The organism is Sulfuriferula plumbiphila (genome assembly GCF_009938015.1).
In the GTDB taxonomy this organism is placed as follows: domain Bacteria; phylum Pseudomonadota; class Gammaproteobacteria; order Burkholderiales; family Sulfuriferulaceae; genus Sulfuriferula; species Sulfuriferula plumbiphila.
Genome location: NZ_AP021884.1, coordinates 2,679,694 through 2,733,483, shown reverse-complemented (window position 1 = coordinate 2,733,483; position 53,790 = coordinate 2,679,694). Strand labels below are relative to the sequence as shown.

General features: G+C 59.0%; 66 protein-coding genes and 2 tRNA genes (1 of these 68 only partly in view). 33 read left to right on the top strand and 35 right to left on the bottom strand.

Translation table 11 applies throughout. The annotated features are described in order from the left end of the window. Window positions 1-135: 135 nt before the first annotated feature. From GZH91_RS14120 to GZH91_RS14075, 10 genes are all read right to left on the bottom strand, one after another. Window positions 136-211: transfer RNA gene (locus GZH91_RS14120), tRNA-Lys, on the bottom strand. A 42-nt stretch (window positions 212-253) separates the two neighbouring features. Then, window positions 254-2,380 (bottom strand): nitric oxide reductase activation protein NorD, encoded by a 2,127-nt coding sequence (locus GZH91_RS14115; RefSeq protein ID WP_147072448.1) that lies wholly within the window; start codon window positions 2,378-2,380, stop codon window positions 254-256. A gap of 8 nt (window positions 2,381-2,388) precedes the next feature. Then, complete coding sequence (locus GZH91_RS14110; protein WP_147072446.1) at window positions 2,389-3,201, bottom strand: CbbQ/NirQ/NorQ/GpvN family protein; 813 nt, start codon at window positions 3,199-3,201, stop codon at window positions 2,389-2,391. A gap of 7 nt (window positions 3,202-3,208) precedes the next feature. Continuing rightward, the gene (locus tag GZH91_RS14105; protein WP_147072445.1) at window positions 3,209-4,123 is read right to left on the bottom strand and encodes a YkgJ family cysteine cluster protein; all 915 of its coding nucleotides are present in this window, start codon (window positions 4,121-4,123) and stop codon (window positions 3,209-3,211) included. Between the two features lie 239 nt (window positions 4,124-4,362). Further along, window positions 4,363-6,381, bottom strand: coding sequence for an adenylyl-sulfate reductase subunit alpha (aprA, locus tag GZH91_RS14100; protein ID WP_147072442.1), 2,019 nt, complete (start codon window positions 6,379-6,381; stop codon window positions 4,363-4,365). Between the two features lie 74 nt (window positions 6,382-6,455). Further along, window positions 6,456-6,929, bottom strand: coding sequence for an adenylyl-sulfate reductase subunit beta (aprB, locus tag GZH91_RS14095; RefSeq protein ID WP_147072441.1), 474 nt, complete (start codon window positions 6,927-6,929; stop codon window positions 6,456-6,458). 196 nt (window positions 6,930-7,125) lie between these two features. Continuing rightward, window positions 7,126-8,343 (bottom strand): sulfate adenylyltransferase, encoded by a 1,218-nt coding sequence (sat, locus tag GZH91_RS14090; RefSeq protein ID WP_147072438.1) that lies wholly within the window; start codon window positions 8,341-8,343, stop codon window positions 7,126-7,128. A 163-nt stretch (window positions 8,344-8,506) separates the two neighbouring features. Then, window positions 8,507-8,920 (bottom strand): hypothetical protein, encoded by a 414-nt coding sequence (locus GZH91_RS14085; RefSeq protein WP_147072436.1) that lies wholly within the window; start codon window positions 8,918-8,920, stop codon window positions 8,507-8,509. A gap of 79 nt (window positions 8,921-8,999) precedes the next feature. Continuing rightward, window positions 9,000-9,263 carry a hypothetical protein gene (locus tag GZH91_RS14080; protein WP_147072434.1) on the bottom strand — a complete coding sequence of 88 codons (264 nt, stop codon included), beginning with the start codon at window positions 9,261-9,263 and terminating at the stop codon, window positions 9,000-9,002. Further along, window positions 9,263-9,967, bottom strand: coding sequence for a type 1 glutamine amidotransferase (locus GZH91_RS14075; protein WP_147072432.1), 705 nt, complete (start codon window positions 9,965-9,967; stop codon window positions 9,263-9,265). The genes GZH91_RS14080 and GZH91_RS14075 overlap by 1 nt, the downstream gene beginning before the upstream one ends. Window positions 9,968-10,032: 65 nt before the next feature. Between GZH91_RS14075 and GZH91_RS18140 the strand changes: the two genes are divergently transcribed. From GZH91_RS18140 to GZH91_RS14060, 4 genes are all read left to right on the top strand, one after another. Next, complete coding sequence (locus GZH91_RS18140) at window positions 10,033-10,431, top strand: hypothetical protein (protein WP_223264534.1); 399 nt, start codon at window positions 10,033-10,035, stop codon at window positions 10,429-10,431. Beyond that, window positions 10,338-10,628, top strand: a complete 291-nt coding sequence (locus tag GZH91_RS18135) for a retropepsin-like aspartic protease family protein (protein WP_232522183.1) — start codon at window positions 10,338-10,340, stop codon at window positions 10,626-10,628. The genes GZH91_RS18140 and GZH91_RS18135 overlap by 94 nt, the downstream gene beginning before the upstream one ends. A gap of 136 nt (window positions 10,629-10,764) precedes the next feature. Beyond that, window positions 10,765-11,649 carry a tetratricopeptide repeat protein gene (locus tag GZH91_RS14065; protein WP_161984281.1) on the top strand — a complete coding sequence of 295 codons (885 nt, stop codon included), beginning with the start codon at window positions 10,765-10,767 and terminating at the stop codon, window positions 11,647-11,649. Window positions 11,650-11,692: 43 nt separating this feature from the next. Then, on the top strand, window positions 11,693-12,376 hold the full coding sequence (locus GZH91_RS14060) for a DUF599 domain-containing protein (protein WP_147072429.1): 684 nt from the start codon (window positions 11,693-11,695) through the stop codon (window positions 12,374-12,376). A gap of 157 nt (window positions 12,377-12,533) precedes the next feature. Here GZH91_RS14060 and folE2 read toward each other — a convergent pair whose 3' ends face one another. From folE2 to GZH91_RS14040, 4 genes are all read right to left on the bottom strand, one after another. Beyond that, on the bottom strand, window positions 12,534-13,343 hold the full coding sequence (folE2, locus tag GZH91_RS14055) for a GTP cyclohydrolase FolE2 (protein ID WP_147072427.1): 810 nt from the start codon (window positions 13,341-13,343) through the stop codon (window positions 12,534-12,536). Window positions 13,344-13,405: 62 nt separating this feature from the next. Next, window positions 13,406-15,259: a 1-deoxy-D-xylulose-5-phosphate synthase gene (gene dxs, locus GZH91_RS14050; RefSeq protein WP_147072425.1), complete on the bottom strand. Its 1,854-nt coding sequence runs from the start codon at window positions 15,257-15,259 to the stop codon at window positions 13,406-13,408. Continuing rightward, window positions 15,256-16,146: a polyprenyl synthetase family protein gene (locus tag GZH91_RS14045; RefSeq protein WP_147072467.1), complete on the bottom strand. Its 891-nt coding sequence runs from the start codon at window positions 16,144-16,146 to the stop codon at window positions 15,256-15,258. Before GZH91_RS14045 ends, dxs begins: the two co-directional genes overlap by 4 nt. Then, on the bottom strand, window positions 16,136-16,381 hold the full coding sequence (locus GZH91_RS14040) for an exodeoxyribonuclease VII small subunit (protein ID WP_147072423.1): 246 nt from the start codon (window positions 16,379-16,381) through the stop codon (window positions 16,136-16,138). Before GZH91_RS14040 ends, GZH91_RS14045 begins: the two co-directional genes overlap by 11 nt. A 172-nt stretch (window positions 16,382-16,553) precedes the next feature. On the opposite strand from GZH91_RS14040, the gene GZH91_RS14035 reads away from it, so the two are divergent. From GZH91_RS14035 to queF, 9 genes are all read left to right on the top strand, one after another. Next, window positions 16,554-17,663, top strand: a complete 1,110-nt coding sequence (locus tag GZH91_RS14035) for an aromatic ring-hydroxylating oxygenase subunit alpha (protein WP_147072421.1) — start codon at window positions 16,554-16,556, stop codon at window positions 17,661-17,663. Between the two features lie 255 nt (window positions 17,664-17,918). Beyond that, the gene (locus GZH91_RS14030) at window positions 17,919-18,263 is read left to right on the top strand and encodes a SpoIIAA family protein (RefSeq protein ID WP_147072419.1); all 345 of its coding nucleotides are present in this window, start codon (window positions 17,919-17,921) and stop codon (window positions 18,261-18,263) included. Between the two features lie 415 nt (window positions 18,264-18,678). Then, window positions 18,679-19,068, top strand: a complete 390-nt coding sequence (gene rpsF / locus GZH91_RS14025) for a 30S ribosomal protein S6 (RefSeq protein ID WP_147072417.1) — start codon at window positions 18,679-18,681, stop codon at window positions 19,066-19,068. A gap of 4 nt (window positions 19,069-19,072) precedes the next feature. Then, the gene (gene priB, locus GZH91_RS14020; RefSeq protein ID WP_147072415.1) at window positions 19,073-19,369 is read left to right on the top strand and encodes a primosomal replication protein N; all 297 of its coding nucleotides are present in this window, start codon (window positions 19,073-19,075) and stop codon (window positions 19,367-19,369) included. A gap of 13 nt (window positions 19,370-19,382) precedes the next feature. After that, a complete protein-coding gene (rpsR, locus tag GZH91_RS14015) occupies window positions 19,383-19,652 on the top strand; it encodes a 30S ribosomal protein S18 (RefSeq protein WP_124704950.1) in 270 nt (89 codons plus the stop codon). Between the two features lie 10 nt (window positions 19,653-19,662). Beyond that, entirely contained in the window at window positions 19,663-20,112 is a 450-nt protein-coding gene (gene rplI, locus GZH91_RS14010; protein ID WP_147072413.1) for a 50S ribosomal protein L9, read from the top strand. A gap of 243 nt (window positions 20,113-20,355) precedes the next feature. Continuing rightward, window positions 20,356-21,741 (top strand): replicative DNA helicase, encoded by a 1,386-nt coding sequence (locus GZH91_RS14005; RefSeq protein ID WP_147072411.1) that lies wholly within the window; start codon window positions 20,356-20,358, stop codon window positions 21,739-21,741. A 10-nt stretch (window positions 21,742-21,751) separates the two neighbouring features. Then, window positions 21,752-22,819 carry an alanine racemase gene (gene alr / locus GZH91_RS14000; protein WP_147072409.1) on the top strand — a complete coding sequence of 356 codons (1,068 nt, stop codon included), beginning with the start codon at window positions 21,752-21,754 and terminating at the stop codon, window positions 22,817-22,819. Between the two features lie 2 nt (window positions 22,820-22,821). Beyond that, a complete protein-coding gene (gene queF, locus GZH91_RS13995; RefSeq protein WP_147072407.1) occupies window positions 22,822-23,652 on the top strand; it encodes an NADPH-dependent 7-cyano-7-deazaguanine reductase QueF in 831 nt (276 codons plus the stop codon). A 2-nt stretch (window positions 23,653-23,654) separates the two neighbouring features. Here the strand turns inward: queF and GZH91_RS13990 are convergent, their stop codons facing one another. Further along, on the bottom strand, window positions 23,655-23,900 hold the full coding sequence (locus GZH91_RS13990) for a hypothetical protein (RefSeq protein ID WP_147072405.1): 246 nt from the start codon (window positions 23,898-23,900) through the stop codon (window positions 23,655-23,657). Between the two features lie 71 nt (window positions 23,901-23,971). On the opposite strand from GZH91_RS13990, the gene GZH91_RS13985 reads away from it, so the two are divergent. Further along, window positions 23,972-24,589: a hypothetical protein gene (locus tag GZH91_RS13985; RefSeq protein WP_147072403.1), complete on the top strand. Its 618-nt coding sequence runs from the start codon at window positions 23,972-23,974 to the stop codon at window positions 24,587-24,589. 45 nt (window positions 24,590-24,634) lie between these two features. Here GZH91_RS13985 and GZH91_RS13980 read toward each other — a convergent pair whose 3' ends face one another. Continuing rightward, window positions 24,635-24,895 (bottom strand): hypothetical protein, encoded by a 261-nt coding sequence (locus GZH91_RS13980; RefSeq protein ID WP_147072401.1) that lies wholly within the window; start codon window positions 24,893-24,895, stop codon window positions 24,635-24,637. Between the two features lie 217 nt (window positions 24,896-25,112). Here GZH91_RS13980 and GZH91_RS13975 point away from each other — a divergent pair, with 217 nt between their 5' ends. Both GZH91_RS13975 and GZH91_RS13970 read left to right on the top strand, forming a co-directional pair. Next, on the top strand, window positions 25,113-25,382 hold the full coding sequence (locus GZH91_RS13975) for a type II toxin-antitoxin system prevent-host-death family antitoxin (protein WP_147072399.1): 270 nt from the start codon (window positions 25,113-25,115) through the stop codon (window positions 25,380-25,382). Window positions 25,383-25,388: 6 nt separating this feature from the next. Continuing rightward, window positions 25,389-25,793, top strand: a complete 405-nt coding sequence (locus tag GZH91_RS13970; protein ID WP_147072397.1) for a putative toxin-antitoxin system toxin component, PIN family — start codon at window positions 25,389-25,391, stop codon at window positions 25,791-25,793. A 96-nt stretch (window positions 25,794-25,889) separates the two neighbouring features. On the opposite strand, the gene GZH91_RS13965 is transcribed toward GZH91_RS13970, so the two are convergent. The 4 genes from GZH91_RS13965 to ygfZ form a co-directional block, all read right to left on the bottom strand. Further along, entirely contained in the window at window positions 25,890-26,114 is a 225-nt protein-coding gene (locus tag GZH91_RS13965) for a hypothetical protein (protein ID WP_161984280.1), read from the bottom strand. A 175-nt stretch (window positions 26,115-26,289) separates the two neighbouring features. Next, window positions 26,290-26,451, bottom strand: coding sequence for a hypothetical protein (locus tag GZH91_RS17670; RefSeq protein WP_170227439.1), 162 nt, complete (start codon window positions 26,449-26,451; stop codon window positions 26,290-26,292). Between the two features lie 40 nt (window positions 26,452-26,491). Then, window positions 26,492-26,809 carry a DUF4936 family protein gene (locus GZH91_RS13960; protein WP_147072394.1) on the bottom strand — a complete coding sequence of 106 codons (318 nt, stop codon included), beginning with the start codon at window positions 26,807-26,809 and terminating at the stop codon, window positions 26,492-26,494. Next, entirely contained in the window at window positions 26,806-27,756 is a 951-nt protein-coding gene (gene ygfZ, locus GZH91_RS13955) for a CAF17-like 4Fe-4S cluster assembly/insertion protein YgfZ (RefSeq protein ID WP_147072391.1), read from the bottom strand. The genes GZH91_RS13960 and ygfZ overlap by 4 nt, the downstream gene beginning before the upstream one ends. Window positions 27,757-27,764: 8 nt before the next feature. Here ygfZ and GZH91_RS13950 point away from each other — a divergent pair, with 8 nt between their 5' ends. Next, window positions 27,765-28,229 carry a protein YgfX gene (locus GZH91_RS13950; protein ID WP_147072389.1) on the top strand — a complete coding sequence of 155 codons (465 nt, stop codon included), beginning with the start codon at window positions 27,765-27,767 and terminating at the stop codon, window positions 28,227-28,229. Between the two features lie 54 nt (window positions 28,230-28,283). Here GZH91_RS13950 and nadB read toward each other — a convergent pair whose 3' ends face one another. Beyond that, complete coding sequence (nadB, locus tag GZH91_RS13945; RefSeq protein ID WP_147072387.1) at window positions 28,284-29,900, bottom strand: L-aspartate oxidase; 1,617 nt, start codon at window positions 29,898-29,900, stop codon at window positions 28,284-28,286. A gap of 194 nt (window positions 29,901-30,094) precedes the next feature. On the opposite strand from nadB, the gene rpoE reads away from it, so the two are divergent. The 15 genes from rpoE (at window position 30,095) to GZH91_RS13870 (ending at window position 42,376) form a co-directional block, all read left to right on the top strand. Continuing rightward, a complete protein-coding gene (rpoE, locus tag GZH91_RS13940) occupies window positions 30,095-30,694 on the top strand; it encodes an RNA polymerase sigma factor RpoE (protein ID WP_147072385.1) in 600 nt (199 codons plus the stop codon). 11 nt (window positions 30,695-30,705) lie between these two features. Beyond that, window positions 30,706-31,230: a sigma-E factor negative regulatory protein gene (locus tag GZH91_RS13935; protein ID WP_161984279.1), complete on the top strand. Its 525-nt coding sequence runs from the start codon at window positions 30,706-30,708 to the stop codon at window positions 31,228-31,230. Continuing rightward, the gene (locus tag GZH91_RS13930; RefSeq protein ID WP_147072381.1) at window positions 31,227-32,189 is read left to right on the top strand and encodes a MucB/RseB C-terminal domain-containing protein; all 963 of its coding nucleotides are present in this window, start codon (window positions 31,227-31,229) and stop codon (window positions 32,187-32,189) included. Before GZH91_RS13935 ends, GZH91_RS13930 begins: the two co-directional genes overlap by 4 nt. Continuing rightward, window positions 32,186-32,662, top strand: a complete 477-nt coding sequence (locus GZH91_RS13925) for a SoxR reducing system RseC family protein (protein WP_147072379.1) — start codon at window positions 32,186-32,188, stop codon at window positions 32,660-32,662. Before GZH91_RS13930 ends, GZH91_RS13925 begins: the two co-directional genes overlap by 4 nt. Continuing rightward, a complete protein-coding gene (locus tag GZH91_RS13920) occupies window positions 32,659-34,074 on the top strand; it encodes a DegQ family serine endoprotease (protein WP_174861839.1) in 1,416 nt (471 codons plus the stop codon). The genes GZH91_RS13925 and GZH91_RS13920 overlap by 4 nt, the downstream gene beginning before the upstream one ends. Further along, window positions 34,071-34,322: a glutaredoxin family protein gene (locus GZH91_RS13915; RefSeq protein WP_147072376.1), complete on the top strand. Its 252-nt coding sequence runs from the start codon at window positions 34,071-34,073 to the stop codon at window positions 34,320-34,322. The genes GZH91_RS13920 and GZH91_RS13915 overlap by 4 nt, the downstream gene beginning before the upstream one ends. Window positions 34,323-34,412: 90 nt before the next feature. Then, complete coding sequence (gene lepA / locus GZH91_RS13910) at window positions 34,413-36,209, top strand: translation elongation factor 4 (RefSeq protein ID WP_198415496.1); 1,797 nt, start codon at window positions 34,413-34,415, stop codon at window positions 36,207-36,209. A 31-nt stretch (window positions 36,210-36,240) separates the two neighbouring features. Then, window positions 36,241-37,047, top strand: coding sequence for a signal peptidase I (lepB, locus tag GZH91_RS13905; protein WP_147072373.1), 807 nt, complete (start codon window positions 36,241-36,243; stop codon window positions 37,045-37,047). A 10-nt stretch (window positions 37,048-37,057) separates the two neighbouring features. Beyond that, window positions 37,058-37,426 carry a DUF4845 domain-containing protein gene (locus GZH91_RS13900; RefSeq protein WP_147072372.1) on the top strand — a complete coding sequence of 123 codons (369 nt, stop codon included), beginning with the start codon at window positions 37,058-37,060 and terminating at the stop codon, window positions 37,424-37,426. 15 nt (window positions 37,427-37,441) lie between these two features. Then, entirely contained in the window at window positions 37,442-38,128 is a 687-nt protein-coding gene (rnc, locus tag GZH91_RS13895) for a ribonuclease III (protein ID WP_147072370.1), read from the top strand. A 175-nt stretch (window positions 38,129-38,303) separates the two neighbouring features. Then, window positions 38,304-39,209, top strand: a complete 906-nt coding sequence (gene era, locus GZH91_RS13890; RefSeq protein WP_371860362.1) for a GTPase Era — start codon at window positions 38,304-38,306, stop codon at window positions 39,207-39,209. Between the two features lie 179 nt (window positions 39,210-39,388). After that, window positions 39,389-40,150: a DNA repair protein RecO gene (recO, locus tag GZH91_RS13885; protein WP_147072365.1), complete on the top strand. Its 762-nt coding sequence runs from the start codon at window positions 39,389-39,391 to the stop codon at window positions 40,148-40,150. After that, window positions 40,147-40,887 (top strand): pyridoxine 5'-phosphate synthase, encoded by a 741-nt coding sequence (gene pdxJ / locus GZH91_RS13880; protein WP_147072364.1) that lies wholly within the window; start codon window positions 40,147-40,149, stop codon window positions 40,885-40,887. Before recO ends, pdxJ begins: the two co-directional genes overlap by 4 nt. Before the next feature lie 111 nt (window positions 40,888-40,998). After that, entirely contained in the window at window positions 40,999-41,187 is a 189-nt protein-coding gene (locus tag GZH91_RS13875; protein WP_147072362.1) for a YgaP family membrane protein, read from the top strand. A 73-nt stretch (window positions 41,188-41,260) separates the two neighbouring features. Then, window positions 41,261-42,376 (top strand): M14 family metallopeptidase, encoded by a 1,116-nt coding sequence (locus tag GZH91_RS13870; RefSeq protein WP_147072360.1) that lies wholly within the window; start codon window positions 41,261-41,263, stop codon window positions 42,374-42,376. A gap of 81 nt (window positions 42,377-42,457) precedes the next feature. On the opposite strand, the gene GZH91_RS13865 is transcribed toward GZH91_RS13870, so the two are convergent. The 8 genes from GZH91_RS13865 to queA all read right to left on the bottom strand — a co-directional run bounded on the left by GZH91_RS13865 (window position 42,458) and on the right by queA (window position 49,222). After that, a complete protein-coding gene (locus GZH91_RS13865; RefSeq protein WP_161984278.1) occupies window positions 42,458-42,823 on the bottom strand; it encodes a hypothetical protein in 366 nt (121 codons plus the stop codon). 69 nt (window positions 42,824-42,892) lie between these two features. Further along, a complete protein-coding gene (locus GZH91_RS13860) occupies window positions 42,893-43,270 on the bottom strand; it encodes a YchJ family protein (RefSeq protein WP_147072357.1) in 378 nt (125 codons plus the stop codon). Window positions 43,271-43,290: 20 nt separating this feature from the next. Continuing rightward, entirely contained in the window at window positions 43,291-43,899 is a 609-nt protein-coding gene (locus tag GZH91_RS13855; protein WP_223264533.1) for a DedA family protein, read from the bottom strand. A 4-nt stretch (window positions 43,900-43,903) separates the two neighbouring features. Next, window positions 43,904-44,848: a protein translocase subunit SecF gene (gene secF / locus GZH91_RS13850; protein ID WP_147072355.1), complete on the bottom strand. Its 945-nt coding sequence runs from the start codon at window positions 44,846-44,848 to the stop codon at window positions 43,904-43,906. A gap of 25 nt (window positions 44,849-44,873) precedes the next feature. After that, window positions 44,874-46,688, bottom strand: a complete 1,815-nt coding sequence (gene secD, locus GZH91_RS13845) for a protein translocase subunit SecD (protein WP_147072353.1) — start codon at window positions 46,686-46,688, stop codon at window positions 44,874-44,876. Between the two features lie 49 nt (window positions 46,689-46,737). Continuing rightward, window positions 46,738-47,061 carry a preprotein translocase subunit YajC gene (gene yajC, locus GZH91_RS13840; protein WP_147072352.1) on the bottom strand — a complete coding sequence of 108 codons (324 nt, stop codon included), beginning with the start codon at window positions 47,059-47,061 and terminating at the stop codon, window positions 46,738-46,740. 30 nt (window positions 47,062-47,091) lie between these two features. Continuing rightward, window positions 47,092-48,195, bottom strand: a complete 1,104-nt coding sequence (gene tgt, locus GZH91_RS13835; protein WP_147072350.1) for a tRNA guanosine(34) transglycosylase Tgt — start codon at window positions 48,193-48,195, stop codon at window positions 47,092-47,094. Then, the gene (queA, locus tag GZH91_RS13830; RefSeq protein ID WP_147072348.1) at window positions 48,185-49,222 is read right to left on the bottom strand and encodes a tRNA preQ1(34) S-adenosylmethionine ribosyltransferase-isomerase QueA; all 1,038 of its coding nucleotides are present in this window, start codon (window positions 49,220-49,222) and stop codon (window positions 48,185-48,187) included. The genes tgt and queA overlap by 11 nt, the downstream gene beginning before the upstream one ends. Window positions 49,223-49,327: 105 nt before the next feature. On the opposite strand from queA, the gene GZH91_RS13825 reads away from it, so the two are divergent. After that, window positions 49,328-49,414 (top strand) — tRNA-Leu (locus GZH91_RS13825). Between the two features lie 63 nt (window positions 49,415-49,477). Here the strand turns inward: GZH91_RS13825 and GZH91_RS13820 are convergent. The 6 genes from GZH91_RS13820 to GZH91_RS13795 form a co-directional block, all read right to left on the bottom strand. Continuing rightward, complete coding sequence (locus GZH91_RS13820; RefSeq protein WP_223264532.1) at window positions 49,478-50,425, bottom strand: tyrosine-type recombinase/integrase; 948 nt, start codon at window positions 50,423-50,425, stop codon at window positions 49,478-49,480. A 54-nt stretch (window positions 50,426-50,479) separates the two neighbouring features. Continuing rightward, on the bottom strand, window positions 50,480-50,713 hold the full coding sequence (locus GZH91_RS13815; RefSeq protein WP_147072344.1) for a DUF4224 domain-containing protein: 234 nt from the start codon (window positions 50,711-50,713) through the stop codon (window positions 50,480-50,482). Then, window positions 50,710-51,387, bottom strand: a complete 678-nt coding sequence (locus tag GZH91_RS13810) for a helix-turn-helix domain-containing protein (RefSeq protein ID WP_147072343.1) — start codon at window positions 51,385-51,387, stop codon at window positions 50,710-50,712. Before GZH91_RS13810 ends, GZH91_RS13815 begins: the two co-directional genes overlap by 4 nt. Next, window positions 51,384-52,700: a replication endonuclease gene (locus tag GZH91_RS13805; protein ID WP_147072341.1), complete on the bottom strand. Its 1,317-nt coding sequence runs from the start codon at window positions 52,698-52,700 to the stop codon at window positions 51,384-51,386. Before GZH91_RS13805 ends, GZH91_RS13810 begins: the two co-directional genes overlap by 4 nt. Further along, window positions 52,589-53,236, bottom strand: coding sequence for a helix-turn-helix domain-containing protein (locus GZH91_RS13800; protein WP_147072339.1), 648 nt, complete (start codon window positions 53,234-53,236; stop codon window positions 52,589-52,591). Before GZH91_RS13800 ends, GZH91_RS13805 begins: the two co-directional genes overlap by 112 nt. A gap of 163 nt (window positions 53,237-53,399) precedes the next feature. After that, a protein-coding gene (locus GZH91_RS13795) for a helix-turn-helix domain-containing protein (protein WP_147072337.1) crosses the window boundary here: on the bottom strand, window positions 53,400-53,790 show its 3' portion. Its footprint extends 50 nt past the window's final position; only the last 391 of its 441 coding nucleotides appear in the window; its start codon lies beyond the right edge, outside the window — the gene reads right to left on this strand; the stop codon is at window positions 53,400-53,402.

Below are 53,790 nucleotides of genomic sequence, written 5' to 3'. Positions count from 1 at the left end.
CAGTATAAAAAACAAAGGCTGGGCACGCGCGCTGGATGGATACATTCGAGCAGGCGGAAGTCGCCCAACTTGCTGGAAACGTAACCCCGGCTTAGAAACTGAAACGGCCTCCATCGCTGGAAGCCGCTTGTGTTATGGTGGGTCGGGCGGGGGTCGAACCCGCGACAAACGGATTAAAAGTCCGCTGCTCTACCGGCTGAGCTACCGACCCGGCAAGCCCGCCATTATACGGTATTGGGTTGCTCCGTCAACATCAGGTCGTGAGTTTGCGGTAGATGTCGGCAGCCTTGAGCGGTAATTTTTTCACGTCGTCAATTTCGATGTAGTTGGCCGCGCCATACATGTGCGGCAGGTAGGCTTTGGCTTCGCGGTCGATGGTGATGCAGAACGGGTGGATGCCGGCACGGCGCGCTTCGATCAGCGACTGGCGCGTGTCCTCGATGCCGTACTGGCCGCGGTAGACGTCGAAATAATCGTCCGGTTTGCCGTCGGAGAGGGTAATCAGCAGCTTGGTGCGGGCTTCGACCTCAATCAGCAGTTTGGACAGGTGGCGGATGGCCACGCCCATGCGCGTGTATTCCTGCGGGGTGATGCCGGCGATGCGGGCTTTGACTGCCGGTGTGTAGGGTTCGTCGAAGCTCTTGACGCGGAAGATTTCGCAGCGCTTGCGGGTGATGCCTGAAAACCCGTAAATCGCGTAGCGGTCGCCCAGCACTTCCAGCGCCTCGGCCAGCAATACCAGCGCTTCGCGCTCGGCGTCGTTGATCCAGCCTTTGGTCGAGCCGCTCATGTCCACCATGAACATGACGGCGATGTTGCGCTCGGAACGGTGCATGCGGGTGAACAGGCGGTCGCTCATTTCGCTGCCGTCGCGGGCGTCGGCCAGGGCTTCCACCAGCGCGTCGATGTCCACTTCGTCGCCTTGCACCTGGCGTTTCTCCACCCGGTTTTCGTCGCGCATGGCTTCAAAGGTCTTGCGCAGGTGCTTGACCAGGCCGCCATAACGCGCCAGGACTTCCGCCACGTAGCCGGGATCGGCCGGGCGCACGTCCTTTTCGCGCAGCACGCACCAGTTCTTGCGGTAGTGCTTGCGGCCGCAATCCCACTCCGGATAGAGGTGCGCGCCTTCTTCATGGTAGGTGCCCTGCCAGACTGCGTCGGGGTCGCGTTCCTGGTCCTGGTAGCGCTTGGGGTCGTATTCGCCGTCGCCCGCCGGGGTGAGGTATTCGGGGGGGATGTCGCCGAGGTCGAGCTTGATCGAGGTGATCAGCTGGCGCACGTCTTCGGGCGGCGCGACGGGCATGTCGTTGAGGGTGATTTCGAACTGGTCGATGTTGGGAGTGTTGCCTTCTTCGGGCTCTTTGAGATTAAACACGGGTGGTTTTTTCTCTTCCTCCCCATGCTGGGGCGGGTGCAGGTCGTCGACGAGTTGCGCCAGTTTGACGCGCAGCAGCATTTTTTCGCGTTCCAGCCGCGCGGCCAGGGTGCTGGCTATGGCATCCGGACGCAGCTCCCCCTGGTAGCAAACCGGCGCGGGCGCCGGGTGCGGATAGGCGGATTGCAGGCAGCTCAGGGTGTCGAAGACGGCGGCATCGGGGGCAGCCAGCACATGGGCAAAATCGTCCCAGCCAGCGGGCAGGGCGGTTTGACCGAGTACCTGTCGGAGCGCTTGCATGTCGCGGTAGAGCCCGGGCAGCTCGCGCGCCAGACAGGCATCAAGACGCAGGGTTTCCAGTGCAAAAAAGCAGTTCAGCGCGTGTGCCTGGTCAGGATAATCAGCCAGCGCGTCATGCAGGTTGACGCGAAAGCTGCCATAGCGCGTTTGCGCCCACTGGAACGCGACCATGGCCTTGGCCAGGCGGAAGTTGTCCTCCGCCGTTTCCATCCATGAGATGACGGCTGGCAGGTACAGGGTTTCGCTGTCGGTGAAGGGCGCGTCCGCCTGCTCCAGTTTCAGTTTGCGGCCGGACAGACCGCGCACAAAAGTGAGCAGGATGCCGCTGATATCTTCAAAGACGGTGCCGGAAGTACGGATCTCACTGGTATGGACGAATTGTTCGACGTTGCGGATGACCAGTAGCGCATCACGCAGGCCGGTACGGTCGTAGGTGTCCATCGCGCTGAGCGCCCAGGTTTCCAGTACCCGCCGGTCGAGCTTGTCGAGCAGCGGCACCGCGCGTCCGGCAAACTGGTAAGCGATTTCGATATTGGTGGTGCTGATGCGCTTGACCCAGTCGAGCAGGTAGTCCTGCTGTACCCGTGACAGCGGGTGAATGGCGGCGATCAGTTCGTCCAGACGCAGGAAGGAGAATTCAGCCTCGAGGGTTGCTTCGAGGAAGGTTTCGATAGCGTCGGCGGTTAAAGGCGGGGGCTGAACCATCAAACAGCTCAGAACAACGACGAAGACAATTCCTGTACCGCCGCCAGCATTTCCGCGTCATCGGTAATCGCCTGGGCAATTGCACATTGGCAGGCGGTGACCGGCGGCACCCCTTTGGCGATGAGCTTGCCGGCATGGATCAGCAGCCGCGTGCTGGCGCCTTCTTCCAGGCCGCTGCCTTTGAGGTTGCGGGTCATCTGCGCGAATTTGACCAGACGCTCGGCCAGTGCCGCATCCACATCACTCTCGGTGGCGACGATTTTGGCTTCCATGCTGGCGCTGGGGTAGTCGAATTCCAGCGCCACGAAGCGCTGACGGGTGCTCTGCTTCAAGTCCTTGAGCACGCTCTGGTAACCGGGGTTGTAGGAAATAGCCAGGCAGAAATCCGCACTGGCTTCGATAATCACGCCGAGCTTTTCCATTGGCAGCGCGCGGCGGTCGTCGGCCAGCGGGTGGATCACCACCATCGTGTCCTTGCGTGCCTCGACGATTTCGTCCAGGTAGCAGATCGCCCCGGCGCGCACTGCCCGCGCCAGTGGCCCGTCCACCCACACCGTCTCGCCGCCCTTGACCAGATAGCGCCCGACCAGGTCGGAAGCGGTGAGGTCGTCATGGCAGGAGACGGTAATCAGCGGCCGCTTCAGGCGCCACGCCATGTATTCCATGAAGCGCGTCTTGCCACAGCCGGTGGGGCCTTTCAGCAACACCGGCAGGCGATTGGCGTAGGCGGCTTCAAAGATGCTGATTTCGCTGCCAATTGCTTCGTAATATGGTTCGCGCTCGATGAAGTTGGATTCCGGGTTGAGGGTACGGGCGTTCACAGGCGGCTCAATCCTGAATGCCGTATTTGTCGTTGGGGTCGCCATATTTGATGGCTTCGGGCGGCACCTTGGCGACAATCCCGTCCATGACTGCTGCGCGCTCGGCCTTGCGTGCCAGACGCCTGTCGAGGGCGTCGGTCTTTACCGGAATGCTGGGCTCGCTGAACATGACCTGACGGATGAGCCGAAAGCCGAATTGCATCAGTTCGGCTTCGCTGCCGAGGATTTTTGCCATGGCGGCGTCGTCAAGGTCGTACACCTCGCGGAACGACGGACTTTCCACAAACTGGCGGAAACGGTCGAGGTCGTAGCAAGCCATGAAAAACAGTTGCAGGCTGCGGTCAGAAGGTTTGCCTATCGTAGGCCCTGCGGATTTTTTCTTGAGGATGAGCTGACGCCAGCCGCGTCCGAGTTCGTCGTAGATTTCAAGGCCTTGTTCCTTGCGGTAGTCGTTGACGCTGATGGTGCGCGGCTCGAAGTGGCCCAGGCAGTGCTCTTCCTTCACCATGGCGTAGGCGTCGCGGTCGGTGAATTCGTTTTGTTTGCGCATGGAAAGTAGCGCTACCGGATAGTAGCGGCACGCGGTGGGGCGGTCTTCATAGACGCTGCACCCTTCCGGTTTCATGAACTGGCAGGCGCTGCCGCCTTCGACTGGCTTGAGCTTGATGCCGGCAATGCCGCCCGGCTCCAGTTCGTAGGGAATGGTGTATTTCACCAGGAACTCGCCGGAGCCCATGTTGAGGCGATTTTTCAGGCGCAATACATCGTAGGGGGTGAGGCTGATGTCAATATTGCTGCAGCAGGCGTTCCAGCACTTGATGCCTTTGTGGCACTGAAACTGGATGAGCTTGTCGCCCTCCACCAATTGCGGCACGACCGGGCTTTGCGGGAAGGGAAAATCGTTGATGTCGGGCTGTTGCATGAAGGGCTTCCTCGCTGCGTAAACGGTAATTCATTAGCCTCAGAGGGCACGGAGATCGCCGAAGATACGCAGTAATGGTGATTCGCGTACCGGTTTTCCCGCTAAGTTCTCTGTGTGCTCCGTGGCCAAAAAGCTTTCAGGAGCGTCTCAGGTTTCCAAAGCGGTCGGAATTCCAACCGCTTTGGAAACAAAAAACCGGGCACCGTGGTGCCCGGTTCAATTTTACTGCGATACCAGCATTAATGCGCGGCAGCTTTGAACAGTTTGGATTTGTCCACCAGATCCACGTGCTTGCGCTTGAACACCGTCCATTGCTTGGTTTCTTTGTCGTAGATAGAGTTGACGAAGCACTTCCAGTTTTTCTCATCGACAAAGTTTTTGTCCATGCGGTAGTAGAAGCCCGGGTAGCGGGATTCTTCGCGGAACTGGATATGCTTCATGTGGGCTTCCGCCGTCATCAGACGATGGTAGTTTTCCCAGGCGCGCAGCAGTTCGTGCAGGTCTTTCGCACGCATCTTGAGGGCGTCTTCCTTCAGTAACTCGAGTTTTTCTTCGGCCACTTTCAGCATGTGCGCGTTGGTGGTGTAGTAGGTCGCCACACCGGCCACATACTCGTCCATGATTTTCTGCAGGCGGAACTGCAGCATCTTGGGCGTGATGTAGTGCGGGTTGATGTCGATGGCCGTGGTGTAGTCCTTGAACTCAAGGAAAGTCTTGACCGGCTGATAGATGTCCGCGACCAGCTGTTCGGGCGAGGTATCCAGTTCCGGTTTCCAGTCCTTGTTGTCGATGCAGTACTTGACCATGGCCTTGGCGCACATGCGGCCTTCGGCATGCGAGCCGGAAGAGAACTTGTGGCCGGATGCGCCGACGCCGTCACCGGCGGTGAACAGACCCTTGACCGTGGTCATGGAGCGATAGCCCCAGTTCCACCCCTTGGGCAGGTGCCCCGGGATTTTGGCAGCATCGTCATGGTCTTCATTGGTGGGCGCGCCGAGATCCTCGGGACCGGATACCCAGATACCGCAGCAACCGGAATGGGAGCCGAGCAGGTAGGGCTCGGTAGGCATCAGTTCGGAATTTTTCTTCTCCGGTTCGATGTTTTCACCCACCCAGACACCGCACTGGCCGATGCACATGTCGAGGAAGTCTTCCCAGGCTTCTGCTTCCAGGTGCTTCACTTCGCGTGGGGACAGGGTTTCGCGCAGCTTGGCGAGGGCGGCGACTGTGTCCATGTAAATGGGGCCGCGGCCTTCCTTCATCTCCTTCAGCATCAGGTGGTTGCGCAGGCAGGAGGCGGGAACGGCGGCCAACCCGTAGGGCGGATAGTCGTTCAGCATCTCCTTGTTCCGGTCCATGTACACTTCGCCGTCAGCATTGACCGCCTTGGCCTTGAACAGCAGGAACCAGGCGCCTACCGGGCCGTAGCCGTCCTTGAAGCGGGCGGGCACGAAGCGGTTTTCCATCATGGTCAACTCAGCGCCGGCTTCGGCGGCCATGGCGTAGGTGGAACCGGCGTTCCATACCGGATACCAGGCACGGCCCTGACCTTCACCCACGGAGCGCGGGCGGAACAGGTTAACGCAACCGCCAGCCGCCAGCAGGATGGCCTTGGCCTTGTATACCACGACTTTGTGCTCACGCGTGGAGAAGCCGACTGCACCGGCAATGCGCGAAGGATCGTTCTTGTCGTTGACCAGCTTGACGATGAAGATGCGCTCTTCGATGCGATCCATGCCCAGCGCCTTTTTGGCGGCCTCGGCGACGATCCACTTGTAGGATTCGCCGTTGATCATGATCTGCCACTTGCCCGAACGCACCGGTTTGCCACCGTCTTTCAGCGCGGGCATGCCTTTGGAGCCGTCGTGGCGTTCGCCGTTTTCGTCGGTTTTCCAGATCGGCAGGCCCCATTCTTCGAACAGATGCACGGATTCATCCACGTGGCGGCCCAGGTCGTAGGCGAGGTCGTCGCGGGTGATCCCCATCAGGTCGTTGGATACCATGCGGGCGTAATCGGCGGGATCCTGCTCGCCGATGTAAGTGTTGATGGCGGACAGTCCCTGTGCCACTGCACCGGAACGATCCATGGCAGCTTTGTCCACCAGTTTGATTTTCAGGTCAATGCCGGTTTCGGCCTTGGCGGCATCCGCCCAGCGCATGACTTCGTAAGCGGCGCCACAGCAGGCCATGCCGCCGCCAATCAGAAGGATATCCACTTCTTCTTGCACCACTTCGGGATTACCAAATTCTCCAGCCATTATCTCATCTCCTTGCTTGCAGTTCAGCGTGGCGCGCAGGCCCGCTCCCTCCCGCAATATGTTGGGTTAAATCGTCAAGATTGCTTGCGGATCAATTCGGCGGGATTGCCGGGGCGGTAGCCGCCGGAGGCCGTGAAGAAGCCCGGCTTGGTGATGTTTTCCAGTTTCGCCGTTTCCTTGCCGCCGTAAGGGTCGATGGAGCCTTCCGGTGTGGTACGGATCGGGAACTTGAAGCGCTTCAGCGTGCCGTTGCGGAACTTGATGGTCCACATGATGGAATCGGAACCGCGCAACGGTTGCACCGAGCCGCCCAGCGGCACAATGTCGGCGTAGTGGCGCACTTCAATGGCGTTTTGCGGGCAGATTTTCACGCAGGAATAGCATTCCCAGCATTGCTCCGGCTCCTGGTTGTACGCCTTCATGGCGTGCCCCGTCGCAGAGCCGTCTTTGTCCAGCATCATCAGGTCGTGCGGGCAAATATACATGCAGGCGGTCTTGTCCTGGCCCTTGCAACCGTCGCATTTGTCGGTACGAACATAGGTAGGCATCTCTTCAGTCTCCTTTTGTTAAAAACACCGCGTCAGTCGCGGCCCTTTGAGACGCTGAACCAGCCTTGGCCGGGGCGAAACTGGGTTGAACCAGTGCTTCTTCCGCTTCCGGGAGGCTCAGAGCTTCAAATTACTTCCCTCTCTAACCCTCCCGCGAAGGAGGGAGACAGGGCGTCGCTCTCGCGACGTAGTTTTTCTACGCTGCCGAATGGCCCTTCATTTCAATTTTTACTTTCTGGTCGTCAGCCAGGCCGGCATAGTAAGCACGCAGAATGGCGAGAACTTCGGGGCGCGAGAACTCGTTAGGTACTTCGTCGTTCTCCGACAGCATCTTGCGCAGCTTGGTGCCCGACAGCAGCAGGCGATCATCCTTGCCGTGCGGGCAGGTGCGGGCAGACGCCATGCCGCCACACTTGTAGCACCAGAATGTCCAGTCGATCTTGAGCGCCTTGGTTTCCAGCGCATCTTTGGGTATTTGTTCGAAAATGTGGTGTGCGTCGAACGGGCCGTAGTAGTCGCCTACGCCAGCGTGGTCGCGTCCCACAATCAGGTGCGAACAGCCATAATTCTGGCGGAACAGGGCGTGCAGCAAGGCTTCGCGTGGCCCGGCATAGCGCATGTCGAGCGGATAGCCGGCTTGTACCACCGTATTTTTGACGAAATATTTGTCAATCAGGGTGCCAATGGCATTGGAGCGTACGTCTGCAGGAATGTCGCCCGGCTTGAGCTTGCCCAGCAGCGAATGGATCATCACGCCGTCGCAAATCTCCACAGCCACTTTGGCCAGATATTCATGCGAGCGGTGCATGGGGTTGCGAGTCTGGAATGCGGCGACTGTCGCCCAGCCTTTCGATTCAAATAACGCGCGGGTTTCTGCGGGCGTCATGAACTGATCGCCATATTCTTCCTTGAAACTGCCGGTTGAGAGCACTTTCACCGAACCGGCCAGATTGACCGCGCCCTGCTCCATGACCATTTTCACGCCGGGGTGTTCGATGTCGGTGGTCTTGTACACCATCATGCATTCGTGGGCTTTGTCGATGGTGTATTTTTCCGACACTTTCATGGTGCCCATGATCTCCCCGCTCTCGCTGTCCACCAGGGCAATGTCGGAGCCGGCGTTGATGGCATGGGCGGTAACTTCATCGGTGGACAGGGTGATGGGAATCGGCCAGAACAGGCCGCTGGCCATTTTGTAGCCATCGCATACGCCCTGCCAGTCGGCATGGGTCATGAAGCCGTCCAGCGGGGTAAAGCCACCAATGCCCAGCATGATCAGATCGCCGGTTTCACGCGACGACATGCGCACTTTGGGCAGGGTTAGCGCGCGCGCGAGTTCGGCATCGCGTACGGCGCCGCTAAGCAGTAATGGCTTGAGTTCACCACCACCATGTGGCTTCACGAGTTTGGACATCTTGTTTCCTCATCCAGGTAAGGTTATTTGTGCTGGCAAGCATAGCACTAAGGTTTGGCTGTCCTAATCCAAGTTTCTTATTCCAAAATAAGATTTTTCGATTCTTGGCTGCGCCAAATAAAAAAGCCCGGCATTCGCCGGGCTGATTTTTTGCTCAGAGGTTTCAGGCATCGAAAAACGCCGGCATGTCGGATTGCTCGACTTCGATCTTGTCTACCCAGCAGGGCTGGCTGGCACCGCCAGCAGCGGCAAGTTTTTTGGTTTCTTCAAATAGCATGCGCCAGCGGTTGAACAGGCAGTCGCTCACCTTGTGCATGCCGTTGTCGAAATAGGAGTTGTGCAGATCACCGATGGTGCGGGTAAACGATTCCATCTGCTCCAGCTGGTTATGCGGGTAACCGGTACGGCTGGTGTCGGCATATTTCAGCAGTTCGCGCTTGAGCGCCTTGAGGAACACTTTCTGGCCGTCAGTCAGCTCGGCTTCGGTGCGGGTTACGCCGCTATGGTTGAATACCTCGTGCATGTAGTCACGCAGGCGTTTGCCAAAATCGAACTGGCTGTAGTTCACCGTTTCCATTTTTCGTTCTCCATTAAAAAAAGTGCGTCATGGGTAAGGTTTTTTTATGGTGCAATCGTGTGCCTGTTTTTGGCCTTTGTCAAAGCAGTTCGATTTCCAGAAACTCGGGGTGCAGCAGGGTCTTGTCGAGGTTGAGTACGGGAATCACCACCACTTGCTGCACCTCGCGCCGGGCCCGCCCATGTACGTCACCCTGGATGGCCGTGTTTGGAACAAGGCTTTGCGCAACCAGCGCCGGGCCGTCTTCCAGCACTTCCACCACGGCGTAATCCACGCCGCGCCAACGCAGACACATGCCGATCATGCCTTGCAGTTGCGCCAGACTGATCGGCAGCGTTTCCATTATTGCGCCAGTCCCTTGATCCAGCGCGCATACAGGCGATCGGCAACCTGGTTGAGCGCGATAAGTCGGCTTTCCATATTGGCCTGCATGATTTCCGGCGTTTGCACCGCGGAACTGTCGCTGGCGGCAATTTCATCCACCCAGCTATTGCACCAGGTGCGGATCATGGTCGGGGTCATTTCCACATGGCATTGCATGGCCAGGTGTTTGCCGATGACGTATGCCTGATTTTCACAATGCGCGCTGCTCATGATACGGACGGCGGCATTGGGCAGGGAGAATGTCTCGCCATGCCAGTGAAAGCCCTCGAATTGTGTCAGCCCATCCAGCCAGGCGCGGGCAGCATCATTGTCGGCTGCGCTAATGTCACCCCAGCCGATTTCCTTAACCGGATTGCGTGTGACCACGCCGCCCAGCGCTTTGGATATCAGCTGCCCGCCCAGGCAATGCCCGAGTACCGGAACATCCGCAGCCACCGCTGCGCGGATCAGTTGCAGGATGGGCGGAATCCACGGCAATGGGTCGTTCACGCTCATCGGCCCGCCCATGAATACCAGCCCTGCATAGGCAGCTGGGTCGTCAGGGATCGGCTGGCCCTGATCCACTTTGATGATTTCCCATGGAATGTCATTGTTATTCAGAAAGGTGGCAAAATAGCCGGGACCTTCAGACGGGGTGTGGCGGAAAATGGCGACGGTTTTCATGACTCAACTCAGAGGCGGCAATGAATAAACTGAGGCTGTATTGTATGGCAATTGCAGCGGTTTTGTTGAGTGCAAACGCGGCCGCGACCCGGATCAACGTGACCGGGCTGTTCAAGGGCAAGGCAATGGTGATGGTCAATGGCGGCAGGCCGCGCGTGCTGGCTGCGGGGGAGTCGGAGCAGGGGGCAAGACTGGTGGCCGCTGACGCGCAGTCGGCCACTTTTGAAGTGGACGGCAAGCGCCGTGTTTTGGGCATGGGCAATCGTATGCGGGCAGTGGCGGGGGGGGCCAGGCCAAATGTCAGCCTCAGCGCTGACGGGCGCGGACACTTTTTACCACCGGTACCATCAATGGCCGCGGCATCGATTTTATGGTGGATACCGGTGCCAGTTCAGTCGCCATCAGCGCCCGGGAAGCCGACCGCCTGGGAGTTGATTACCGCGGCGGGCAGCGTGGCAGGGTGAGCACCGCCAACGGCACGACGGCAGCGTATCGGGTGTTGTTCAACAATGTGCGCATCGGCGGGATCAGTCTCAACATGGTGCCGGGAATGGTGCTGGAAGGCGACGGCATGTCGATTGCGCTGCTGGGAATGAGCTTTCTCAGCCAGCTCGACATGAAGCGTGAAGGTGCGGTGATGACGCTCACCCGGCGTTACTGATGCGCATACCTTACCGCATGAATGCGGTGATAACGTGCGTGGATTTCATGCCTGCCCTATGCGCCAACGCGGACGCGCACTACAATTGGCAGTTACTCGTTGGAATCAACTCCATTAACCGCACAACATGAAAATAATGCATAAGCAAATCGCCGTGTTTGGCGTTCTGGTTATGGGAATGCTGTCTCCATCCATCAGCCAGGCGATGACCCCGGAAGAAACCGTGATGCTGTCCAATGCTGCCGAACGCGGTAATGATGGCGCGCAATTATTATTGGCATTCGAATACCTGCACGGCGATGCCGCACGCCCCAAGGATGAAAAGCTGGCAGTGTACTGGTTTGAGCGCGCCGCGCTGCAGGGCAACGTGGCGGCGCAGAAAATGCTGGGCGATCTCTACGAGCAGGGGCGCGGTGTGCCGGAAAATCTCAGGGTCAGCGCGGATTGGCGCACCAAGGCGGCACTGCGTGGCAATACCGACGCGCAGGTGAGCCTGGGCAAAATGTATCTGGCCGGTGCAGGCGTGGAAAAAAATCCGGAAAAGGCCGAATACTGGCTACAACGCGCAGCGATCGAGGGCAACAGCGAAGCACAATTCCTGCTGGGAAAAATATACAAGCTGCGCGATTCCAATGCGCGCGAGCAGGCGCTGGCGGGTAACCTGCTGGCCAGGTCGGCGTCGCAGGGCTTTGGTTCAGCAGCGGAGTTCCTGCAGTTCATGGAAAACGCCCGCTACAAGGTGGCGGAGTTGTTTCATCAACATCCTGCAGACATCCACAAACTGGCACAAGACGGCGATGCGGAGAGCCAATACCGGCTGGCTACGCGCTACGAAAGCGGCCACGGCGAGCCGCAGGATAATGCCAAGGCGCTGGACTGGTTCAAAAAAGCTGCCGACAATGGCCATGTAATGGCGATGAAGAGCCTGGCGCACATTTACGCCAAGGGGCTCGATGGCGTCGCCGCTGACCCCAAGGCTGCCGAATACTGGACAAGACGCGCGCAGCTTGCCAAGCCCTGATCTTTTCACCCCCGCACTATTTACGTTTAGGAAATTTAGCTTTATGAACCATCTGTTTGCCGCTTATAGCAATGACGTCGTGAGTTTTTCGATCAGTGTGGCGCTGGTAATTGCTTACCATGCTTTTTTGCGTATCAAGATCAAAAAAACCCCAGCCTATACCGTGCAGGCAGTCAATGTGATCGCGCGTACCGCCTGGGTAGAGACCATCATGGAACGCGAGAATGGCATTCTGGCTGTGCAGACCTTGCGCAATTCAACCATGGCTGCGACTTTTCTCGCTTCAACTGCTGTGCTGCTGATTATTGGTGTGCTGACCTTGAGCGGGCAAAGCAATCAAATGCAAGGTACGTGGCATGCCTTAAACCCGCTCGGTTCTATCTACGCTGAGCTGTGGTTGACCAAGCTGCTGTTTCTGCTGCTTGATCTGTTCATCGCGTTTTTCAGTTTTTCCATGTCCATCCGCATCTTTAATCACGTCGGTTTCATGATCAACGTGCCGCTAACGCTCAAGCACAAGGTCATTTCGCCAGCGCATGTCGCCACGCACCTGAACCGCGCCGGGCGTTTTTACAGCATCGGGATGCGCGCCTACTATTTCATCGTGCCGCTGGTATTCTGGCTGTTCGGTCCGCATTTCATGCTGGCGGCGACCGTGCTGCTGATCGTGGTGCTCTACCAGCTGGACCGGGCACCCAAGATCATGGTGGATGATTACACCGACTGAGAGCTTGTCGGAATTGCCGGGTCTTGTCGCGTTCGACCAGCGCGTAAGCAGGGTGGTTGTGGATGGACTCGAAATTTTGGCTGCGGCCGCGCTGCGCGCTTAACCTGGCTGCGCCAAGTTAGCCTGCACCGGAATTGCGAGTCCTTGCGTCGCGGGTTTAAGCCGGGCGCACCTTGTCATGTTCGATCAGCGCGTAAGCCGAGTGGTTGTGGATGGACTCGAAATTTTCCGATTCCACCACATAGGCGTCTATCTTGGCTTCTTTTTCCAGCGCAGCAGCGACGTCGCGCACCATGTCTTCGACGAACTTGGGGTTGTCGTAGGCACGTTCGGTGACGTATTTTTCATCGGGGCGTTTGAGCAGGCCGTATAGCTCGCACGAGGCCTGATCTTCCACCATGCGCACGAGGTCTTCGATCCACAGGAAGTCGTTGGTGCGCGCGCTGACGGTGACGTGCGAGCGCTGGTTGTGCGCGCCATAGTCGGAAATCTTTTTCGAGCAAGGGCACAGGCTGGTCACTGGTACCGCTATTTTGGTGGTGTGGGTGTAACGCCCATTTTCGATGGCGCCGATGAAGGTTACATCATAGTCCATCAGGCTTTGCACGCCGGATACCGGGGCGGTCTTGTTGATAAAGTAGGGGAAGTTCATCTCGATGTAGCCGGATTCGGCTTCCAGGCGTTCGACCATCTGGCGCATCATGGTCTCGAAGTTTTCCACCGAGATTTCGCGCTCGCGCGTGTTCAGTATCTCGACAAAGCGCGACATGTGCGTGCCTTTGAAATTGTGTGGCAGATGTACGTACATGCTGAAGCTGGCCACGGTGTGCTGCACGCCGCCGCTTTTGTCGGCGACCCTGACCGGGTGGCGGATGGATTTGATGCCGACTTTGTTGATGGCGATCTGGCGGGTATCCGCGTAGTTCTGCACATCGGGCATGGCGGCAACTTCGCAGCAGTCGTTCATGATGTTTTTCCTGTGGTGAGCTAATCTGGACAAAGTATAAACCAGCTCAATAGTTGAGTAAACTACTCGGGTAAATGCCGGCGGATCGCGGCTTCAATTCCGTTCGCATCCAGCCCGCAATCTTTCAGCATGGTGGCATGGTCGCCGTGATCGATAAATGTGTCCGGCAGGCCCATCTGCAGCACGCGCGGCTGCAGGCCCAGGCGCTGCAGGCACTCGCTCACCGCGCTGCCGGCGCCGCCCATTACCGCATTTTCTTCCAGTGTGACCAGCCATTCGTGCGTTTGTGCCAGCTGTTGCACCAGCGCTTCGTCCAGCGGCTTGACAAAGCGCATGTCGGCCACGCTGGCGTCGAGCCTGGCGGCGGCAGCCAGTGCCGGGGCGACCATGCTGCCGAACGCCAGCAACGCAACGCGCTGGCCGTGACGGCGCAGCATGCCTTTGCCGACCGGCAGCGCATGCATGGCGGATTCAATCGCGGCGCCTGGCCCGCTGCCGCGCGGGTAGCGCACGGCAGCGGGACCGTCCAGCGTCATTGCGGTATACAGCATCTGGCGGCATTCGTTTTCGTCCGAGGGCGCCATCAGCGTCAGGTTGGGGACGCAGCGCAGGTAGCTCAAATCGAAGCTGCCGGCATGAGTGGGGCCATCCGCACCCACCAGCCCGGCGCGGTCTATCGCCAGTACTACCGGCAGGTTTTGCAGGGCGATGTCGTGGATGAGCTGGTCGTAGGCGCGCTGCAAAAAGGTGGAGTAGATCGCCACGACCGGCCGGTAGCCGTCGCAGGCGAGGCCGGCGGCGAAGGTCAGTGCGTGTTGTTCGGCAATGCCGACGTCGAAATAGCGGTCGGGGTATTCCTCGGAGAAGCGCACCAGCCCGGAGCCTTCGCGCATGGCGGGAGTAATGCCGATCAGGCGCGGCTCGGCAGCCGCCATGTCGCACAGCCAGTCGCCGAATACCTGGGTGTAAGTTGGCCTGGCAGCGGCTGTTTCGACAATACCGGTGTCCGGATCAAAGTGGCTGACGCCGTGATACAGGCAGGGGTTGTCTTCGGCCGGCGGATAGCCTTTGCCTTTCCGGGTGACGATATGCAGGAACTGCGGACCGTGCAGGCGACGGATGTTGGTGAGCGTATCCACCAGCACGCCGAGGTCGTGTCCGTCTATTGGGCCGATATAGTTAAAACCGAATTCCTCGAACAGGGTGCCGGGCGTGACCATGCCCTTCACGTGTTCCTCGGTGCGGCGCGCCAGTTCCAGCATGGGTGGCACCTTGCCCAGCACTTTTTCGCCGGCGCGCCGCGCGGCGGCATAAAAGCGCCCGGACATGAGTCTGGCCAGATAATTGTTCAGCGCGCCGACGTTGGGCGAGATCGACATGTCGTTGTCGTTCAATACGACCAATAGATTGGCGTCAATGTCCCCCGCGTTGTTGAGTGCCTCGAATGCCATGCCGGCGGTCATTGCGCCATCGCCGATAATGGCGACCGAACGGCGCTCCAGCCCGGCCCGCTTGGCTGCTACCGCCATGCCCAGCGCGGCAGAAATCGAGGTGCTGGAATGGCCGGTGCCGAAGGTGTCAAACGGGCTCTCGTCGCGTTTTGGGAAACCGGCAATACCCCTGGTTTTGCGCAACCCGGTCATGGCTTCGCGGCGACCGGTAAGAATTTTGTGCGCGTAGCTCTGGTGGCCGACGTCCCATACCAGCCGGTCGTCCGGTGTGTTGAACACGTAATGCAGGGCGATTGTAAGTTCCACCGCACCCAGGTTGGAGGCGAGATGACCGCCGGTTTGCGCCACGCTGTGCAGGATGAAGACACGCAATTCCGCGGCCAGCGTTTCCAGTTGCGCGCGGCTCAGTTCACGCAGATCGGCAGGTACGGCGACACGATCCAGCAGCGGATAAGGGGTGCTCAAAATTGTCTCTGCACAATGAAATCAGCCAGCTCGCGCAGGCGTTGCGCCGAGTCGAATCCGGCCAGCGCGTCCAGGGCATCACGGTGCAATTCGGCGGCGAACGCCTTGGCGCGCGTGCTGCCCATCAGGGTCACATAAGTGGGTTTATTGTGCTGTGCGTCCTTGCCCGCGGTTTTGCCCAGCGTGGCGGTGGGTGCCTCGGCGTCGAGGATGTCGTCCACTACCTGAAACGCGAGGCCGACGCATTTGGCGTAACGATCGAGTCTGGCCAATGTCGTGTTGTCCAGCGCGGCGCCGCAGTAAGCGCCCAGCAGCACCGCGGCGCGAATCAGTGCGCCAGTCTTGTGGATATGCATGAATTCCAGCTCGGGCAGGGTGAGCGTCTGCCCCACGCTGGCCAGATCAATCGCCTGACCGCCCGCCATACCGCGTGACCCGGCGGCACTGGCCAGCAGTTTCACCATATCCAGCTGACGCTCCGGGGTATCGGACAGCGTATGCCCGGAAAGAAGCTCGAACGCCAGGCTGTGCAGGCCGTCGCCCGCCAGCAGCGCAGTGGCTTCGCCGTATTCGACATGGCAGGTGGGCTTGCCGCGGCGCAGCATGTCGTTGTCCATGCACGGCATGTCGTCGTGCACCAGCGAATAGGCGTGGATCAGTTCCACCGCACAGGCGGCGATTTCCACCCGCGCAGGATCAGCACCCGCCACCTCGCCAGCGGCAAACGCCAGCAGCGGGCGCACGCGCTTGCCGCCGCCCAGGGCAGCATGGCGCATCGCTGCGTGCAGGGTTTGCGGGGCATGCCGGGGGTCAGGCAGCAGGTGCTCCAATGCCGTCTCGATGCGCACCTGCAGGTTGCCCGACCAGGCAAGAAAATCAGGATTCATCATTGCCATCCGTGGGAGAGAAGGTCTTTAATACGCCGTTTTCCAGTACCTGCACCTGTTGTTGCGCGGCAGCGAGCGCCTGCTGGCAGAATTGCAGCAGTTCGGCTCCGCGCTGATAGGCGGCAAGTGATTGCTCCAGAGGCAGCTGGCCGGATTCCATGTCGGCGACGATGCGCTCTAGCTCCGCCATGGCGGTTTCGAAGCTCTGTGGCTGGGCTGGGGTCTTGCGTGTCATTGCAGTGGAGAATAGGCAAAGGCAGAAATCTTACCGAATTATTGCGCTCAAAGCTATTATTGGCGATAATTCCGGGCTTTGTTTTCATTTGCGTTACAGGGAGTTAAAGCGGCGCTCAGCCGGCTTGATAATCCGTGTCCAGGGGCCTTGTCCAGGGTATTCTGAATCCTATATGTCCGATTTGGCTGTCAGCGCTGCGTTGACCAACACCTCTCCCCAGCTGCCGATCAGCTGGTATTTCGACGCCAACCTTTATGCGCTTGAGCAAAAGTATCTGTTCGCCCGCGCGCCAGGCTATGTCGGCCATACCCTGATGGTACCTAATGTGGGTGACTATCACGTACTGGAAACCACCCACAGCGCTGCCATGCTGGTGCGCAACGCCAATGGCGTGGAGCTGCTCTCCAATATCTGCCGCCACCGCCAGGCCATGATGTACGAGGGGCATGGCCACAGCAAAAACATCGTTTGCCCGCTGCACCGCTGGACCTATGACATGGAAGGCCGTCTGCTCGGTGCGCCGCACTTCCCCGCCAATCCCTGTCTTAATCTGGGCAAGACCGCCCTGCAAAACTGGAACGGTCTGCTGTTCAACGGCCAACGTGATGTGGCGCAGGACCTGGCCAAGCTGGGCGTGCTGCAAGATCTGGATTTTGACGGCTATATGCTCGACCGCGTGGTGGTCGAAGATTACGACTTCAACTGGAAAACCTTCATCGAAGTTTATCTGGAGGATTACCACGTCGAACCATTCCACCCGGGCCTGGGCAACTTCGTCACTTGCGCCGACCTCAAATGGGAATATGGCGACTGGTATAGCGTGCAGACCGTGGGGGTGGCGCGCGGCCTGGGCAAGCCAGGCACCCCGGTGTATCAAAAATGGCAGGCGCAGGTGCTGCAATACAATGCAGGCCGGGCACCCCGCCAGGGAGCGATCTGGCTCACCTATTACCCCAACATCATGGTGGAGTGGTACCCGCACGTACTGGTCATCAGCACGATTATCCCTACCGGCATCGAATCTTGTCGCAATGTGGTGGAGTTTTATTACCCTGAAGATATTGCCCTGTTCGAACGTGAATTCGTCGAGGCCGAACAGGCCGCCTATAACGAGACAGCGCTGGAAGACGACGAAATTTGCCGCCGCATGCACCAGGGGCGGCGCGAACTCTACCGCCAGGGGCGCGACGAGGCAGGACCGTACCAATCGCCCATGGAAGACGGCATGGTGCACTTCCATGAATTCATTCGGCGCGAGATTGCACCGCATCTGAGCGAGTGAGCTACCTGGATGCACGGTTTTGATGCGCATGCGTTGTGGCTTGTTTTTAATAAGTATTTGTTATTTATGCGTAAATAATCTGGCACCGGATTTGCTATAGGTTGATCGGAGCATGTATTTTCACGAGTTAATGCATGTTTCATCTTCATCCTCCATGCGGTATTTCGGGCGTCTTCGGACGCCCGCTTTTTTGCCTGGCGCGCGCAACTCACTTATAGTTAGCCCGTAGCTACCAACAACGACAACGGGCATACCATGATCAATATCTCCATCACCGGCAATACTATCCGCGCAGCTGTACTGGGCGAATTCACCCTGGCGGATTACCGCGAATTTGAACAAACTATCCTGTATGGCCTGAAGTTCGAGGGGCAGGTCAATCTGCTGCTGGATTTGCGCGACATGCTCAAATTTACCGTGGATGTGGCGTGGGAAGAAATCAGTTTCGGTCGCGCCCACGCGGCTGATTTTGCCCGCGTTGCAGTCGTGGCCCAGAGTCAGTGGATGATCTGGAGCGCGTGGGTCACACGCATGTTTGTAGATGCGCAGATTCAGGTTTTCGAGGATTTGGAAGGGGCGGAGAACTGGCTGGGGGGCTAGGGCCTGTCCGTAAATTGTTTGCGGGCAAGCGCTTGCCCAGTGGTCGGCAATTCCCTGGTGTGGGCGTCAAGGCATTGCGCTCGACGAAGGCAGTTCTAGGGGATCACCGAGCACATCGATCTTGTACACTTGGCAGCGGAAACAGGCGCGCCTGGGCTATCTGTCACCTGCTGCATTCACGCAACGGTATTATGCAAATCGACACGCTGCCTGACTCCCTGGACTCCACTATGGCCAACCGGCCTCAGTTCAGGGCCGGCTTCAAGATTGCTGTCGACATCTGTATCACCCAAGCCCTTGCTGGCTCCTGGGTGGATTGGTGCAGCGTTGAAAAACGCGTGAATAACCAGTACAATGCGCGGTTTCCCTTGCCCCACCGCCAACGCACGGGGGGCTCAACCCAGAAGGAGTTTGCATGCGTCATTATGAAATCGTATTTATCGTGCACCCGGATCAGAGCGAGCAGGTGCCCGCGATGATCGAGCGCTATCGCGGCCAGATTGCGGCGCGCAATGGGCTTATCCATCGTCTGGAAGACTGGGGCCGTCGTCAGATGGCTTACCCGATCCAGAAAGTCCACAAAGCCCACTACGTGCTGATGAACATCGAGTGCGACCAGGAAACGCTGGACGAGCTTGAGCACGGCTTCAAGTTCAACGACGCTGTGTTGCGCCATTTGACGGTGCGGATGGATGAGGCGGTGACGGCCCCTTCGCCGATGATGAAGGAAGAGAAGTCGCGCTCCCTGACCCAGCCAGCCGAAGCCAGACCCGCGCAGGCCGCTCCGGAAGCATCGGCCGCCTGACTGCTTGGACACTAACCGGCTGACGCTTACCGGCGTTGTTGCTGAACTCGAAGCGCTGCGTTATACCCCGGCTGGGGTGCCCCTTGTGGGCTTGCGCATCCGCCATGAATCGCAGCAGATTGAAGCAGGCGCAGCGCGCCGGGTAAATGTGGAGATGGCGGCGGTGGCAATCGGGGAGATGGCGCAACGTATCAGCGCACTGCCCAGCGGCAGCCGCATCAGCGTGGAAGGTTTCCTGGCCCGGAAAAGTCAGCAGAGTTATCAGATCGTGCTGCATATTTGCAGCTTAAAAACAGTTTAGATAGGAGTGCATCATGCCTCGTCCAACCAATAGCAAAAACACCAAGCGCCGGGAAGGTTCCCGCCAGCTGTTCAAGCGTCGCAAGTTCTGCCGTTTTACCGTTGAAGGTATCAAGTGGGTCGACTACAAAGACGTGGAAATCCTGAAAGATTTTGTCGCTGAAAACGGCAAAATCATCCCGGCACGCATCACCGGTACCAAAACCCGTTATCAGCGTCAGCTGTCCACTGCCATCAAGCGCGCCCGCTTCCTGGCGCTGATGCCTTACACCGACCTGCATTAAGGAGACCGCCATGCAAATTATTCTGATGGAAAAAGTGGTCAACCTGGGCACCCTGGGCGATGTGGTCAAGGTCAGGGATGGTTATGCACGCAACTTCCTGATCCCGCAAGGCAAGGCCAAGCGCGCCACTGCCGCCAATCTCAAGCATTTTGAGGAAAAGCGCGCCGAACTGGAAAAAGCCCATGCTGCGGCATTGACTGCTGCGCAGGCCCGCGCCGAAAAACTGGCTGGTTTCATGCTGCAGATTTCGCAAAAAGCCGGTATGGATGGCCGCCTGTTCGGTTCCGTGACCAACGGTGACATCGCTGACGCACTCAATGCGCAAGGCTTTGAAGTTGTCAAGGCAGAAGTGCGTATGCCGACCGGTCCGCTCAAGGCCATCGGCGATTTCCCCATTACCATCGCGCTGCACGCTGACGTGCTCGCCGAGATTACCGTTTCGGTGCTGGGCGAACACTAAGGCGGTTTCACAACCGCATGAAGAAGGGGCTGACGACAGCCCCTTTTTTATTGTGACAAACAATCGTGGCCACAGAGGACCCGGAGACGGATCGCAAAAAGCGCCTTATGCATGGTGTCCCAAAGGTGCTTTTCGCTCGCTGCTCGCGTGTTCTCCGTGCAAAAATGCTTTTATGCTTTGTCGTTACTTCCGCATCATTGACGGGTTAAAATAGCGCTCACAACGCAGGCTCAATTCCCCAATATGGCTACATTCCAGCACACTGCCGACCCTGAACTCGCTGCGCTCAAGATGCCGCCGCATTCCGTTGAGGCGGAGCAATCGGTGCTGGGCGGTCTGCTGCTGGAAAACCACGCCTGGGATCGCATTGCCGACGTGATTAACCAGAACGATTTTTACCGTCACGACCACAAGCTCATCTACCGCATGATCACCAAGCTGATTGAGCAGGGCAAGCCTGCCGACGTGGTGACCGTAGCCGAGTTGCTGGAAAATCACGGCGAGCTCTCCAATGTGGGCGGGCTCGCCTATCTGGTCGCGCTGGCGCAGAACACGCCGTCTGCCGCCAATATCCGCCGCTACGCCGAGATCGTGCGCGAGCGCGGGGTAATGCGCAAACTGGTGGAGGTGGGTACGGACATTGCCGAATCCGCCTACAATCCGGCCGGGCGCTCGGCCAATGATTTGCTCGACCAGGCCGAGGCCAAGGTGTTCGACATCGCCGAGGCCGGCGCACGCAGCCAGCAGGGTTTTCTCGAAATCAAGCCCTTGCTCACCGAGGTGGTGGAGCGCATCGACGAGCTGTTCAGCCGCGACAACCAGAGCGATGTCACCGGGATACCAACCGGCTTTGCCGACCTGGATCAGAAAACGGCGGGCCTGCAACCCGGCGACCTGATTATCGTGGCCGGACGGCCGTCCATGGGCAAGACCGCGTTCTCGATCAACATGGGCGAGAATGTGGCGATTGACAGCGGCCTGCCAGTGGCCATTTTCTCCATGGAAATGGGCGGGGCGCAACTGGTAATGCGTATGCTGGGTTCCATCGGCCGCCTCGACCAGCACAAGATCCGCACCGGGCGGTTGCAGGACGACGACTGGCAAAAACTCACCTACGCGGTGGGCAAACTCAACGATGCGCCGATTTTTATCGATGAAACGCCCGCGTTGAACGCCCTCGAACTGCGCGCCCGTGCGCGTCGCCTGCACCGTCAGTGCGGCAAGCTCGGACTGATCATCATTGATTACCTGCAGCTGATGTCCAGCGTCAGCAGCGGCGAAAACCGTGCCACCGAGATTTCCGAAATCTCGCGTTCGCTCAAGGCGCTGGCGAAAGAGCTGCAGGTGCCGGTGATCGCGCTGTCCCAGCTCAACCGCTCGCTGGAGCAGCGTCCCAACAAGCGCCCGGTGATGTCCGACCTGCGCGAATCCGGCGCCATCGAGCAGGATGCCGATGTGATCCTGTTCATCTATCGCGACGAAGTCTACAACCCAGACAGTCAGGACAAGGGCAGCGCCGAGATCATTATCGGCAAGCAGCGTAACGGCCCCATCGGTACCGTACGCCTGACCTTCCTGGGCGAGCATACCCGCTTCGAGAACTACGCCAGCGGCGGCGGCAACTACTAAGCTGTATCCAATGTCGCGCCCGCTTATCGCACGTATCCATCCCGCCGCACTGCAAAACAATCTGGCCGTGGCGCGCCGCCATGCAAGGGGCGCGCGCATCATGGCGGTGGTCAAGGCCAACGGCTACGGCCACGGCCTGCGCCGGGTGGCACAGGCATTGTGGAATGCGGATGGGTTTGCCGTGTTGTCACTGGAAGAAGCCGTCAGCCTGCGCGATCTGGGCTGGGACAAGCCCATCCTGCTGCTGGAGGGCATGTTCGACGTGACCGAGCTGGCCGAGTGCATGGCACAGCGCGTCACCCTGGTCGTCCATCACGCCGAACAAATCGCCATGCTGGAACGCGCCCGGCCTGCCAGCCCGTTACCGGTATTTCTCAAGCTGAACAGCGGCATGAACCGGCTGGGGTTTAGGCCACGGGATTTTCACGCTGCCTTGGCGCGGATTACTGCCAGTCCCAACGTCGGTGAAGTTACCCTGATGAGCCATTTCGCCACGGCGGATGAGGCGGCCGGCGTGAGCGGCCAGCTTGAGATTATCCAGGCTGTGTTTGCCAATCTGCATCACCCCGTGAGCCTCGCCAACTCCGCTGCGCTGCTGCGTTACCGCACTACCCGCCGCGATTGGGTGCGCCCCGGCATCATGCTGTATGGTGCGTCGCCGTTTGTCGAGGAAGACGCGCATGCGCTCGATCTGCAGCCCGCGATGACGTTATCGAGCCGCATTATTGCCGTGCAAACCCTGGCGCCCGGAGAGGCTGTAGGCTACGGTGCCGGTTTTATCGCTGATCGGCCCGTGCGCGTCGGCGTGGTGGCGTGCGGCTATGCCGACGGCTACCCGCGCCACGCGGGTACCGGTACGCCGGTTCTGGTGAATGGCCAGCGCACGCATACCCTCGGGCGTGTTTCCATGGACATGCTGTGCGCCGATCTGACCGGCATCCCCGGCGCCGGGGTCGGTGCGCCGGTGGTGCTGTGGGGTGCAGGCCTGCCGGTGGAGGAGGTGGCCGCGGCTGCGGGCACCATCAGCTACGAGCTGTTGTGCGCTGTGGCGCAGCGCGTACCGATGAGCGAGGCGTGAGCATGAATACTCCCGAACAGTCATTGCTGGGAAAACCCGCCTGCTACCAGGCTGAATACGACCCGTCGCTATTGTTTCCCATCCCCCGTCAGGACAAGCGCAACGCGATCGGCATCAGCGGCACGCTGCCTTTTTTCGGCGCGGATATCTGGAACGCCTACGAGGTTTCATGGCTCAACCTGCGCGGCAAGCCGCAGGTCGCAATTGCAACTTTCATTATCCCCGCCGATTCGCCCAATATCGTCGAGTCCAAGTCGTTCAAGCTGTATCTGAACAGCTATAACCAGACCCGGCTGGCGGATACCGAAGCGCTGTTGGCGCGCCTGAAGGTCGATGTGTCGACGGCCGTGGGCGCAGCGGTGCAGGTGCGCCTGACGCTGCCTGACGCGTTTGGGAGCGTGGCCTTCGCAGAGTTGAAGGGCCTGTCGCTGGACCGGCTGGATATCGAAGTGGACAGCTATGCGCCCAACCCCGCCTTGCTGCGTGCGACGCAGGGCGCCGGGCCGGTCGAGGAAACGCTGGTGTCCAACCTGCTCAAATCCAACTGTCTGGTCACCGGCCAGCCGGACTGGGGTAGCGTGCAAATTCACTATATAGGTGCGCCGATTGACCAGGCGGGGCTGCTGCAATACCTGATTGGATTTCGCACCCACAACGAATTTCACGAACAATGCGTGGAGCGCATTTTCATGGACGTATTGCGCCAGTGCAAACCGCTCAAGCTCACTGTATACGCCCGCTACACGCGGCGCGGCGGGCTGGACATCAACCCGTGGCGCAGCAATATCAGCGGCAGCCCGTTGCCGCCCAACCTGCGCTGTGCACGTCAATAAATCTAAAAAACGGAACTAACCACGGTCACGGAGAGCACGGGGAATACAATGAATGCAGAAATCAAGCCCGGTGAGGTGCTTGGATTTTGCCTTCCTGTTTTTCCCCCATGCTTTACGTGGTTAACCTGCTTTTTCAAGGATAAAATGTAACCGATACGGTTGGCTGTTTTGCCCCGCTGAACATCATGCCAATGGCTGAAAAGCACCGTGGCGAACGTCGCAACTTTCCTGGATTTCAGTTTTTTCAATCAGTTATAGTCTGGCATGAAGTCTGCGGAATAACGGGTGGCAGTTTCGCCTGCTTCTTCAGGAGATTCTCATGAAAACCCGACATATATTGATTCCGGCATTGCTGGTTGCCGCGTTCATCGGCCCTGCAAACATCGCACTGGCTGCGCCTGCAACCGAAACAGCAAGCCATGCGCCCGCGCTGGGTGGCTGGGACATGCACCCCGATTATGACCGTGCAAAAGCATTGGGGCAGCAACTGATAGCGAATCTGAATAGCGCCCAACGCGCGCTGGATGCCAACAATCTGGCCGCAGCCCGCCATGCATTGGCAGCCAGTGCGCGGCGCGACCAAACCCTGCGCGACATGATGCCGCGGGCAACATCGGACACAGCCAGTGCAAAGGCCCAACGCCAGCTGTTGCCGTTGCGTATCAGTATTGACGACCGTGAAACGTATATCGCGACACCGGCTGCCAACGCGCAGCCGGGAACAGGCAAGCTGGGCAAGATAGGCCAGGAAAGGCATGTGATTACAACGCATATCGTGTACCTGCCGGTGGTGGACGTGGGTGCGTCCATCGCCAGCGCGCGTCAGGCGCTGGCGCAGCACAGCCCGGATGTGCATCTGGCCCGGTCAGCGGTGAAAGGCGCGCTGGACAGTCTGGTGCAGGTGAATCGCCGGGTGAGCGACAACCTGCATTCCTGAGATTCCGGCATAAGGATCATACCGCCGGTGGAACAGTCGAGCAGATCAATGCCGATGGCTTTGAGCCGGTGCGCAAGCTCGATGGCCGGTACCATGTTCCTTGATGAATTGGGGGATGGGTGCCAGTGCCCGCCTATGTTGCTCCGACCACAGCCGCATCTCTCCAGCAGAAATCCGGCCTTCCGGCGTGACCGCAGTTGCCTCGACCATCACCGGCGCCGCGCCACCTACGGATGAGCGAGACAGAAATCCGGTTTTTAAATTCCAGGTCACGCAGCTTGGAACGGTGAAAAAAACTGTGCTCATTCGGGATACCTGTGGTTTTTGCAGCGGGTGAACAGTCAGTTGGTCAGCCTGCAAATAGCAGGCCATCATCCGCTCGGGCGGTTCACCCTGATCCAGGCTGGTTCAACATCAGAGGCAGAATCTAACTTCATTAGATGTTTTTTGGTGCATTGTTTTTGTTGGTTTTCGCGCAGCATTCTGACTATAATGACCATTATGATCATAATGGAGAACAGCCATGATTACCGAAACCAGTGCAGTCGCATTCCGTCAGAACCTGGGCGATATGCTCAACCAAGTGCAGTACCGTAACGATAGCATTCTCATCAACAAGGACGGCAAGCCTGTCGCCGCCCTGGTCGATGCGCGGCTGTTTGCGCGCATTCGCCGCATGCAAAACCGCTTTGATGATTTAAGTGCGCGTTTGGCTGCGGGGTTCGCCGCCGTGCCAGAAGAACAGGGCATGGCAGAAATTGGAGCCGCCGTGCAGGCTACGCGCCGCGAGTGAACATAAGTGCGCGTTGTACTCGATACCAACGTCCTGCTGTCAGGCCTGGCCTACCCGCAAAGCCTGCCGGGCAGGATTGTAGCCGCATGGCAGCATGGCTCACTCGAAGTCGTGCTCAGTCATTGCATTCTCAATGAGCTGGCGCGCGTGCTGCCCAAACTGACCCACCGGCATGGTCTGAATGCCCAGGAAATGGCCGACTTGGTCGATATTCTCGCCTTTCAGGCAGACCTCGTCGAACCCGATAGCAGCATGGAAGCGCGTCTGACCGACCCGATGGATCAGCCCGTCCTGAATACCTGGCGAGCCGCCCAGGCTGATTACCTGCTGACCGGGGACAAAGCACTACTCGCTTTGGGAAATGAATATCCCATCATCACCCCCGCGCAGTTCTGGCAGTCGCATGGGTAAAAACACCGGTGTATTGGGTGGGTTTTGTCGTGTGTAGGGCCAGGGGGAATGCGGACAAATGTTTTAATGAGGTGGCAACATTCGAGTACGACCCCGTTAATTGTCAAGCATCAAAGAACCAAGTAAAAAGCTGACTATACCCAACGAGGCGTATATACCAGGTGCAGAATGATATTTGACGTTAGGGTCAATATAGCCCGCAACAATGAAAACCAGGCCTGTTAATACCGGAACGACGATGGGAAGTAACAGTGCCCGCCTGTAGAGAGCGGGTTCTGCCAGCTGCAGCGCTTCATCAACAGGCGGGTTCAGCAGCGTCAAAGGCACGACCCGCAGGTAATTTTAGGATGGTTCAGCGGGTGCATATATCCGGTGGCGCCAATTTCCACTTCGATGGTCTGCAGCATGTTCTCCTCCTTCAAGGAACCAGCAAGGTCAAATGCATGACCTGATGATAAACGACTGCACTAAGCCGGGGCTGATGATTACGCGGTACTTATTCGGTATTTCCTGGACCGCTATCTGCAGGCGCATCCGCCGTGCCGCCTGCCGCCGGCGCTTCATTTTTCTGCGCCTTTTCCCTCAGCTTGTCCTCTTTCTTTTTTTTCTTGGCGAGTTCTTTTTGACGCTTTTCGTATTGATAGTTGGGTTGGGCCAATTTGATTTCCTGTTTGTCAGTGGTTGATAAAAATTACGGGTCAGTTTGCCTTGCATGATGATGTGGGGTGCGGCGCGACATCTCCGACAAAGCACTCGATCACGCGCCGCCCAGCGTCGGCTAAAAACATGTCCACATCGAATTCGGACACGGCGCGGGCGAGTTGCTGTTCAAAGTCGATACTATCCGCCACATTTTCGTAGATTTCCATCCAGGTATGCGGATCGTCGCGGCGTTTCAGCAGGTGGCCGCTGACGCCGCTGCGGCAGGCGAGGCGCGCCTGCATGGCGCGTATCCGGGTTTCGGTCTCCGTGTCGTCGTCGGCCACCCGGTAGTAGATATAGTAGTGGGTACTCAAGCCAGTGCGTAGGGCAGGGGTTCGATTGCCAGACGCGCGCCGTCCAGCGACCTGAGGTGAATGGGGTGGGCGTCGGCACTGCTGATCTGGATCACCGCCAGCGCGTCCCAGCCGCCGTTGGGGGCGGGTTGGGCGTTGACGATCATGCCGCTGGCCTGGCCTTCCATGTCGGCGCTGTAGAGCTCATCGCCAGGGGAAGCGGGGCTGTCGCTATGCACCAGATACATGCGGCGCTTGAGCTTGCCCAGGTATTGGGTGCGGGCGACGATTTCCTGGCCGGTGTAGCAGCCTTTCTGGAAGTTTACGCTGTCGGTGAGGTCGAAGTTGACCATCTGCGGGACGAATTGCTCCTGCGTGGCGGGCAGGATGGTGGGGATGCCGGCGCGGATTTCCAGCCACTGCCAGGCGGGATAATCGATCCGGCTGGCGTCGTGGCTCAAGGCCTCATTGAGCGTAGCGGCAGATTCGGGTGGGGTGACAATCTGGTAGCGCTCGGCCGCCAGGCGGATCACGCTGCCCGCCCGCGTGTGCGCCACGCTCATGTCGGTTGGCGGCAGCGCGCCCAGCGTGGCTTCGATCAACTGGGCGGCGCGGTGGCCCGCCACGCCGATGCGTACTGCCTCGGCGCGCGCATCGCGGGCCTTGACCCTGGAGCGCAGGATGAACATGGACAGGCGCTTCTGGATGGCTTCCTGCAATTCGCCGGCGAGCTGCATATAGGTCGCGCCGTCCTTGTTCCACAGCAGGAAGCTGGCCAGCAGCCGCCCCTTGGGCGAGCAAAAGCCGCTGTATTGCGCTGCGCCGGCGGCGAGCTTGCGCACGTCGTTGGTGAGCTGGCCTTGCAGGTAGGTGGCGGTGTCCTCGCCGCTGAAGGCAATCAGGCCGAGCGGCGCGAGGTCGGCGAATACTGCGCCGCTTTGCAGGGTGTCGAGGATGTTCTGGGTCATGGTGTGCAATGAAATGGGAATCCGAATACGCTTATTCTACAATCATCGCCATGAACTTGCCGCCTTTACGCATTGCCGTGCATTCATCGCGCCGCCTGATGGCGGTGCTGATTGCCATGCATGGCATGGCGGGGCTGGCTGTGTGGTGGGCATTGCCGGCGGGGTGGATGCGCGTGGCGGGCATCACGGTGCTGGCGGCAAGCCTCGCTTGCAGCGTGGTGCAGCAATCACGCAGGCACTTTACCGGGCTGGAGCTGGACCATGACGGCACGTTTCGCCTGCGACGCGATGACGCCTGGCAGACAGCACGTTTGCTGGATGCCTTTGTGACCCCCGCGCTGACGGTATTGCGTTTGCGACTGGAGAATGGCGACACGGTGGCATTGACGCTGTTGCCGGACAGTCTGGCAGGTGACGATTTCCGCCGCCTGCGCGTCAGTCTGAAGTGGGGTGCTGACCCGGATGTTGCATAGTGTTGTGCAGCTTGCCGCCCGACTCGCAAACCGCTGCGCGATCATCACGCGAATTTATAAAACGTCCGGATCGCACGCCCCCGGACACACCCGTCCCGGTCGCGGGTTGAGCACGGTATTGCCGGTGACCGGCAGCATGTCGGGGTAGTCGCGGCTGAAGTGCAGCCCGCGCGATTCGCGCCGCAACTGGGCAGAGCGCACGATGAGATCGGCAGTAAGCACCAGATTGCGTAATTCGATCAGATCATTGCTGACGCGGAAGTTGCGGTAATACTCGTTGATCTCTTCATTGAGCAGGCGGATTCGGCTGGCAGCGCGTGCCAGGCGTTTATTGGTGCGCACGATGCCGACATAATCCCACATGAAACGGCGCAGCTCGTCCCAGTTGTGGGAGAGCACGATTTCTTCGTCGGCGTCGGTGACCCGGCTTGCGTCCCATTCCGGGATGCTGGACAGCGGCGCGCCAGCTCTCGCCAGAATGTCCTCAGCGGCGGCACGGCCAAATACCAGGCACTCGAGCAGCGAGTTGCTGGCCAGCCGATTGGCGCCATGCAGTCCGGTGCAGGCGACCTCGCCCACCGCATAAAGCCCGGTGAGATCGGTGCGCGCCGCCAGATCGGTGACTATCCCGCCGCAAGTGTAGTGCGCAGCGGGCACCACCGGGATCGGCTCGCGCGTGATGTCGATGCCCAGTGCGCGACAGCGCTCGTAAATGGTCGGGAAGTGGTCGAGGATGAATTCTGCCGGTTTGTGCGAAATATCCAGATAGACGCTGTCGAGGCCGCGTTTCTTCATTTCGAAGTCGATCGCCCGTGCCACGATGTCGCGCGGCGCCAGCTCGGCACGCGGGTCATGCGCGGACATGAAGCGCGTGCCGTCCGGCAGCTTGAGTTGCCCACCCTCGCCGCGTACCGCCTCGGTAATCAGGAAGGATTTGGCATGCGGGTGATACAGGCAGGTGGGGTGGAACTGGATGAACTCCATATTCGCCACCCGGCACCCCGCGCGCCAGCCCATGGCAATGCCGTCGCCGGTGGCGACATCGGGATTGGTGGTGTACAGGTAAACCTTGCCCGCGCCGCCGGTCGCCAGCACGGTATGGCCGGCGGCGAAGGTCCTGACCAGACCGCTGACCTTGTCCAGTGCGTACACTCCATAGCAGGTGTGGTCGTCATGCCCGAGTTTGTCGCCGGTGATCAAATCAATGGCGATGTGGTGTTCGAGCAGGGTGATATTGGGGTTATCGCGGATTTGTGCGCACAGGGTTTTTTGTACCGCCCGACCGGTGGCATCGGCGGCATGGATGATACGGCGCGTACTGTGGCCGCCTTCGCGGGTGAGGTGAAACCCGGTCGAGCTGGCCGCATCGGCGGTAAACGGCACACCCATTTCCACCAGCCACTGCACCGCTGCATGGCCGTTCTCCACCACGAAGCGCACGGTGTGTTCGTTGCACAGTCCCGCTCCCGCCACCAGCGTGTCGCGGACATGCGCCCCGATCGAGTCATTGTCGGCGAGCACTGCAGCGATGCCGCCCTGCGCCCAGACGCTGGCGGAATCGTGCAGGGTTTTTTTGGTCAGCAGGGTAACGCGGCGCTGCTGCGCCAGATGCAGTGCGGTAGTCAGTGCGGCCAGACCACTGCCGATGATCAGTACGTCGGTGCGCTCCATGATGACCTGCGGGAATTGGGGTGTGGCAAGAATAGCAGAGCGCTATGCGGCTGAATACCCATTAGCGGGCGTCGCGACGGAACTTCGCTGCGCATCCTGCTGTCTGTACCGCGCATGAGGCGTGCCGGTGCAGCATTGCCTAAGCCGCAGGTATACTACGGCCATACAACAGGAATCAGGGATGAAGACTCACGATGAGTGATCGCGACGTCGATCAGCTGCTGGTGGAGCGGGTGCAGCGCGGTGACAAGCGCGCTTTCGATTTGCTGGTGATTAAATACGAGCGGCGTCTGGCGCGGCTGCTGTCGCGCTTTGTGCGCGATGCGGCGGAAGTGGAGGACATCTCGCAAGAGGCGTTCATCAAGGCCTATCGCGCCCTGCCGTCGTTTCGCGGTGAGTCTGCGTTTTATACATGGCTATACCGGATTGGCATCAACACGGCGAAAAACTATCTGGTGTCGCGCGGGCGCCGTGCGCCCACCACCACCGAGTTCGATGCCGAAGAAGCAGAGGGGTTTGAAGATGCCGACGGCTTGCGTGATCTCAATACGCCAGAGAACGAACTTCTCTCCAAAGAGGTTGCCCAAGTGGTGAATGCAGCGATGGCGGATTTGCCGGAGGATTTGCGTACAGCAATTTCGCTGCGCGAGATGGAAGGGATGAGCTACGAAGAGATCGCCGAGATCATGGGTTGCCCGATTGGTACGGTACGATCCAGAATTTTCCGCGCGCGTGAGGCAATCGCAGCGCGCCTACGCCCGATTTTGGGCACGAGCAAAGATACAAGATGGTAAGGAGCACCGACATGCAAAATTCTGCAGTGCCTGCGCGTGGAACCGAACGCGCTACTGAAGACACTACGCTGTCCGCGCTTGCCGACGGCGAGCTGGATCATCAGGAAACCGTGCGCATTCTGGAAACACTGAGTCATGGCGCAGACTGGCGCGCACGCTGGCAGAGCTACCACATCATAGGCGACTGCCTGCGCGACATCCCCCCGCTAAAATCCGGTCTGGCAACCCGCATCAGCCTATTGCTGGCTGATGAACCCACTATCCTGGCACCGCGGCGCTCCCTGATGGCGCGCTTTGGAATGCCGGCGGCCGCCTCGTTGGCAGCGGTGATGCTGGTGGCATGGGGGGCAGTCAATCTTATGCAAAATGACGCCACGTCTTTGGCCGGCAATCAACTGGCGGCGGCCAGTCCCGGTCAGCCTTCATCCCATGCGCGTGATGACATGAATGACTATGTGGCGGCGCACCGTGATTTCTCCCCAGGTGCAATGCTCGCCAGCGCTTCGTTTGAAGTCCCGGCGGATCCTGCGCGATGAGATGGTGGCTGGTGTGGCTGTGGCTGGCGGCGATGCCGTTGGCCAATGCTGCAGGGAGTCCCTATCCGGACGATCTTGTTGCGTGGTTGAATCAGGTGGCAGCCGCTGCCGAGCGGCTCAATTACACTGGAACCTTCGTGTACCAGCACGGTTCCACGGTCGAAGTTTCCAAGGTGGCGCATCGCGTCGACAGCAGCGGTGAAATGACCAAGATTGACGTATTGTCCGGGCCGCCGCACGCATTCGTGAGTGTCAATGACGAGGTGTTCTGCTACATACCGGAGGGTGACCGCGTCAAGGTGGAAAAACGCGAGCGTCACAAGTTTTTTCCGGCGCTGCTGCCGGTGCCCGCTGCGGCGATCACTGAGCATTATACCTTGAGGCCGCTGGGGCATGCCAATATCGCCGGGCACGACTGCGTTGGCGTCATGCTGGTCCCCAAGGATGAATACCGTTATGGCTATATGTTGTGGGCGGATGCCGCCACCGGGCTGTTGTTGAAGGCGCAGCCGCTTGACGCCAACAGCAAGCCCTCCGGACAGTTCGTGTTTACCCAGGTGAGCATCGGTACCGCGCCACAGCGCGACGCATTCAAGTCTGGTTTTGCCGACAAAAGAACCGTGCATGTGGCGAGTGAGGATACCTACGGATTGATTGACTGGCGCGTCAAACAATTGCCTGCCGGATTTGCCAAGGTAATGGAAGCGCGGCGCATGCTGCCGGGCAAAAAAACCCCGGTGATACAGTTGGTCTATTCGGATGGTTTAGCCACGGTGTCGCTGTTTATCGAACCCTACGCCAATCTGGTCAATCCGATGCGCGGACTGTCCAGCCAGAGTTTGCTGAATGTGTATGCGCGCCCGGTGGGTGCGTACCAGGTCACTGCGCTGGGTGAAGTGCCATCCGATACCGTAATCCAGATGGCAGATAGCCTCACCCGGGAAAACGAGCGCAAATGATAGAAACCCAGGCCAGGGTACTGGAAGTGGAACCGGGTGCGGCATTGGTGGAGCCGATGGAACCATCAGGCTGTTCTGCCTGCGGTGGCAACGGTGGCGGTTGTGGTGCGGACCGTATTGGCCAGGTATTTACCCTGCGCAGCAAGCGTTACCGGGTACTCGATCCACGCGGCAGCCGTGTGGGTGAGGCAGTGGTGGTCGGTGTGGCAGACGGTGCGGTGTTGCGCGGATCCGGCGCAGTGTACTTGCTGCCGCTGCTCCTGATTTTTATGGGTGCCATGCTGGCTGGCCATTTTGCGCCGCTGGCAGGTCGCGATGGCTGGTCGATAGCCGGTGCAGCAACAGGCTTTGCGCTGGGCACGTTGTGGCTGCTGTGGTTCAGCCGCAGGGCCGCGCGCGATGCGCGTTTTCAGCCGGTGATCTTGCGTGCGGTGAGTGAAAATCTGTTCGTTCTGAAGGAACTTGGATCATGAAAAAAGTGATGTGGGTATGGGCGTTGTGGTTAATGCTGGCGAGCTTTGCCTGGGCGCGCGAGCTGCCCGATTTTACTGAGCTGGTGCAGAAGTACGGCCCCACCGTGGTGAACATCACCAGCACCCAGCTGGTCAAGTCGGGTAGTGCAGGCGGGCAAGGGCAGGCGATGTCCGAAGACGACATGCTCGAATTCTTCCGCCGCTTCATGGCGCCGGTGCCTGGTATGCCTGATGGGGGCATGCCACAACAGCGCCAGGCTCCGAGTGAAGTGCCGGTACGCAGCAGTGGCTCGGGCTTTATCATCAGCCCTGACGGCTATATTCTGACCAATGCCCACGTGGTGGACGGTGCGGACGAAGTGACGGTCAAGCTCACCGATCGGCGCGAGTTCCGTGCCAAGGTAATCGGCGCGGATGATAGCAGCGATGTCGCGCTCATCAAGATCAACGCCAGCAATCTGCCGCGCGTGACGATCGGCAACCCGGATCAGCTCAAGGTGGGGGAATGGGTGATCGCAATCGGCTCGCCCTTCGGGTTCGAAAATTCGGTCACGGCAGGTATCGTCAGTGCCAAGGGCCGTGCACTGCCCAGCGACAACTACGTGCCCTTCATCCAGACCGATGCGGCGGTGAACCCGGGTAACTCCGGTGGACCGCTGTTCAACATGAAAGGCGAAGTGGTGGGGATCAACTCGCAGATTCTGTCGCGTTCGGGCGGCTACATGGGCTTGTCATTTGCCATTCCCATTGATGTGGCAATGCAGGTCGCCGACCAGCTCAAAACCCAGGGTAAAGTCAGTCGCGGGCGGCTGGGAGTGGTGATTCAGGAGGTCAATGCCGGCAATGCCGATGCGTTTGGCTTGCCCAAGCCCGCCGGGGCGCTGGTATCGGGGGTTGAAAAAGGCAGTCCGGCAGAGAAGGCCGGGGTACAGGTGGGCGATGTGATCCTCAAGTTTGATGGCAAAACCATCGATCGCTCGTTCGATTTGCCGCGTCTGGTCGCAGCCACCAAGCCAGGCAGCAGGGCCATGCTGGAAGTGTGGCGCAATCGTGCGCTCAAAAACATCAGCGTCACCGTGGGCGCGCTTCCGGATGCAAAAACGGCAGCCTCAGGCAAGCCGGCAAAAACATCCCGCATGCCCAACAAGGTCGGTTTGGTGCTTGCCGATATCGACGAGGCCCAGCGCCACGCGCTGGGAGTAAGCCACGGCGTAAAGGTGGAAGAAGCGCAGGGTGCCGCAGCGCGTGCCGGTATCCAGCCCGGGGATCTGATTCTGGCAGTGAGCAACATACCGGTGAAAAGCGTTGCCCAATTCAACCAGTTGCTGGCCGGGGCCGCCGCCAGCAAGCGTGTGGCGCTGCTGGTCAAGCGCGGTGAGGACACGGTATATATTCCGCTGCGCATGCCATGAGCCAGACCGTACTGACAGTCTATCTGCGTCATTACTGCCACCTGTGCCACGATCTGCTTGCAGCGCTGGTGCCCCATCAGGCGCGTCTGGGCTTTAGCGTGCGCGAAGTGGATATTGACCTGGATCCGCTACTGGAGGCGCGCTACGGCGCGCTGATACCGGTGCTTGTTGCGCCGGACGGTGCGGAAATCTGCCATTATTTTCTGGATGAAGCTGCGCTTGCTGATTGTTTAGGCAAAATCCGTTAAAATTCGCGGCTATTGAGCATTCTGCGAGTTGGCGATTGGTCGTCCATCCTGCCTTAACCCCCTTCAGGCACACAGTGTGTGCCTTTTTTATTGATGAAAAACATCCGCAATTTTTCCATCATCGCCCACATCGATCACGGCAAATCCACCCTGGCTGACCGCATCATCCAGCTCTGCGGCGGTTTGTCCGAGCGCGAGATGGAAGCCCAGGTACTCGACTCCATGGATCTGGAGCGCGAGCGCGGCATCACCATCAAGGCGCAGACCGCCGCGCTGGAGTATAAGGCGCGCGACGGCCAGGTATACCAGTTGCATCTGATCGACACGCCCGGCCACGTCGATTTTTCCTACGAGGTGAGCCGTTCGCTGTCCGCCTGCGAGGGCGCGCTGCTGGTGGTGGACGCCTCCCAGGGCGTGGAAGCGCAGACCGTGGCCAACTGCTATACCGCCACCGAACTGGGCGTGGAAGTGGTGCCGGTGCTGAACAAGATCGACCTGCCTGCCGCCGAGCCGGAGCGGGTGATCCAGGAAATCGAGGACATTATCGGTATCGACGCCCACGACGCGGTGCGCGCCTCCGCCAAGACCGGGCTGGGGGTGGAAGACATCCTCGAAGCGGTGATTGCCAAAATCCCGCCGCCGCAAGGTGACCCGGATGCACCTTTGAAAGCCCTCATCATTGATTCCTGGTTCGACAACTACGTCGGCGTGGTGATGCTGGTGCGGGTGGTGGACGGCGTGTTGCACCCCAAGGAAAAAATCCGCCTGATGGCGACCGGCTCGGTGCACCTCACCGAACAGGTGGGCGTATTTACCCCCAAGGCGCGGCAGCGTACCCGGCTATCCGCCGGGGAAGTGGGTTTCATCATCGCCGGCATCAAGGAACTGAAGGCCGCCAAGGTGGGCGATACGGTGACGCTGGATGCCCATCCCGCTGCCGGGCCATTGCCTGGCTTCAAGGAGATCAAGCCGCAGGTGTTCGCCGGACTGTACCCGGTGGAATCGCACGATTACGACGCGCTGCGCGACGCGCTGGAAAAGCTCAAGCTCAACGACGCCTCGCTGCAATACGAGCCGGAAGTGTCGCAGGCGCTGGGCTTCGGTTTCCGCTGCGGTTTTCTCGGCCTGCTGCACATGGAAATCGTGCAGGAGCGCCTGGAGCGCGAGTACGACATGGACCTGATCACCACCGCACCCACGGTAATCTATCAGGTGGTATTGAAAGACGGCAGCGTGATCGAGATCGAGAATCCGTCCAAGCTGCCGGATTTGTCCAGTATCGAGGAAATCCGCGAGCCGATCATTACCGCCACCATCCTGGTGCCGGAGGAATACCTGGGCAACGTGATGACGTTGTGTACGCAGAAACGCGGCGCGCAGACCAACATGCAATACATGGGCCGGCAGGTGATGCTCAACTACGACATGCCGATGAACGAAGTGGTGATGGACTTTTTCGACCGGCTCAAGTCGGCCACGCGCGGTTATGCTTCGCTGGATTACGATTTCAAGGAATTCCGCGCCGCCGATCTGGTCAAGCTCGACATCCTGGTGAACAGCGAGAAAGTTGATGCACTGTCGCTGATCGTGCACCGTGCCACCAGTCAGTACAAAGGTCGCGAGCTGGCTGCCAAGATGCGCGAACTGATTCCGCGCCAGATGTTTGACGTGGCGGTGCAGGCTGCCATCGGCGCGCACATCATCGCGCGCGAAAACGTCAAGGCGCTGCGCAAGAACGTGCTGGCCAAGTGTTACGGGGGGGATATCAGCCGCAAGCGCAAGTTGCTGGAAAAACAGAAGGCGGGCAAGAAACGCATGAAACAGGTGGGTAACGTGGAAATTCCGCAGGAAGCTTTTTTGGCGATTCTGCAGGTCGGGGATAAATAGTCAGTCATTAATCAAGCTATAAGGGAGCAGTATGGACTTCGCACTCATCATGTTTGTCGCGCTGGTCATCACCGGGGTGATCTGGCTTCTGGACAGTTTGTTTTTCAAATCGAAGCGGCCAAAAGACGCCAAGCTGCCGGTATTGACCGAGTACGCCAAGAGCTTCTTCCCGGTAATTCTGGCAGTATTCATGCTGCGCTCGTTCCTGGTGGAGCCGTTCAAAATACCGTCCGGTTCGATGCTGCCTACCTTGCTGGTAGGGGATTTCATCCTGGTGAACAAATATACCTACGGTATCCGCCTGCCCATCATCAACAAGAAAATCATCGATGTGCGGGCGCCAGAAAAAGGCGATGTGATGGTGTTCCGTTACCCCAAGGATCCATCGCTTGACTACATCAAGCGCGTGGTCGGCGTGCCCGGCGATACCGTGACCTACCGCAACAAGCGGCTCACCATCAACGGCAAACCTCTGGCGACGCAAAAAGACGGTACTTATAACTATGTAGGCAGGGGACTGAACTATGTCACCACCGAGCAGTATAAGGAACAGCTCGGCCAGCATCTGCACACCATCATTACCCAGCCGGGCAGGCCCAGCATCGATTTGAGCCAGGTGGACAGCCAGTTTCCGTACCGCGAAAATTGTGATTACAATGACGAAGGTTTCACCTGCAAGGTGCCGCAGGGTTATTACTTCATGATGGGCGATAACCGCGACGACAGCACTGACAGCCGCTACTGGGGCTTTGTACCGGATCGCAACATTGTCGGGCGCGCCTTCATGGTCTGGTGGAATTTCGATCATCTCAAACGTATCGGTCATATGATTGAATAAGGAAAACATCATGCACAAGCAACAGGGGGCAACCCTGATCGGGATGCTGTTTGTGGGCATCCTGGTCGTGTTCGCAGCGATCGTCATCATGAAAATGGTACCTGCCTACATCGAGTATTATTCAATCAAAAAAGTGTTCAGCGCCATGGCCGCAGACCCGGCACTGAAAGATGCCACGCCATCCGATGTGCGCCTGTCCTATGCGCGCCGCTCCGGTATTGACAATATCACCGCGGTAACAGCGGACGATCTGGACATCGCGCGCGCGGACGGCAAGCTGGTTGTGTCTGCCAGGTACCGGGTGGAAAAGCCGCTGTTCGGTAACGTGGGCCTGTATATGAACTTTGCTGCCACGACCGCGCCGGAGGCCGCGCAATAGCGCGAAACATCCAATTTGACTGCGATTGAACAGGCGCTAGGCTACACATTTCGCCAGCCGCGCCACCTGCATCAGGCGCTGACCCACCGCAGTTCCGGCACGCCGCACAACGAGCGTCTGGAGTTCCTCGGCGACAGCGTACTCAACTGCGCCGTCGCACATCTGCTCTATATCCATTTTCCCGAATTGCCGGAAGGCGCATTGTCGCGCCTGCGTGCCAATCTGGTGCGCCAGCAAAGCCTGTTTGAAATTGCCGTCACGCTGGGGCTGGGCACGCTGCTGAAGATGGGCGACGGCGAAGTGAAAAGCGGCGGCCGCAACCGGCCTTCCATCCTCGCCGATGGACTGGAATCGCTGTTTGGGGCAATTTTTCTCGATGGCGGTTTTGCCGAAGCGGAGCGCGTCATTCATGCGCTGTATGCCCCGCAACTGGCCGGCATCAATCCCGAGCTGCCGGCCAAGGACGCCAAGACGCTGCTCCAGGAAATCCTGCAAAGTCGCCGCCTGCCGCTGCCTGCATACGAACTGGCCGGTACCGTGGGCGATGCCCATGCGCAAACTTTCCGGGTGACTTGCAGCATCCCGGCGCTGCACATTCGCACCCAGGGCGAAGCTGCCAGCCGCCGCGCCGCCGAACAAACTGCCGCGCAAGCCGCCTATAATCTGATAGCTGTTGCAGGTAAAAAATCCGGCAACGCTTAACAATACGCTTAGCCGCAAAGAACACGGCGTGAAGCTATCAGGAATGGTTTGTCCTGTGGTCACTGCGTAGCGATGTCACCCCAAAGGTGAATGCGAACGAAGGCAGAACACTCAGTATTCATGCGGCTCTCATGAGGGAAATGAACGGTCGACTACGGTTTTCAGGTTAAACAGGATGCAAAAAATGAATACAGCCGCGCCAGACTTCCGTACCGGCTACATCGCCATCGTCGGCCGCCCCAACGTGGGCAAGTCCACGCTGACCAATCACATTGTCGGTGCCAAGGTCAGCATTACCTCGCGCAAGGCGCAGACCACGCGCCACCGCATCCACGGTATTCACACCACGCCGGATGCGCAGTTCGTGTTCGTGGACACACCCGGTTTTCAGACCAGATACGGCAATGCGCTCAACCGCAGCATGAACAAGACCGTGGTGGACGTCCTGCGCTCCACCGACGTGGTGCTGCTGGTGCTGGATGGCACGCACTTCGACGCGCGCGACCGTCAGGTAGTGGCCTTGCTGCCGCGCGACATGCCGGTGATTCTGGTATTGAACAAGCTGGATCTGATCAAGGACAAAGACCAGTTGCTGCCGTTTATCGCGCAGATGAGCGAAGTATTCCCGTTTGCCGCCGTGGTGCCGCTGTGCGCGCGCGATGGCGACAATGTGCCGGGCCTGCTCGGGGAGATTCGCAAGCACCTGCCCGAGGCCCCGCCGATGTTTGACGCGGACGACATCACCGACAAGAGCGAGCGTTTTCTGGCTGCTGAAATCGTGCGCGAAAAGGTGTTCCGCCTGTCCGGCGAAGAGGTGCCGTATTGCGCCAGCGTGATTATCGAAAAATTCGAGCAGGAAGGCGAAATGCGCCGTATTTTTGCCGGCATCCTGGTCGACAAGCCTAACCAGAAAGGCATCCTGATCGGCCATCAGGGCGCCAAGCTCAAGGAAATCGGCAGCGCCGCCCGCCTCGACATGGAAAAACTGTTCGGCGGCAAGGTCTATCTGGAGCTGTGGGTCAAGGTCAAAGGCGGCTGGGCCGACAGCGAGCGCATGTTGAAGCAGCTGGGTTACGAATAGGGGCTAAATAAAATGGACAGGATTTTTCAGGATTTACAGGAAACAACCAAAACAAACGCCTGCGTTACAAGGAACGCATAGAATTGACGAGTACGCTTTTCTTTATATGCATATTCGCTTTGTAACTTTCCTGTAAATCCTGTTAATCCTGTCCATAGCCCTTGGTGATTTAGCGCAGCATGAACGCACGCCCCGCCACCCTCTCACCCGAACGCAGCCGCGTCGACAACACCGCTGGTTTCGTGTTGCACAGCTACCCGTTCCGTGAAACCAGCCTGATTGTGGAAACCTTTACGCACGCACATGGCCGCGTGGCGCTGGTGGCGCGCGGCGCGCGCCGGCCGCGCTCGCAATTGCGCGGTCTGGTGCAGGCGTTCACGCCGCTGCTGCTGTCGTGGGCGGGCAAGGGTGAACTGCGCACGCTGCACCGCGCCGAGTGGCAGGGCGGGCTGGCGCTGCCGCAGGGGATGGGGCTGTTGTGCGGGTTTTACATCAACGAACTGATGCTGAAACTGCTGGCGCGCGAAGATCCGCATGAGAACCTGTTCGCCGATTACCAGGCCGCGTTGCAGGCCTTGTCCAGCAGCGCGCTGCCGCAAAGCGCCTACGCCGCCATCCTGCGCCGCTTTGAAAAACGCCTGCTGGCGGAACTGGGCTACGCACAGCCGTTCGAATTCGAGGCGGATTCCGGGCATGCCGTGCTGGCGCAGCAGGACTATGTCTATGTGCTTGACCGCGGCGCGCTGCCTGCCCAGCGCGCCAATGGCCACGCCGACATGCGCGTGTCGGGCAAGACCCTGCTCGACATGGCGGCGGACGACTACCGCGACCCGGTTACGCTTATGCAAAGCAAGCAGCTCATGCGGCTCATCATCAACCATCATCTGGGCGGGCAAACCCTGCACGCCCGCGAACTTCTGAAGGACTTGCAACAGCTATGATCCAGCTCGGCGTCAACATCGACCACATCGTTACCATCCGGCAGGCGCGCGGCACGCGCTACCCGAGCCCGGTGCAGGCCGCGCTGGTGGCTGAATCCGCCGGCGCGGACGCGATTACCCTGCATCTGCGCGAAGACCGCCGCCACATCCAGGATCACGATGTGGATACCCTGAGCCGCGTGCTCACCACGCGCATGAATCTGGAAATGGCAGTCACCGACGAGATGCTCGGTATCGCCTGCCGCGTCAAGCCGCAGGACGCCTGCCTGGTGCCGGAGCGGCGCGAGGAGCTCACCACCGAAGGCGGGCTGGACGTGGCCGGCCAGCTCGACAAGGTCAAGCGTGCCTGTGGCGTGCTGGGCGACGCCGGGATTCGGGTATCGCTATTTATTGACGCCGACCCGCGCCAGCTTGACGCCGCGCGCGCCTGCGACGCGCCGGTGGTGGAAATCCATACCGGCCGTTTTGCCGATGCGCGCAGCCGCAGCGAGCAGGCCAGCGAACTGCAGCGCATCCTCCAGGCGGTGGAATACGGCAACCGCATTGGCCTGCAGGTGAATGCCGGCCACGGCCTGCACTATCACAATGTGCAGGACATCGCCGCCATCCGGGGCGTGGCGGAACTCAATATCGGCCACGCGATTGTCGCGCATGCGCTGTTCGTGGGCTGGGAAGCCGCGGTGCGCGAGATGAAGCGGCTGATGCTGGCGGCCGCGCCCGAGTCGCACGCCGGCTGAGCCAAGGAAAGGCGCTTGCGCCGGTGGCTGTGGATCCGCTGACGTCGGCTACATACGCACTTGCCGGCATGTGCTTTAATGAGGATTCCATTCACTTGCAAGGAGTTCACCATGAGCTGTAATGTCGGCGGCGTTGACCGCGCAGTTCGCATCATTGTTGGTATCGTGCTGATTGGCCTGGCGGCAACGGCCAGGATCGGCGTGTGGGGCTATATCGGCGTGGTGCCGCTCGTCACCGGGCTGATTGGCTGGTGCCCGGCTTACCTGCCGTTCGGCATCAAAACCTGCAAGACCAAGTAATTTTGCGTGCTTTGCATCAGGCGATGCCGCTGGTGTCGCCTTTTTATCATGAGGTTTTTTCCAGCATTCTGCCATGCACATCTCCAGCCAGTTTGATGCCGGTGCAATTGAAATTGTAGCTGCCGCTGACCCTGCCGACATCCGTCTCAATATCCGCCGCGACAGCGCTGCCGAATTCCGCCAGTGGTTTCACTTTCGCGTGAGCGGCGTCGCCGGGCAGGCACTGATCCTGCGTCTGCTCAATGCCGGTGACTGCACTTACAGCGCTGGCTGGCCTGGCTACCAGGCCGTTGCCAGCTACGACCGCCGGCACTGGTTTCGCGTGCCCACCGAATACCACGGGCAAGTGCTTACTATCCGCCACACTTCCGAGTGTGACAGCGTTTACTATGCCTATTTCGAGCCATATTCGTGGGAGCGCCATCTCGATCTGATTGCCCAGGCTGCGCCGGGCATGCGCGTCACGCGCCTGGGCGGCAGCTTGCTAGGCCGGGATATGGACAAGCTCAGCTGGGGCAGCGGCGCGCAGCAGGTGTGGGTCATCGCGCGCCAGCACCCGGGCGAAACCATGACCGAATGGCTGGTCGAGGGGCTGATCGAGCGCCTGCTTGAGCCTGCCGACGCGGTGGCGCGCAGTCTGGCACAACTGGCCACGCTGCATATCGTGCCCAACATGAACCCGGACGGCGCAGCGCTGGGCAACCTGCGCAGCAACGCGGCGGGGGCCAATCTCAACCGCGAGTGGATGGCGCCCGGCCTGGAAAAAAGTCCGGAAGTCCTGCATGTGCGGCAAGCCATGCATGCCAGCGGCGTGGATCTGTTTCTCGACATCCATGGCGATGAGACCATCCCGTATGTATTCGTCGATGGCTGTGAAATGATCCCCGGCTATGCTGCCAGTCTGGTGGCGCGGCAAAATGCGTTCGTCGAAAGGCTGCTGCAGGTGAGCCCTGACTTCCAGCGCGAGCACGGTTATGCGCCGGATCGTTTCTCCGACGAGATGCTCACCCTGGCATCCAAATACGTTGGCCATACTTTTGGGTGTGTATCTCTCACCCTGGAAATGCCGTTCAAGGACAACGCCAAGCTGCCGGATCCAGTGCACGGCTGGAGTGCCGCGCGCAGCAAGCGTCTGGGCGCGGCCTTGCTGGAAGCGGTGTTGGGGCACTGCGCAGACGGCCATGCCTGAAACGATTTGATACAAGTTGATACACAATCCTGTCCTCAATGGCCTGGTCGAGCGCGTTATCTGCACTGTGGTTATACATAATCACACCACCCCCTTACAGGAGATACCGCAATGTTCAAATCCGCTTTGATAGCACTTGGCACCCTGCTCGCCATCACCGCACTTCCCGCCGCCTATGCTGCAGAAGGCGACATCCATCACGATGTCCAGGCTGTTCATGCCGGCCAGCGTGCGGTGCGCCAGGATGTACGCGACATTCACCAGGATCGGCATGAACTGCGCCATGAAAGACGCGAGGGAGATGCAGCGGGCGTTGCCAAGCAACGTCACGCACTCGCCCATGACCGGGCCGCGCTGCATCACCATCGTCATCATCTGCGCCATGTTCGTCATGACCGGCATCATGACCGCATGGAGCATCGTCACGACAGGCACGCTGGCTAACACTGGTTCCACGTGGGTACAAAAAAACCGCACCTTGGTGCGGTTTTTTATGATTAAGTCACTGAATGTTTTTCAGAGCGAACGTATTTCCCCGCCCACATAAAACCAGCAGCCTGCTTCCCGCACAAAGCGGCTCACCTCATGCAGCCGCTGCGCGCGGCCGTACAGTTTGTGGCGTGCCACAAATTCCACCGTGGCATGGGTTTCATCCTGAATTTGGTGGGCAATCACTTTCAGCCCCAGCCATTTCGGTTGCGGTGAGTCATGTAAATCCAGGCTGGCAGGGCGCGTTGAAGCGTGCCAGCTGGCACGCAGGTAGGCTTCATCCTGAAGCGTGAAGGCCGTGTAGCGCGAACGCATCAGCGCTTCCGCCGTGGGCGCGGCTTCTCCCGCGAGGTAGCGCCCGCAGCAGGATGCAAAAGCTTGCGGCGCGCCGCAGGGGCAGGTCATGGCGTGTGACGGGTACGCGTTTATTTGCCGTTGCGCTGCTGCCACTGCCAGTAAGCGGTAATTGCCAGGATGACGAAGATGATCAGGCCCACGGTGAGGTATTGCAGGTATTCCTTGATGAGCAGCTCATTGCCGCCAATGAAATAGCCGAGCAGGGTGAGCACGCTCGACCAGAGTCCTGCGCCGAGGCAGGTATAGAGCGCAAACGCGGTCTTGTTCATGCGCGCCAGCCCGGCGGGCAGGGAGATCAGGTGGCGGATGCCCGGAATCAGTCGGCCGGTGAACGTGGAAATCTTGCCATGACGTTCAAAGAATACGTCGGTCTTGTGCAGTAGCGCCGGGCGCACGAAGAAGTATTTGCCGTAGCGTTCCAGGAACGGCCGCCCTACCCACAGCGCGAAGGCATAGTTGATCGAGGCGCCAAACAGGCAACCGAGCGTGGCGCTGATCAGGATCAGCGGCAGGCTCATGTGCCCCTGATAGGCGAGATAGCCCGCCGGGATCAGCACCAGCTCGGACGGTATCGGCAGCACGGTGGATTCCAGCGCCATCAGAATGAAGATGCCGGCATAGCCCCAGCCATGGACGGTGGCAAGTAGCCAGGTAATGAATTCTTGCAGCATCTCCATGACGTCAGACCTGCGCGCCGTCGGCGGCTACGCCTTCCTTGGGCTTGTTGTCCTTGATGAAGTGTTCGCGCCTGACGCCGAGCATGAGCAGTATCGGCGAAGCCACCAGCACCGACGAGTAGATGCCGAACAGGATACCGATAGTAAGTGCCAGGGCGAAGTTGTGCAGCGCTTCGCCGCCCAGGAACAGCATTGACAGCACCATCATCTGGGTCATGGCGTGGGTGATGATGGTGCGGCTCATGGTAGTGGTGATGGCGCTGTCGATGATGTCGGGGATCGACGTCTTGCGCATCTTGCGCAGGTTTTCGCGGATCCGGTCGAATACCACCACCGACTCGTTCACCGAGTAGCCGAGTACCGCCAGCACGCCGGCCAGCACGGTGAGGGTGAACTCCCACTGGAAGAACGCGAAACAGCCGAGGATGATGACCACGTCGTGCACGTTGGCGATGATCGCGGCGAGCGCGAAGCGCCATTCAAAGCGCAGCGCCAGGTAGATGAGAATGCCGATCGCCACCACCACCAGCGCCAGTGCGCCATTGTCGTACAGCTCCTTGCCGACCTGCGGACCGACGAAATCGACACGTTTCAGTTCCACCGTGGGGTCTTGCGTCTTCAGCGCCGCCATCACCGTATCGCTGGTCCTGGCGCTGGTGGTGTTGCCTTTCAGGGGCAGGCGGATGAGCACGTCGCGGGTGGTGCCGAAGGTCTGCACCGAAACTTCCGGCAGCCCGGTGTGTTCCAGCGTGGTGCGGATTATGTCCAGGTGGGCGGGCTGGGTATAAGCCACCTCCATCACCGTGCCGCCGGTGAAGTCCACGCCCAGATTCAGCCCCTTGGTCGCCAGCGCCCATACGGCGAAGATAAAGGTGAGCAGGGAAATGGCGGTGGTCACCTTCCCGTAGCGCATGAACGGGATGTCTTTTTTGAGTCTGAAAAATTCCATGACGGATACCTTAAATGGAACTTGCTTAAATGGAAACCCTGGCCAGACGTACTTTGCGGCCATAGCTGAGGTTGACCATGGCGCGCGACACCGTCACCGCGCTGAACATGGAGGTAAGAATACCCAGGCACAGCACCACGGCAAATCCGCGCACCGGCCCGGAGCCCAGCCAGAACAGCGCCACGCCGGCAATCAGGGTGGTGATGTTGGAGTCCAGAATGGTACCCCAGGCACGGTCGTAACCGGCGTGAATGGCGGCCTGCGGTGAATTGCCGTTGCGCAGTTCTTCGCGGATGCGCTCGTTGATCAGCACGTTGGCGTCAATCGCCATACCCAGGGTGAGAGCGATACCCGCCAGGCCCGGCAGGGTAAGGGTGGCCTGCATCATGGACAGCAGCGCCACCAGGAACAGACCGTTGACCGCCAGCGCCAGTGTGGAGAAAACGCCGAACACCCGGTAATAGACCATCATGAAGATCGCCACCGCCGCGAAACCCCACAGGTTGGAGTGGAAACCTTTTTTGATGTTGTCCGCACCCAGGCTGGGGCCGACGGTGCGCTCTTCGACGATATTCATGGGTGCGGCCAGCGCCCCGGCACGCAATAACAGCGCGTCGTCAGAGGCCTCCTGGGCGGATTCCATGCCGGTAATCTGCACCCGGCCACCGCCGATTTCCTCGCGGATCACCGGTGCGGTAATCACCTCGGCCTTGCCCTTTTCGATAAGCAGGATGGCCATGCGCTTGCCCACGTTGTCACGCGTTACATCCTTGAAGATACGCGCGCCACGGCTGTCCAGATTGACATGAACGGCAGCCTGGCCGGATTGCTGGTCGAAGCCGGGGGAAGCATCGGTGATGTAATCGCCGGTCAGCACCACGTTCTTTTTCACCAGCAGCGGCTGTCCGCTGCGCTCGATATAGAGATCATCGCCGAATGGAATCTGGCCCTGCAACGCGGCAGTGACGTCATGCTCCTCATCCACCAGGCGAATTTCCAGGGTGGCTGTGCGCCCCAGAATCTCCTTGGCCTTGGCGGTGTCCTGCACGCCGGGCAACTGCACCACCACGCGATCCAGGCCTTGCTGCTGGATGATGGGCTCGGCCACGCCCAGTTCATTCACGCGATTGCGCAGAGTGGTGATGTTTTGCTGCACGGCAAAATCCTGGGTGCGCTTTTGCGCTTCCGGGCGCAGCGCGGCGATCAGCCTGTAGTCGCCGCCAGTGTCCTGTTCGGTGAGGACGAGATCCGCAAAGGTGCTGGCGATGTACTTGCTGGCCTGTGCACGTGTGGCGGCGTCGCTGAACCTGATTTCGACAGTCTGCCCCACGCGGCTGATGCCGGTGTAGCGGATTTTCTGTTCGCGCAGCTGGATGCGCAGGTCGTTGTTGTAGCGGTCGGCGGCCTTGTCCAGCGCTGCCGGCATATCCACCTGCATCAGGAAATACACGCCGCCGCGCAGGTCCAGACCCAGATACATGGGCTTGGCACCGATCGCCGTCAGCCAGGCGGGCGAGGCGGACAGCAGATTGAGCGCCACGCTGTAGCCATCACCGAAACGCGCCTGGAGTGCGTCCTTGGCTTTGAGCTGGGCATCATTGTTGGCGAAGCGGATTTTTACGCTATTGGCATCGAGAAATGCGCCGGTATAGGGGATTTTCTGTATCTTGAGCTCGTCCTCGGCCTGCTGCATCAGGCCGGCATCGGCCTTGATCGCGCTACGCGTGGGTGACACCTGCACCGCCGGCACCTCGCCATAAAAATTGGGCAGCGTATACAGCACGCTGACTACCAGCACGACTGCAATGAGGATGTACTTCCAGAGCGGGAATCGGTTCACGGCACGGCCTTCAATCAGGACAAACTGTTATGGGTATGTGTGCAGCGGATTACAGACCCTTGATCGTACCTTTGGGCAGCAGGGTTTGCACGGTGGCTTTTTGCACGTGGGTGACCACGCCATCGGCAATTTCCAGGCTGACGAACTGATCGCCGATTTTGACGATTTTGCCCACCTGGCCGCCGCTGGTGATGACTTCATCGCCTTTTTGCAGGGATTCAAGCATGGCGCGCTGGTCTTTGGCGCGTTTCATCTGCGGACGGATAATCATGAAAAAAAACAATACCGCGATCACCGCCAGCGGCAGAAAGCTCATCAGCGCGTCGGTAGGGGAGGACGCTGCGGGTGCAGCGAAGGCATTGGAAATCAGCATGGTTTTACTCCTTCAATAAATCCGGGCATTCTAACATGAGCCCGCGCGCTGCTCGTGGAAGCGGGCAACGAAGTCGCTTAATGTACCTGTTTCGATCGCCGCGCGCAGCCCGGCCATCAATTCCTGGTAGTAGTGCAGGTTGTGAAGGGTGGCCAGCCGCGCGCCGAGAATCTCGCCGCAACGGATCAGATGGTGCAGATAGGCGCGGCTGAAATTGCGGCAGCAATAACAGCCGCATTGCGCGTCTACCGGTGCGATGTCGGTGCGAAAACGCGCGTTCCTGATGCGCAGGTCGCCATGCCGGGTGAACAGAATGCCGTGGCGCGCGTTACGCGTGGGCAGCACGCAGTCGAACATGTCCACGCCATTTTGCACCGAGGCCACAATGTCCTCCGGCGTGCCCACGCCCATCAGGTAACGCGGTTTGTGTTGCGGCAACTGCGGTGCAGTGTGGGCGAGGATGCGGCGCATGTCGTCCTTGGGCTCGCCCACGGAAAGGCCGCCGATGGCATAGCCGTCGAAATCCATGGCAGCGAGTTCGCGCAGCGATTCGTCGCGCAGGTCCTCGTACATGCCGCCCTGCACAATACCAAACAACGCATTCGGGTTGCCCGCATGGGCGGCCTGGGAACGTTCTGCCCAGCGCAGCGACAGGCGCATGGAATATGCCGCCGCGTCGGGTTCGGCGGGGTAGGGCGTGCATTCGTCGAAAATCATCACGATGTCGGAATTGAGCACTTTCTGAATGCGCATGGATTCTTCCGGCGTCAGAAACAGCCGGTCGCCATTCAGCGGCGAGGCGAATTTCACCCCTTCCTCGGTAATCTTGCGCAGCGCTCCCAGGCTGAATACCTGAAACCCGCCCGAGTCAGTCAGGATGGGGCGATCCCAGCCCATGAAACGGTGCAGCCCGCCGTGCGCCTCGACCGCCTCCAGCCCGGGCCGCAGCCACAGGTGAAAGGTATTGCCCAGCACGATGTGCGCACCGATTTGCTTGAGCTCGTCAGGCGACATCGCCTTGACCGTGCCGTAGGTACCCACCGGCATGAAAGCCGGGGTTTCCACCGTGCCGTGGGTAAGGTTGAGGGTGCCGCGGCGGGCCAGGTCATCGGTGCTGTGCAGCTTAAATTTCATGGTATTTTCTTTCAATCAGCATGGCGTCGCCATAACTGAAAAAGCGGTAGCGCTCGGTCACCGCATGGGCGTAGGCGTGGCGGATATTGTCCAGTCCGGCAAAAGCGGAAACCAGCATCAGCAGCGTGGATTTGGGCAGATGGAAATTGGTGAGCAGGCGTTCCACCACTTTGAACCGATAGCCGGGGGTGATGAAAATGCTGGTTTCGCCTGCGCCTGCGATTAAAGTTCCCGACTGCGCGGCCGCCTCCAGCGCGCGCAGGCTGGTGGTGCCGACTGCGACAATGCGCCCGCCCTGCGCTTTGGCCTGGGCAATCGCATCCACCGTGGCCTGGGGAATGGTGTAGCGCTCGCTGTGCATTGTATGCTCGGCGAGATCGTCCACGCGCACCGGCTGGAACGTCCCCGCGCCGACATGCAGGGTAACGTGGGTGCGGATCACGCCCATGGCGTCGAGTTGCGCCAGCATGGCCTGGTCGAAGTGTAGCCCGGCCGTGGGTGCGGCCACCGCGCCGGGGTGGCGCGCATATACCGTCTGATAGCGCGCGTCGTCGGCACCGTCGGCGGCACGCTCGATGTAGGGCGGCAGCGGCAGCGTGCCGTATTGCTCGAGCACTTCCAGAACGCTCGCACTGCCATCGAAGCGCAGCCGGTAAAGATCCTGTTCGCGTGCCAGTACGGTCACAGTCACCGTATCTGCCACGCTGAGCGCGCTGCCCGGCCGGGGCGCGTGACTGGCGCGGATGAACGCCAGCGCTTCGTGGTCGCCGGTGACGCGCTCGATCAGCAGCTCCACCTGCCCGCCGCTGGCCTTGCGCCCATACAGGCGTGCCTTGATGACGCGGGTATCGTTGAACACCATCACGTCGCCGCGACGCAGGTAGCCGGGCAGGTCAGTGAACTGGCAGTCGGCAAGTTGCCCGCTGGCGCTGTCCAGATGCAGCAGGCGGCTGGATGAGCGTGAACTGGGCGGAAACTGGGCGATGAGTTCGGCGGGCAGGGAAAAATCGAAATCGGCAGTACGCATATAGGGATGGCTCAAAACAAGGCGCGATTATACCTTGTCATCATTGAGCATTGCCGCCCGCGGTCATTTCGACGATAATTCGCCCTCTTTGTTTCACCTCTCCTGGCCGGGATGGCGGAATCGGTAGACGCAGCGGACTCAAAATCCGCCGGTGGTGACACTGTGGGGGTTCGAGTCCCCCTCCCGGCACCAAATAAATACGCGGTCTTTGGGAATTTCTGGAAAATCGGACTTTCTACAATTTCGCCCTAGTTTCTACAATTCCCGTTTTTTTGCTTTCACCGGTTGGACGGTTTCACCCTTGCGTTTGCGGGTGTAATGCTCAGTCATTTCGCGGTTACTGTGCCCGAGTAGTTTCTGCGCGTGGTGCAGGTCTTCCAGGTCAGTGGCAGCCTTGGCGCGTAAATCCCGAAACTGGAAATTGACCCCGGCTGCCGCGCGTGCGCGCTCAAACCCGCCGCGCAAGCTGTCTGTACTCAGTGGCTGGCCTTTGTCATTCTGGATTAGATAAAGCCCGGTGGCCTGGCGAGCACGGTTCAGAATGCGATCGATTACATCCTTGAGTTCCCCGACGATTTCGACGCGCATCTTTTGCCCTGTCTTGTTTTGCGTGACTGACAGATAGCCCTCGCGTATGTCGGCGCGCTTCATTTTAAGCACGTCTGCTGGCCTTTGGGCAGTGAGATAGGCTATGTCCATTGCATCCTGTACTGGCGAGCTTGCCTTGGCCCATACAGCGTTGAATTCGCCTTCTTCCACGTACCGATCACGGCCGGTTTCCCGGAATCCTTTGACCCCGGCGCATGGGTTGGCGTCATGGGTGTAGCCCCATTCGCGGGCCTTATTGTAAATGTGTGACAGCAACGCCTTTTCCCGATTAGCCCTGATCTTGGCAGTCTGGCCGCGTATGTCCATGTAGCGCCGTACATGTTCGGGCATGATTGCATCTATTGGCGCTTCACCAAAGACGGCCACCAGCCTGGCGATTTCCTGCAAATTATCCTTTTGGGTGCGGTAGCTTTTCAGGCACATCACTTCGCGTTTGTAGCGCTCTACGATGACAGAAAAGGTTTTGTCCTGGGGGTCGATTTCCTCGCATTCAAGCTCGGCCCATTTTAGGCGGGCTTGGTTGATGTCGCTGCCCAGTGGTGTCCACTTACGCGGGGGCGTGCTACTGACGTGATAGTAGCTTTTCCCCTTCATGGACATATGCTGAGGAAGGTTGTGATTTTTGCTGCGCTTGCGTCCCATGCTGGATTATCTGCCCGGTCTGATTGCGTCATAGTTGGGCTTGAATCGTTCCTCTTCCTTGGTGGGCTTCGTGCCGCCTAGCATGGCTTCCACATAGGAACGTGCGACGATAGGGCGCCCACTTGCAGTTATCTCGAAGCGCCAGTTTTTCCGCCTCAACCATCCGGCCTGTTTGCTGATGAGTTTGTAGCCGGTGAGTTCGTACAGTTCTTCTCTGGTGAGAAACATACCTGGGGTCATGCTGCTTTCCTTGATGGTTTGATCTGGAATATTTTGGCGGTATTGAGTTGCCCGAATAACTCGCCGATGCGGTCGCGGATATTTTCCAGCTCATCGACCATGCCTTGATTCACAAACAGTTCACGCAAGCTGTTATTTTCTGCGATCTGTGCGGCAATGGCTGCCCTCAAGCGGTTATTTTCGGCACGGTGGGTTTCGAGTTCCGCCTTCGTGTATTGCAGCGCGCCGAAGTCTTGCGGCGTGATACTCAGGCTGCCCACATCGGGGCACACAAAGCCGCCATCCTTGCCGATGAACCAGCCGTCCCACTGCGCGTGAGAAAGTCGGTTGGCGGTCGATTCGTAGACCAGCCGGAGCAATTCAAACGCCATGAACGGCAGGGACTCTGTGCCGTTTTCCCATGCACTGACCGTGGCTACGCTTACGCGCAGATAGGCTGCCGCCTGGTGCTGAGTGATATTCAGAAGGTGCTTTCGTAACCACAGGAAATGTTCAGGAGTGACATTCATCCGCTGCGATTGCATCACCCACAGGGGGTGGTAGCCCGGAAAGGCGCGATTGATGGCCTCTGATTTCGGCTCAATGGCTTGCATCCAATATGCCCACGATGTCCGGTTCGACGGGCAAGCGGCGGCCTTGGCTTTACGCTTTTTTGATGTGGTGCTATTCTTCATCGGTCATAACCTTTGTATTGGCCGCCTGTTTCGACAGGCGGCCATATTTTTTTGTGGCCGCGCCCCGTCTTTTTTGGGTTTTCTTCGTCCCTGCATGGGGAGTGGATTGGGATCTCGTCAGGACTTTCAAAATTCATCTGGCTATTCCCCGGAGAGCCTTTAAATTCAACCCCCGTACAGTTATTGACACGAGTCCAAGGAGGGCAAAAAACCGGCCTTACGGCGTCACACGGGACAAGAAATGGGTAGTGCGATTCCGATTTCTGGTGTTTACCGTCCTTGAATTGCACTACCCATTTCTTGTCCCGCGTGATGAGGTGTCCGGGTTGCCCTGCTTCGGGATTGGGCAGAATTAAGCCCACGACACGGCGTGATAGCTCGCCCCGGTAGCGGGTGCTTTCTTCGTCTTTCCATAGTGGTGAGAGGCGTTTTTTCTTGTCCATTTGCAAGGCCATGTAGCCTGCCCAATCGCCGCTATCTGCTGCTTTCCACACTGCGCCAAGTGATTCTTCATAGCTCGCTGGAAGCGTTCTAATGCGCCGCAATTCGTTCCAGTTGGTGATGGACGGAATCCCGAAAAATTGAAACTGTCGAATATTCCAGATTCGTCCCCACGCCACGGCACGCGGTGCCGTTGATTTGGCGGGCTGGTCCGTCTCGAGATCATTTCCGACTTGATGACCATCCAAATTTTTGGCGATGTATTTGGCGACGTAGGCTGCTGCGCTGCCCTTTGCAGGGTCGATTATCTCGACCTTGAAGCGATGTTCAGCCGCTCCCGGTTCGTCGGGTGACTCTCGCATGGCGTAGCTTCTCAGTGTGTCGATGAGGGTGTCTGCTTGCTCAGGTTTCACGAATGCCAGCATGTGACTGTGCGGTGTGCCGTCGTGGTGCGGTTCTGTGACGCGCACTCCGAAATATTTTACGTCGAGCCTGCTCAATGCAGTCCGCGCCGGTTGCCAAACTTTCCCTTGCATGTAGCCCATTGCCCGCTTGGGGCTTGTGCCATCGTATTTGGGGTTGAGTTCGCCACTGGGCGACTTGCGGGCGTGCATCCGGCTGGGGCAGGTGATGGTAAGAAACAAGCCCATGTAGCCGTTTTGCATGGCGTACTGTTCCGTGCCACTGATGATGGTCATCACCTGGGCGCGGCGGTTGGCCGGATTGCTCAGGCTGTGTTCGGCAAGTTCGCCCATGCTGATTACTTCGCCGTCTTCGCTGACAGCTTCGAGGCTTTCCAGCAGGGTGATGGTTTGGTGCTGATGCTGTTGGTAGCGGCGATAAGATTCATCGGAGAGATAAAGCTGCTCCAGCCTCCACGTGTGAGCATGAAAACCAGATAACCGGCTGCCATGTTCATGATTGCGTCTTGTAAGGCTTCGGCTGTTTTTTCGTCAAAGCCTTCATCTTCGCCAAGCCCGAACACACCTTCATTCCGCTCCAGCTTCAAAGCGCCCAAGGCGATCAACTTTTCATCGGTGTTTTCAATAAAGTCCATCGAGCTTTCGATGGCTGTGGCAGGTAGGCGGTTGTCAATCGGGAAGAAATACTCAGTGACGAGCTGTACGCCGAGGGATGGATGCGGGGCGTCTAAAGATGATCGCGGAGTGTCAGGGCTGGCGGAGCTGGCCGCTTCTTCTGATTCAAATGCAATGCCCTTGTCCTCGAAATAATTACGCAACTTGCGTTGATGCTCGGGGACAAGGTTCCGAGTTCCGGCGCGATATTCGCTCAGGTATTGCCGAGGTAATCCAGTGTCCTTGGCAATCTCGGAATAGGTCAGGCCAAGTGTGACTTGGGCTTGGTTATAGTCCTCAGGGGAGAGGATTGAGGGAGTTTTGATAGCCATAATTAATCACCACAAAAAGACCAAAACGGTCATTAAGTAACAATTCTAATATGGTTGTGGACAATGTCAATCTTTTTGTAAACAAATAGTTCATTATTGTTATATTCGGGGCGCAAAAAAAGCCCGGCAACATAGGCCGGGCTTGGGATTTAGAGTTGCGGCGTCAGGTCTTCGGCTTCTTGGCTATCGCTTTGCGAATTCGTTCCGAGCGCATTAAGTCATTTTCTGGGCTGTGGGGTAGAAACATATCCCATAATTTCCCCTCGCTGGACTGTGCCTTGACCCAGGAGCTTAGTGCGGTAACCATCACTTCGGTTTCTGGAGGCCACTTTGCGGACTCTGAGCCAAATAAGAGCCAATTTGGGGATACTCCTAGCGCATGGCATAGGATGCGTAATTCACGCGCTCCAGGCATGAATTTGCCAGCCTCATACCGTGATAGTGCGAGTCGTGATATTCCCTTGTCCTCATGGTCGAATTCTTTGCAAACGCGGCTCAGGTCTTCCACACTTAATCCGCCTTCGATCTCTGCGCGCTTCATTCGGATGCGCTCA

Excerpts from the sequence above, each read along its gene's own strand:
- GZH91_RS14115 (WP_147072448.1), bottom strand. The coding sequence starts at position 2,380 with ATGGTTCAGCCCCCGCCTTTAACCGCCGACGCTATCGAAACCTTCCTC.
- GZH91_RS14105 (WP_147072445.1), bottom strand. The coding sequence starts at position 4,123 with ATGCAACAGCCCGACATCAACGATTTTCCCTTCCCGCAAAGCCCGGTC.
- aprA (WP_147072442.1), bottom strand. The coding sequence starts at position 6,381 with ATGGCTGGAGAATTTGGTAATCCCGAAGTGGTGCAAGAAGAAGTGGAT.
- aprB (WP_147072441.1), bottom strand. The coding sequence starts at position 6,929 with ATGCCTACCTATGTTCGTACCGACAAATGCGACGGTTGCAAGGGCCAG.
- sat (WP_147072438.1), bottom strand. The coding sequence starts at position 8,343 with ATGTCCAAACTCGTGAAGCCACATGGTGGTGGTGAACTCAAGCCATTA.
- GZH91_RS14085 (WP_147072436.1), bottom strand. The coding sequence starts at position 8,920 with ATGGAAACGGTGAACTACAGCCAGTTCGATTTTGGCAAACGCCTGCGT.
- GZH91_RS14080 (WP_147072434.1), bottom strand. The coding sequence starts at position 9,263 with ATGGAAACGCTGCCGATCAGTCTGGCGCAACTGCAAGGCATGATCGGC.
- GZH91_RS14075 (WP_147072432.1), bottom strand. The coding sequence starts at position 9,967 with ATGAAAACCGTCGCCATTTTCCGCCACACCCCGTCTGAAGGTCCCGGC.
- GZH91_RS18135 (WP_232522183.1), top strand. The coding sequence starts at position 10,338 with ATGGTGGATACCGGTGCCAGTTCAGTCGCCATCAGCGCCCGGGAAGCC.
- GZH91_RS14065 (WP_161984281.1), top strand. The coding sequence starts at position 10,765 with ATGCATAAGCAAATCGCCGTGTTTGGCGTTCTGGTTATGGGAATGCTG.
- GZH91_RS14060 (WP_147072429.1), top strand. The coding sequence starts at position 11,693 with ATGAACCATCTGTTTGCCGCTTATAGCAATGACGTCGTGAGTTTTTCG.
- folE2 (WP_147072427.1), bottom strand. The coding sequence starts at position 13,343 with ATGAACGACTGCTGCGAAGTTGCCGCCATGCCCGATGTGCAGAACTAC.
- GZH91_RS14045 (WP_147072467.1), bottom strand. The coding sequence starts at position 16,146 with ATGAATCCTGATTTTCTTGCCTGGTCGGGCAACCTGCAGGTGCGCATC.
- GZH91_RS14040 (WP_147072423.1), bottom strand. The coding sequence starts at position 16,381 with ATGACACGCAAGACCCCAGCCCAGCCACAGAGCTTCGAAACCGCCATG.
- GZH91_RS14035 (WP_147072421.1), top strand. The coding sequence starts at position 16,554 with ATGTCCGATTTGGCTGTCAGCGCTGCGTTGACCAACACCTCTCCCCAG.
- GZH91_RS14030 (WP_147072419.1), top strand. The coding sequence starts at position 17,919 with ATGATCAATATCTCCATCACCGGCAATACTATCCGCGCAGCTGTACTG.
- rpsF (WP_147072417.1), top strand. The coding sequence starts at position 18,679 with ATGCGTCATTATGAAATCGTATTTATCGTGCACCCGGATCAGAGCGAG.
- rpsR (WP_124704950.1), top strand. The coding sequence starts at position 19,383 with ATGCCTCGTCCAACCAATAGCAAAAACACCAAGCGCCGGGAAGGTTCC.
- rplI (WP_147072413.1), top strand. The coding sequence starts at position 19,663 with ATGCAAATTATTCTGATGGAAAAAGTGGTCAACCTGGGCACCCTGGGC.
- GZH91_RS14005 (WP_147072411.1), top strand. The coding sequence starts at position 20,356 with ATGGCTACATTCCAGCACACTGCCGACCCTGAACTCGCTGCGCTCAAG.
- alr (WP_147072409.1), top strand. The coding sequence starts at position 21,752 with ATGTCGCGCCCGCTTATCGCACGTATCCATCCCGCCGCACTGCAAAAC.
- queF (WP_147072407.1), top strand. The coding sequence starts at position 22,822 with ATGAATACTCCCGAACAGTCATTGCTGGGAAAACCCGCCTGCTACCAG.
- GZH91_RS13985 (WP_147072403.1), top strand. The coding sequence starts at position 23,972 with ATGAAAACCCGACATATATTGATTCCGGCATTGCTGGTTGCCGCGTTC.
- GZH91_RS13980 (WP_147072401.1), bottom strand. The coding sequence starts at position 24,895 with ATGAGCACAGTTTTTTTCACCGTTCCAAGCTGCGTGACCTGGAATTTA.
- GZH91_RS13975 (WP_147072399.1), top strand. The coding sequence starts at position 25,113 with ATGATTACCGAAACCAGTGCAGTCGCATTCCGTCAGAACCTGGGCGAT.
- ygfZ (WP_147072391.1), bottom strand. The coding sequence starts at position 27,756 with ATGACCCAGAACATCCTCGACACCCTGCAAAGCGGCGCAGTATTCGCC.
- GZH91_RS13950 (WP_147072389.1), top strand. The coding sequence starts at position 27,765 with ATGAAATGGGAATCCGAATACGCTTATTCTACAATCATCGCCATGAAC.
- nadB (WP_147072387.1), bottom strand. The coding sequence starts at position 29,900 with ATGGAGCGCACCGACGTACTGATCATCGGCAGTGGTCTGGCCGCACTG.
- rpoE (WP_147072385.1), top strand. The coding sequence starts at position 30,095 with ATGAGTGATCGCGACGTCGATCAGCTGCTGGTGGAGCGGGTGCAGCGC.
- GZH91_RS13935 (WP_161984279.1), top strand. The coding sequence starts at position 30,706 with ATGCAAAATTCTGCAGTGCCTGCGCGTGGAACCGAACGCGCTACTGAA.
- GZH91_RS13930 (WP_147072381.1), top strand. The coding sequence starts at position 31,227 with ATGAGATGGTGGCTGGTGTGGCTGTGGCTGGCGGCGATGCCGTTGGCC.
- GZH91_RS13925 (WP_147072379.1), top strand. The coding sequence starts at position 32,186 with ATGATAGAAACCCAGGCCAGGGTACTGGAAGTGGAACCGGGTGCGGCA.
- GZH91_RS13920 (WP_174861839.1), top strand. The coding sequence starts at position 32,659 with ATGAAAAAAGTGATGTGGGTATGGGCGTTGTGGTTAATGCTGGCGAGC.
- GZH91_RS13915 (WP_147072376.1), top strand. The coding sequence starts at position 34,071 with ATGAGCCAGACCGTACTGACAGTCTATCTGCGTCATTACTGCCACCTG.
- lepB (WP_147072373.1), top strand. The coding sequence starts at position 36,241 with ATGGACTTCGCACTCATCATGTTTGTCGCGCTGGTCATCACCGGGGTG.
- GZH91_RS13900 (WP_147072372.1), top strand. The coding sequence starts at position 37,058 with ATGCACAAGCAACAGGGGGCAACCCTGATCGGGATGCTGTTTGTGGGC.
- era (WP_371860362.1), top strand. The coding sequence starts at position 38,304 with ATGCAAAAAATGAATACAGCCGCGCCAGACTTCCGTACCGGCTACATC.
- recO (WP_147072365.1), top strand. The coding sequence starts at position 39,389 with ATGAACGCACGCCCCGCCACCCTCTCACCCGAACGCAGCCGCGTCGAC.
- pdxJ (WP_147072364.1), top strand. The coding sequence starts at position 40,147 with ATGATCCAGCTCGGCGTCAACATCGACCACATCGTTACCATCCGGCAG.
- GZH91_RS13875 (WP_147072362.1), top strand. The coding sequence starts at position 40,999 with ATGAGCTGTAATGTCGGCGGCGTTGACCGCGCAGTTCGCATCATTGTT.
- GZH91_RS13870 (WP_147072360.1), top strand. The coding sequence starts at position 41,261 with ATGCACATCTCCAGCCAGTTTGATGCCGGTGCAATTGAAATTGTAGCT.
- GZH91_RS13860 (WP_147072357.1), bottom strand. The coding sequence starts at position 43,270 with ATGACCTGCCCCTGCGGCGCGCCGCAAGCTTTTGCATCCTGCTGCGGG.
- GZH91_RS13855 (WP_223264533.1), bottom strand. The coding sequence starts at position 43,899 with ATGGAGATGCTGCAAGAATTCATTACCTGGCTACTTGCCACCGTCCAT.
- secF (WP_147072355.1), bottom strand. The coding sequence starts at position 44,848 with ATGGAATTTTTCAGACTCAAAAAAGACATCCCGTTCATGCGCTACGGG.
- yajC (WP_147072352.1), bottom strand. The coding sequence starts at position 47,061 with ATGCTGATTTCCAATGCCTTCGCTGCACCCGCAGCGTCCTCCCCTACC.
- tgt (WP_147072350.1), bottom strand. The coding sequence starts at position 48,195 with ATGAAATTTAAGCTGCACAGCACCGATGACCTGGCCCGCCGCGGCACC.
- queA (WP_147072348.1), bottom strand. The coding sequence starts at position 49,222 with ATGCGTACTGCCGATTTCGATTTTTCCCTGCCCGCCGAACTCATCGCC.
- GZH91_RS13820 (WP_223264532.1), bottom strand. The coding sequence starts at position 50,425 with ATGAAGGGGAAAAGCTACTATCACGTCAGTAGCACGCCCCCGCGTAAG.
- GZH91_RS13815 (WP_147072344.1), bottom strand. The coding sequence starts at position 50,713 with ATGACCCCAGGTATGTTTCTCACCAGAGAAGAACTGTACGAACTCACC.
- GZH91_RS13810 (WP_147072343.1), bottom strand. The coding sequence starts at position 51,387 with ATGAAGAATAGCACCACATCAAAAAAGCGTAAAGCCAAGGCCGCCGCT.
- GZH91_RS13800 (WP_147072339.1), bottom strand. The coding sequence starts at position 53,236 with ATGGCTATCAAAACTCCCTCAATCCTCTCCCCTGAGGACTATAACCAA.